Origin of the sequence: Vibrio pectenicida (genome assembly GCA_024347015.1) — a bacterium.
In the GTDB taxonomy this organism is placed as follows: Bacteria; Pseudomonadota; Gammaproteobacteria; order Enterobacterales; family Vibrionaceae; genus Vibrio; species Vibrio pectenicida.
Genome location: AP024889.1, coordinates 2,306,859 through 2,364,529, shown reverse-complemented (window position 1 = coordinate 2,364,529; position 57,671 = coordinate 2,306,859). Strand labels below are relative to the sequence as shown.

The 57,671-nt window shown below is 41.6% G+C and carries 51 protein-coding genes (2 of these 51 cut by a window edge); 41 read left to right on the top strand and 10 right to left on the bottom strand.

The window, feature by feature from the left end:
- Both OCV27_RS10825 and purF read left to right on the top strand, forming a co-directional pair.
- Positions 1 to 116: the final stretch of a CvpA family protein gene (locus OCV27_RS10825; protein ID WP_125322896.1), read on the top strand. It extends 376 nt beyond the left edge of the window; the window shows 116 of its 492 coding nt (coding positions 377-492); the start codon falls outside the window, past its left edge; the stop codon is at positions 114 to 116.
- 35 nt (positions 117 to 151) lie between these two features.
- Positions 152 to 1,666: an amidophosphoribosyltransferase gene (purF, locus tag OCV27_RS10820; RefSeq protein WP_125322895.1), complete on the top strand. Its 1,515-nt coding sequence runs from the start codon at positions 152 to 154 to the stop codon at positions 1,664 to 1,666.
- A 62-nt stretch (positions 1,667 to 1,728) separates the two neighbouring features.
- On the opposite strand, the gene znuB is transcribed toward purF, so the two are convergent.
- Positions 1,729 to 2,514: a zinc ABC transporter permease subunit ZnuB gene (gene znuB, locus OCV27_RS10815; protein WP_125322901.1), complete on the bottom strand. Its 786-nt coding sequence runs from the start codon at positions 2,512 to 2,514 to the stop codon at positions 1,729 to 1,731.
- Positions 2,507 to 3,292, bottom strand: coding sequence for a zinc ABC transporter ATP-binding protein ZnuC (znuC, locus tag OCV27_RS10810; RefSeq protein WP_125322894.1), 786 nt, complete (start codon positions 3,290 to 3,292; stop codon positions 2,507 to 2,509). Before znuC ends, znuB begins: the two co-directional genes overlap by 8 nt.
- A gap of 82 nt (positions 3,293 to 3,374) precedes the next feature.
- On the opposite strand from znuC, the gene znuA reads away from it, so the two are divergent.
- The 5 genes from znuA (at position 3,375) to OCV27_RS10785 (ending at position 11,137) form a co-directional block, all read left to right on the top strand.
- Positions 3,375 to 4,250 carry a zinc ABC transporter substrate-binding protein ZnuA gene (znuA, locus tag OCV27_RS10805; RefSeq protein WP_125322893.1) on the top strand — a complete coding sequence of 292 codons (876 nt, stop codon included), beginning with the start codon at positions 3,375 to 3,377 and terminating at the stop codon, positions 4,248 to 4,250.
- A gap of 224 nt (positions 4,251 to 4,474) precedes the next feature.
- Positions 4,475 to 7,780: a helix-turn-helix domain-containing protein gene (locus OCV27_RS10800; protein WP_125322892.1), complete on the top strand. Its 3,306-nt coding sequence runs from the start codon at positions 4,475 to 4,477 to the stop codon at positions 7,778 to 7,780.
- A gap of 626 nt (positions 7,781 to 8,406) precedes the next feature.
- Positions 8,407 to 8,634 carry a FeoA family protein gene (locus OCV27_RS10795; protein ID WP_125320344.1) on the top strand — a complete coding sequence of 76 codons (228 nt, stop codon included), beginning with the start codon at positions 8,407 to 8,409 and terminating at the stop codon, positions 8,632 to 8,634.
- Positions 8,634 to 10,910, top strand: coding sequence for a Fe(2+) transporter permease subunit FeoB (gene feoB / locus OCV27_RS10790; protein WP_125320343.1), 2,277 nt, complete (start codon positions 8,634 to 8,636; stop codon positions 10,908 to 10,910). The genes OCV27_RS10795 and feoB overlap by 1 nt, the downstream gene beginning before the upstream one ends.
- On the top strand, positions 10,907 to 11,137 hold the full coding sequence (locus OCV27_RS10785) for a FeoC-like transcriptional regulator (protein WP_125320342.1): 231 nt from the start codon (positions 10,907 to 10,909) through the stop codon (positions 11,135 to 11,137). Before feoB ends, OCV27_RS10785 begins: the two co-directional genes overlap by 4 nt.
- Before the next feature lie 29 nt (positions 11,138 to 11,166).
- On the opposite strand, the gene OCV27_RS10780 is transcribed toward OCV27_RS10785, so the two are convergent.
- Positions 11,167 to 11,595 (bottom strand): HIT domain-containing protein, encoded by a 429-nt coding sequence (locus OCV27_RS10780; RefSeq protein WP_125320341.1) that lies wholly within the window; start codon positions 11,593 to 11,595, stop codon positions 11,167 to 11,169.
- 95 nt (positions 11,596 to 11,690) lie between these two features.
- Positions 11,691 to 13,424 (bottom strand): arginine--tRNA ligase, encoded by a 1,734-nt coding sequence (argS, locus tag OCV27_RS10775; protein WP_125320340.1) that lies wholly within the window; start codon positions 13,422 to 13,424, stop codon positions 11,691 to 11,693.
- A gap of 244 nt (positions 13,425 to 13,668) precedes the next feature.
- On the opposite strand from argS, the gene OCV27_RS10770 reads away from it, so the two are divergent.
- Positions 13,669 to 14,268, top strand: coding sequence for a VOC family protein (locus OCV27_RS10770; protein WP_125320339.1), 600 nt, complete (start codon positions 13,669 to 13,671; stop codon positions 14,266 to 14,268).
- On the opposite strand, the gene OCV27_RS10765 is transcribed toward OCV27_RS10770, so the two are convergent.
- Complete coding sequence (locus OCV27_RS10765; protein ID WP_125320338.1) at positions 14,260 to 17,034, bottom strand: insulinase family protein; 2,775 nt, start codon at positions 17,032 to 17,034, stop codon at positions 14,260 to 14,262. The genes OCV27_RS10770 and OCV27_RS10765 overlap by 9 nt on opposite strands.
- 281 nt (positions 17,035 to 17,315) lie before the next feature.
- On the opposite strand from OCV27_RS10765, the gene sixA reads away from it, so the two are divergent.
- From sixA to OCV27_RS10650, 23 genes are all read left to right on the top strand, one after another.
- Entirely contained in the window at positions 17,316 to 17,780 is a 465-nt protein-coding gene (gene sixA / locus OCV27_RS10760) for a phosphohistidine phosphatase SixA (protein WP_125320337.1), read from the top strand.
- 153 nt (positions 17,781 to 17,933) lie between these two features.
- On the top strand, positions 17,934 to 20,027 hold the full coding sequence (gene flhA, locus OCV27_RS10755) for a flagellar biosynthesis protein FlhA (protein WP_125320336.1): 2,094 nt from the start codon (positions 17,934 to 17,936) through the stop codon (positions 20,025 to 20,027).
- 30 nt (positions 20,028 to 20,057) lie between these two features.
- The gene (gene flhF / locus OCV27_RS10750; protein WP_125320335.1) at positions 20,058 to 21,533 is read left to right on the top strand and encodes a flagellar biosynthesis GTPase FlhF; all 1,476 of its coding nucleotides are present in this window, start codon (positions 20,058 to 20,060) and stop codon (positions 21,531 to 21,533) included.
- Positions 21,534 to 21,546: 13 nt separating this feature from the next.
- A complete protein-coding gene (locus OCV27_RS10745) occupies positions 21,547 to 22,434 on the top strand; it encodes a MinD/ParA family protein (RefSeq protein ID WP_125320334.1) in 888 nt (295 codons plus the stop codon).
- Positions 22,427 to 23,161, top strand: coding sequence for an RNA polymerase sigma factor FliA (locus OCV27_RS10740; protein ID WP_125320333.1), 735 nt, complete (start codon positions 22,427 to 22,429; stop codon positions 23,159 to 23,161). The genes OCV27_RS10745 and OCV27_RS10740 overlap by 8 nt, the downstream gene beginning before the upstream one ends.
- Positions 23,162 to 23,206: 45 nt before the next feature.
- Complete coding sequence (gene cheY / locus OCV27_RS10735; protein ID WP_114786770.1) at positions 23,207 to 23,575, top strand: chemotaxis response regulator CheY; 369 nt, start codon at positions 23,207 to 23,209, stop codon at positions 23,573 to 23,575.
- A 40-nt stretch (positions 23,576 to 23,615) separates the two neighbouring features.
- Complete coding sequence (locus tag OCV27_RS10730) at positions 23,616 to 24,335, top strand: protein phosphatase CheZ (RefSeq protein WP_125320332.1); 720 nt, start codon at positions 23,616 to 23,618, stop codon at positions 24,333 to 24,335.
- Between the two features lie 9 nt (positions 24,336 to 24,344).
- Entirely contained in the window at positions 24,345 to 26,510 is a 2,166-nt protein-coding gene (locus tag OCV27_RS10725) for a chemotaxis protein CheA (protein ID WP_125320331.1), read from the top strand.
- A gap of 24 nt (positions 26,511 to 26,534) precedes the next feature.
- Entirely contained in the window at positions 26,535 to 27,656 is a 1,122-nt protein-coding gene (locus OCV27_RS10720) for a protein-glutamate methylesterase/protein-glutamine glutaminase (protein WP_125320330.1), read from the top strand.
- Positions 27,657 to 27,665: 9 nt separating this feature from the next.
- Positions 27,666 to 28,442, top strand: a complete 777-nt coding sequence (locus tag OCV27_RS10715) for a ParA family protein (protein WP_125320329.1) — start codon at positions 27,666 to 27,668, stop codon at positions 28,440 to 28,442.
- The gene (locus tag OCV27_RS10710) at positions 28,435 to 29,460 is read left to right on the top strand and encodes a chemotaxis protein CheW (RefSeq protein ID WP_125320328.1); all 1,026 of its coding nucleotides are present in this window, start codon (positions 28,435 to 28,437) and stop codon (positions 29,458 to 29,460) included. The genes OCV27_RS10715 and OCV27_RS10710 overlap by 8 nt, the downstream gene beginning before the upstream one ends.
- A gap of 37 nt (positions 29,461 to 29,497) precedes the next feature.
- Complete coding sequence (locus OCV27_RS10705) at positions 29,498 to 29,992, top strand: chemotaxis protein CheW (protein WP_125320327.1); 495 nt, start codon at positions 29,498 to 29,500, stop codon at positions 29,990 to 29,992.
- Positions 29,992 to 30,492 carry a DUF2802 domain-containing protein gene (locus OCV27_RS10700; protein ID WP_125320326.1) on the top strand — a complete coding sequence of 167 codons (501 nt, stop codon included), beginning with the start codon at positions 29,992 to 29,994 and terminating at the stop codon, positions 30,490 to 30,492. Before OCV27_RS10705 ends, OCV27_RS10700 begins: the two co-directional genes overlap by 1 nt.
- Before the next feature lie 191 nt (positions 30,493 to 30,683).
- Positions 30,684 to 31,322 (top strand): cytochrome c biogenesis heme-transporting ATPase CcmA, encoded by a 639-nt coding sequence (gene ccmA, locus OCV27_RS10695; RefSeq protein WP_125320325.1) that lies wholly within the window; start codon positions 30,684 to 30,686, stop codon positions 31,320 to 31,322.
- The gene (ccmB, locus tag OCV27_RS10690; protein ID WP_125320324.1) at positions 31,307 to 31,975 is read left to right on the top strand and encodes a heme exporter protein CcmB; all 669 of its coding nucleotides are present in this window, start codon (positions 31,307 to 31,309) and stop codon (positions 31,973 to 31,975) included. Before ccmA ends, ccmB begins: the two co-directional genes overlap by 16 nt.
- Before the next feature lie 106 nt (positions 31,976 to 32,081).
- Positions 32,082 to 32,834, top strand: a complete 753-nt coding sequence (locus OCV27_RS10685) for a heme ABC transporter permease (RefSeq protein ID WP_125320323.1) — start codon at positions 32,082 to 32,084, stop codon at positions 32,832 to 32,834.
- Between the two features lie 3 nt (positions 32,835 to 32,837).
- Entirely contained in the window at positions 32,838 to 33,044 is a 207-nt protein-coding gene (gene ccmD, locus OCV27_RS10680; protein WP_125320322.1) for a heme exporter protein CcmD, read from the top strand.
- Positions 33,041 to 33,526 carry a cytochrome c maturation protein CcmE gene (gene ccmE / locus OCV27_RS10675; protein WP_125320321.1) on the top strand — a complete coding sequence of 162 codons (486 nt, stop codon included), beginning with the start codon at positions 33,041 to 33,043 and terminating at the stop codon, positions 33,524 to 33,526. The genes ccmD and ccmE overlap by 4 nt, the downstream gene beginning before the upstream one ends.
- Entirely contained in the window at positions 33,523 to 35,481 is a 1,959-nt protein-coding gene (locus OCV27_RS10670; RefSeq protein ID WP_125320320.1) for a heme lyase CcmF/NrfE family subunit, read from the top strand. The genes ccmE and OCV27_RS10670 overlap by 4 nt, the downstream gene beginning before the upstream one ends.
- Positions 35,481 to 36,035 (top strand): DsbE family thiol:disulfide interchange protein, encoded by a 555-nt coding sequence (locus tag OCV27_RS10665; RefSeq protein ID WP_125320319.1) that lies wholly within the window; start codon positions 35,481 to 35,483, stop codon positions 36,033 to 36,035. Before OCV27_RS10670 ends, OCV27_RS10665 begins: the two co-directional genes overlap by 1 nt.
- Entirely contained in the window at positions 36,032 to 36,508 is a 477-nt protein-coding gene (locus tag OCV27_RS10660; RefSeq protein WP_420919466.1) for a cytochrome c-type biogenesis protein, read from the top strand. The genes OCV27_RS10665 and OCV27_RS10660 overlap by 4 nt, the downstream gene beginning before the upstream one ends.
- On the top strand, positions 36,508 to 37,728 hold the full coding sequence (gene ccmI, locus OCV27_RS10655; RefSeq protein WP_125320318.1) for a c-type cytochrome biogenesis protein CcmI: 1,221 nt from the start codon (positions 36,508 to 36,510) through the stop codon (positions 37,726 to 37,728). The genes OCV27_RS10660 and ccmI overlap by 1 nt, the downstream gene beginning before the upstream one ends.
- Before the next feature lie 69 nt (positions 37,729 to 37,797).
- Positions 37,798 to 38,559 (top strand): MlaA family lipoprotein, encoded by a 762-nt coding sequence (locus tag OCV27_RS10650; protein ID WP_125320317.1) that lies wholly within the window; start codon positions 37,798 to 37,800, stop codon positions 38,557 to 38,559.
- Positions 38,560 to 38,628: 69 nt separating this feature from the next.
- On the opposite strand, the gene OCV27_RS10645 is transcribed toward OCV27_RS10650, so the two are convergent.
- The 4 genes from OCV27_RS10645 to OCV27_RS10630 all read right to left on the bottom strand — a co-directional run bounded on the left by OCV27_RS10645 (position 38,629) and on the right by OCV27_RS10630 (position 43,094).
- The gene (locus OCV27_RS10645) at positions 38,629 to 39,963 is read right to left on the bottom strand and encodes an outer membrane protein transport protein (RefSeq protein ID WP_125320316.1); all 1,335 of its coding nucleotides are present in this window, start codon (positions 39,961 to 39,963) and stop codon (positions 38,629 to 38,631) included.
- Positions 39,964 to 40,274: 311 nt separating this feature from the next.
- Positions 40,275 to 41,561 (bottom strand): outer membrane protein transport protein, encoded by a 1,287-nt coding sequence (locus OCV27_RS10640; protein WP_125320345.1) that lies wholly within the window; start codon positions 41,559 to 41,561, stop codon positions 40,275 to 40,277.
- 263 nt (positions 41,562 to 41,824) lie between these two features.
- Complete coding sequence (locus OCV27_RS10635; protein WP_125320315.1) at positions 41,825 to 42,553, bottom strand: DUF3379 domain-containing protein; 729 nt, start codon at positions 42,551 to 42,553, stop codon at positions 41,825 to 41,827.
- A complete protein-coding gene (locus OCV27_RS10630) occupies positions 42,546 to 43,094 on the bottom strand; it encodes a sigma-70 family RNA polymerase sigma factor (RefSeq protein ID WP_185759744.1) in 549 nt (182 codons plus the stop codon). Before OCV27_RS10630 ends, OCV27_RS10635 begins: the two co-directional genes overlap by 8 nt.
- Positions 43,095 to 43,588: 494 nt before the next feature.
- Here OCV27_RS10630 and fadI point away from each other — a divergent pair, with 494 nt between their 5' ends.
- The 3 genes from fadI to OCV27_RS10615 all read left to right on the top strand — a co-directional run bounded on the left by fadI (position 43,589) and on the right by OCV27_RS10615 (position 47,664).
- Positions 43,589 to 44,896, top strand: coding sequence for an acetyl-CoA C-acyltransferase FadI (gene fadI, locus OCV27_RS10625; protein ID WP_125320313.1), 1,308 nt, complete (start codon positions 43,589 to 43,591; stop codon positions 44,894 to 44,896).
- A complete protein-coding gene (gene fadJ / locus OCV27_RS10620) occupies positions 44,896 to 47,019 on the top strand; it encodes a fatty acid oxidation complex subunit alpha FadJ (RefSeq protein WP_125320312.1) in 2,124 nt (707 codons plus the stop codon). Before fadI ends, fadJ begins: the two co-directional genes overlap by 1 nt.
- A gap of 96 nt (positions 47,020 to 47,115) precedes the next feature.
- Positions 47,116 to 47,664, top strand: a complete 549-nt coding sequence (locus tag OCV27_RS10615) for an NAD(P)H nitroreductase (protein WP_125320311.1) — start codon at positions 47,116 to 47,118, stop codon at positions 47,662 to 47,664.
- Between the two features lie 74 nt (positions 47,665 to 47,738).
- Here the strand turns inward: OCV27_RS10615 and OCV27_RS10610 are convergent, their stop codons facing one another.
- Positions 47,739 to 48,614, bottom strand: coding sequence for a LysR family transcriptional regulator (locus OCV27_RS10610; protein WP_125320310.1), 876 nt, complete (start codon positions 48,612 to 48,614; stop codon positions 47,739 to 47,741).
- Positions 48,615 to 48,859: 245 nt separating this feature from the next.
- Between OCV27_RS10610 and OCV27_RS10605 the strand changes: the two genes are divergently transcribed.
- The 7 genes from OCV27_RS10605 to OCV27_RS10575 all read left to right on the top strand — a co-directional run.
- Positions 48,860 to 49,960 carry a response regulator gene (locus tag OCV27_RS10605; protein ID WP_125320309.1) on the top strand — a complete coding sequence of 367 codons (1,101 nt, stop codon included), beginning with the start codon at positions 48,860 to 48,862 and terminating at the stop codon, positions 49,958 to 49,960.
- Positions 49,961 to 50,292: 332 nt separating this feature from the next.
- The gene (locus tag OCV27_RS10600) at positions 50,293 to 50,658 is read left to right on the top strand and encodes a YbaN family protein (RefSeq protein ID WP_125320307.1); all 366 of its coding nucleotides are present in this window, start codon (positions 50,293 to 50,295) and stop codon (positions 50,656 to 50,658) included.
- 162 nt (positions 50,659 to 50,820) lie between these two features.
- The gene (apt, locus tag OCV27_RS10595; RefSeq protein WP_125320306.1) at positions 50,821 to 51,366 is read left to right on the top strand and encodes an adenine phosphoribosyltransferase; all 546 of its coding nucleotides are present in this window, start codon (positions 50,821 to 50,823) and stop codon (positions 51,364 to 51,366) included.
- Positions 51,367 to 51,378: 12 nt separating this feature from the next.
- A complete protein-coding gene (dnaX, locus tag OCV27_RS10590) occupies positions 51,379 to 53,427 on the top strand; it encodes a DNA polymerase III subunit gamma/tau (protein ID WP_125320305.1) in 2,049 nt (682 codons plus the stop codon).
- Positions 53,428 to 53,498: 71 nt separating this feature from the next.
- Entirely contained in the window at positions 53,499 to 53,828 is a 330-nt protein-coding gene (locus tag OCV27_RS10585; RefSeq protein WP_125320304.1) for a YbaB/EbfC family nucleoid-associated protein, read from the top strand.
- 16 nt (positions 53,829 to 53,844) lie between these two features.
- Positions 53,845 to 54,444, top strand: a complete 600-nt coding sequence (gene recR / locus OCV27_RS10580) for a recombination mediator RecR (protein ID WP_125320303.1) — start codon at positions 53,845 to 53,847, stop codon at positions 54,442 to 54,444.
- A 594-nt stretch (positions 54,445 to 55,038) separates the two neighbouring features.
- Positions 55,039 to 57,671, top strand: the 5' portion of a protein-coding gene (locus OCV27_RS10575; protein WP_337969067.1) for an nSTAND3 domain-containing NTPase. The gene runs 1,141 nt beyond the window's last position; the window shows 2,633 of its 3,774 coding nt (coding positions 1-2,633); it begins with the start codon at positions 55,039 to 55,041; the stop codon falls past the right edge of the window.

Here is a 57,671-nt window from a genome sequence, read left to right as displayed (position 1 = left end):
TTTCGGATTCAGAGTGGTGGAAAGGATCGCAGTTGGTACCGGAATTTAGTCGTATCATTGCACCTTTTTTTGAACATATACAAGCTACATCGAGTTTCTTATCTGGTGTGCAATAGTGCACCAGTCATTGTCGCAAATCGAGGATTAGGACATGTGTGGTATTGTTGGAATCGTGGGTGCAACGCCTGTAAACCAGTCTATTTATGACGCATTGACTGTGTTACAGCATCGTGGCCAAGATGCCGCGGGTATTTGTACCATAGAAAGCAATCGTTTTCGCCTGAGGAAGGCGAACGGTTTGGTGAAGGACGTGTTTGAAGCAAAGCACATGCAACGCCTACAAGGAACTGTTGGTATCGGGCATGTGCGCTACCCTACAGCAGGCAGTTCCAGTGCCTCAGAAGCTCAACCTTTTTATGTTAATTCACCTTTTGGAATTACTCTTGCCCACAATGGTAATTTAACTAATGCGGTGGAAGTTCGCGAAAAGTTGTTTGAGAAAGATCGTCGTCATGTCAATACGACCTCAGATTCTGAAGTTTTACTCAATGTTTTGGCCCACGAAATTGATACAGTCAAAGGTAATGTGACAGCTGAAGATGTTTTCCGTGCTGTTACCAATGTACATCGTACTATCAAAGGGGCATATGCAGTTTCTGCCATGGTTATTGGTCATGGCATGATTGCATTTCGTGATCCAAATGGTATCCGTCCCCTTTGCTTAGGAAAGCGTGAAGTTGATGGAAGTACGGAGTATATGATTGCTTCTGAATCAGTTGCTTTAGATGCTGTCGGTTTTGACTTTGTGCGTGACTTAGCCCCTGGTGAAGCCATCTATGCGACATTTGATGGGCAGTTGCATACTAAACAATGTGCTGACAATCCAACACTTAACCCTTGTATCTTTGAGTTTGTTTACTTTGCACGCCCAGATTCCTTCATAGATAAAATTTCCGTTTATAGTGCGCGGGTGGAAATGGGCAAAAAGCTGGGAGCGCGTATCCATGATGAATATAGCCATTTAGATATTGATGTCGTTATCCCAATCCCAGAAACTTCGTGTGATATTGCTTTGCAAATTGCTCAGGCGATAGATAAACCTTATCGTCAGGGATTTGTAAAAAACCGTTATGTGGGCCGAACTTTTATTATGCCTGGTCAGCAACAGCGTAAGAAGTCTGTTCGTCGGAAACTCAACGCAATTCGTTCTGAATTTAAAGATAAGAATGTACTGCTTGTTGATGATTCAATCGTCCGTGGGACAACGTCAGAACAGATTATTGAGATGGCAAGAGATTCAGGAGCCAAGAAGGTATTTATGGTCTCTGCTGCACCAGAAGTTCGTTTCCCGAACGTTTATGGAATAGATATGCCAACCGCCAACGAATTAATAGCCCATGGTCGAGATAATGAGGCGATTCGTAAACAGATAGGAGCAGATGAGCTCATTTTCCAGACATTGGATGACTTGATATCTGCGGTGGGCATGGGTAATGCTGACGTTACAAAGTTTGATACTTCGGTTTTCAATGGTGATTATGTGACAGGGGATATTGACCAGAAATATCTTGATTTCCTTGAGTCTCTGCGTAGCGATGATGCAAAAGTCCAACGAGAGATACAGCAAGAACTTGCGAATTTGGAATTACACAACGAGGGTGCGTAAACAATCGATTAGCGAACTCTAATGGGTTGATGGATTACATCAACCCATTTTTATTTGTGTGCTTATACTTTGACCCTATAAAGTTGAGCAAGCATGAACATAAATGCAGCGCTAATAACAACTGAAGGGCCTGCTGGAGTATCATAATACCAAGATAAACTCAGGCCAAGTAAGACGGCTATTGCCCCGATACCAGATGATATTACTGCCATTTGTTCTGGCGTTTGGGAAAAGCGTCTTGCGGTTGCAGCAGGTATAATCAAAAGCGATGTCATGATCAGCGCGCCAACAAATTTCATGCCGATTGCTATCACTAATCCAACTAAAATCATTAGGATAAGTCGCATTAGTTCAACGTTATGTCCTTCTACAGCAGCGAGTTCTTCACAGACTGTTGTTGAAAGTAATGATTGCCAAAAATAATACAGTATGCTTGAAACTAAAATTACCCCAGAAAAAATGTAAATAAGATCCATTGGTGTTACTGCAAGTAAGTCCCCAAACAGATAACTCATTAAATCTATCCTGACATTGTCGATAAAGCTTACAGCAACTAGACCGAGAGAAAGTGCACTATGGGCCAAAATTCCTAGTAATGTATCCGTTGCAACTAACCTTTGCCTTTGTAAGGTGACTAAAATAAACGCCAAGCCTAGGCAGCAAACTGTTAGGGCTAAATATAGGTTGATATCGAGTAAAAGTCCCAAAGCAAGCCCCATCAATGAGGCATGGGCCAATGTGTCTCCAAAGTAAGCCATTTTTCGCCATACGACAAATGAGCCTAAAGGACCCGCAATAATAGCGATACCTAATCCGGCAATAATAGCAGGCAATAAAAATTCAATCATGATGATGGCCGTGTGAATGATTTGAGCAGGTAGTGGCTTCACCAGAGACTGGTTCGCCAGCGAGATCATGGTGATGGTGACTATGTTGGTGATGATAAAATGCAAGGGATTCACTCCTTACCTCACCAAATAGCGCAATATAGTTGGGGTGTTTAGTGATATCAGCAGGAGTACCAGAGCAGCAAATATGATGGTGTAAGCAGATAACATCATCTGTTTTCGCCATTACGAGATGTAAGTCGTGAGATATCATAAATACGGCGCACTGGAAGCGATGACGAATGGTATCTATAAGCTCGTATAAGTCGACTTGACCCTGTACATCTACCCCTTGAGCTGGCTCATCTAAAACAAGTAAATCAGGGCGCTGAAGTAGTGCTCGTGCGAGTAAAATACGCTGATTTTCACCGCCTGATAGCGAATGCATATTGGCTTTAATTAAATGTTCGGCTCCGACTAGATTTAAGGCTTCTCTTAATTCCTGAATACTGTACTTACCAGCTAGCTTCATAAACCGTTGCACATTTAAAGGAAGAGAATCGTTGAGTTTGAGTTTTTGTGGTACGTAGCCAACTCTTAAGCCTTTGATTTTTTTTACTGTGCCTTGGTATTGAGTTTGGAGTCCTAAGAGTACCTTAACTAAAGTCGATTTTCCTGCGCCATTTGGCCCAATTACAGTTGTGATTTCGCCTTTTTTAATAGTAAGGCTAACCTTATCGAGAATTTTACGCTCTCCAAATTGAACACATACTTGTTGTAGTTCGACCAATGCCGACATGAATAGAACTCATTTGCAAAAAACTATTGTTATAATGTAACATTCGTCAAACTTTAACACCAGAGTTGAGTGATATTGACTTATGAAATTATTTTTTCTTTTACTATCTATGCTAATTATGGGGAATGTTAATGCTACTGAAGTGTTGACTAGTATTAAGCCCATTCAAATGATTGCCTTTGAAATCACTAAAGGTATCTCGAACCCTGAAGTGCTATTGGATTCAAACACATCACCTCATGACTATGCTTTAAAGCCTTCAGATGTGAAGCGTTTAAAAAGAGCGGATCTTGTGGTTTGGTATGGGCATGACTTGGAACCATTTTTAGTAAAAATACTAGAACATCAGAGCAATATTCTGACGATTAGTGAGCTGAATAATTTAGATCTTCGAACTTATACACATGAAGGGCATCATCACGATGGGCATGAACATGGTACTCATGATCCTCACTTTTGGTTAGGTCTAAAACAGAGCAAGCAGGTAGCAAAGGCATTAAGTAATAAACTTGGTGAGTTAGATCCTGATAATCAAGCGATATATCAGACTAACTATCAAGCCTTTGCAAGTAAATTAGAAAATCAAGCGACAAAATGGCGTGAGCAGCTAGCTCCTATCAAAGAAATAGGATACTACGTATTTCACGATGCATATGGTTACTTCGAGCAAGATTATGGCCTTAAACATATCGGTGAATTTACGGTTAGCCCTGAAAGAAAACCTGGAGCTAAAACGTTAATTGATATTAAGAAAAAACTATCAAAAGGGGATGCTAAGTGTGTATTCTCAGAGCCTCAATTTTCACCTGCTGTGATTGATTCAGTGCTTCGTGGTAGCCAAGCTAGCACAGGTACGCTTGACCCACTTGGCACAGAAACAAAAGCTGGCCTAGATAGCTATTTTGTTTTTATTCAATCCATTGTTGATAGCTTTGTTGATTGCCTGGGTGGGAAATAAATTTTGTCAGGCTATCAGTGTAACGACATTGATTTTCATCGAGTTTGATATTATGTGAGTGTTTTTTGAATCAATATCATTGTTTTTTAACGCTTAATAAGATAGCTTTCCATAAAATAATCAATAGATTAAATGATTGTTTTGTGTTTAGTGAGGTGGCCTCAAGGTGACATTAAGAGACTTTTGATTCTATCTGAAACACCCATAGTGCAAGGGAATGTGCGGTGAAAAGAGCAGCTTGCTTTTTAATACTATCATTGTTGGTTCGCCTCTCGATAGCTGAGGAGTTTTCCCTACCTTTGTTATATCCCATACCAACAAAGGAAAATGGCCAGCTGTTTGTCGCTAAAGAACTCTTTTTAGAGGAAAATGGCGGAGTCTGGTTTCAAGATCAGCATAATCAGTTGCAATTTTTTGATGGGGAAAATGTTTTACCTTACTTAAAATTGAGCGTTACGCCAAAGCCACATAATGTGGCTTTTTTAAATCATGCATTTTGGTCATTTATGGGGCATGAGGTTTTCCGATCTTTTCCTGGGCAACCAGCTGAGCTTGTATTCAGTCTCCCTCCTGGCTCAGAAATTAATAAAATTGGTGTATCTGGACGTTATGTGTGGGCTGTTGATCATTCAAGGTTCTATACATATCAAATAGACAGCAAAGGCTTTGCATCGTATTCACTTGGTAAACTAGAACAATACAGCCAGTCTTCTCAGCTGAAAATCAATGATGCTGAAGTAATGGATACGAACTGGACACTAGCGACAAATACAGGGCTCTACTTAGCTGACTCTGATCGTGGCAGTTTTAAATATTTACGTCAGTTTGGTACCCAACCTATTGAAACTATTCATCATTCTTTAACTCGCCAAGAGCTAGTAGTAGGGGCTCTTGATGGAGCTTACCTAGTCGACTTGAAAGAAACTGCGCTGCAAAGCCGGAAAATATCAGATGGTAGAGTGCTGAGTTTGACTGAAACAGCAAAAGGTTACTGGATTGGAACTGATTCTGGTCTAGATATATTTGCTTTTGAGCCAACTCTTAACGGTGAATTAAAAGAAATACGCCAATTGTCAGGTCAGAAAATTTATTCACTTATTAATACAGCTCAAGGTGATATTTGGATAGCCAGTGACTCTGGAATCTATTATTTTTCTGATTTTTCTCGTTATTTTAATCGCTTAGCAGATTTTTTATTAAATGAAGAGGCCGCTAGTGAGGAGTTTGGTCGACTTAAGTATTTCAATCAAAGAAATACCTTTTGGTTAATTACCAGTCTTGGAGTTTATAAGCTTAAAATTGATAAAACAACTTTAAAAACATTGTTTTATGAAGGAAATGTCAATGACGTTATTGAACGTAATGGTGTACTTTGGGTAGCTACAGATGAAGGGATTGTAACTATCGATAGTGCCTCTGGAGCAATATTACCGGAACTATTGCCCAGCTTTTTAAAATCACTCACTACTGATTTATTGGCCATGGATAATAATGGCCGCATTTGGGGTGGGAGCGAACAAAGAATTTGGCGCTTTGAATCGATTAGTGGTGAGTTTATTCAGTATGGTTCTGAATGGATGACTAATGGTGAACACGATAGTCAGTTAGTAGATATGAACATTGCTAGTAATGATCGGTTAATACTGGGTACTGAGCATGGAATTTATGTAATGGATAATGGTCAGGTTCACTATTTAACAGAATCCCAGCAGTTTGGTCCCGTGGTTAGTATAAGCGAGATCGATGATGGCTTTTTTGGGGTAGCTGGCCGTTATGGCGCTTTTTTTCTTGATGTCAGCGACTTACAACTCAAGCCTATCTCACAGGTGAGTAAAAATATAGTACCTAACTGTCTAACCAGTAATAGTCGTGGTATTTGGCTGAGCTCCGCTATCGGTTTGACGCGTTACAATCGTAATGGGCATCTGCTTCAGCATTATGGTGAGCCTTTTGGTCTGCTTAATCATGAACTTCAGGCAAGTTTGTGTGCTTCAGGTGTTTCATATGGCCTTGATGGTATTTTACTCGGGTCAGCTTATGATCTGATTGTTGTTAACGCAGCAAAGCTTGCCCAATTAACTCCTCCTAAAGCGCGATTGTTACTTAGTGAAGTGAAAATTAATCAATCAAGATATTCTCTTGGTGCAATGATAGAATCTCCTCACGCCAAATTCGGTGACATATTATCTTTTCAATTTGGAATGTTACCTAAAAGCGGTAACTATAAGCTTCAATATCGGCTCAGTGGAAACGATAGCTGGATTGAATTGTCAGGATTGAATTTAACATTTGCTCACCTCTTGCCTGGGCATTACGCAATTGAAGTTAAAGCGGTTGCAAATGGAGTAGATAAAACAGAGATAGAAAATTTTGTATTTTCTATCTCTGTTCCTTGGTATATCGGGGGCTACGCAATATCTTGCTATGTGCTGATGTTTTTTGTTCTGGTTATTAGTTTGATAAATTGGCGCTCTCGGGTAACGGTGAGAAAAAATAAGGTATTAAAGTCTCAGGTGGCATTAAAAACGAATCAATTACGCCACCAAAGCCGTATTCTTCTGACCAACAATGAGCATTTAAGGAAGCAGTTAAAGGTTAGACGAATTTTATATCGTCAACTATTAGAAGCTCTGAAAGGTAGAATCAATACTTTTTCATCCAAAATGGCAACTGAGGATAAGAAAGGTAAGTTACAACTATATAGATATGTCAATCATGAGCTTGATTTGCTTCTCAATTTTAGGGCAATGAGTAGCGGTACTCTACCAGCTTACAATTTATCACTAATCGTAAGGTCTGTTCTTGATGCTTGGCAGGAAGAACTTGAAAACGCAGGTTTATCTATCAAGAGTGATTTAGAGCAAAATAAAGACACTTACGTAACTCTCTATATCTCTAACTTAGATCGTGTATTTAACTTACTCATTGACAACTTGATTCGTCGCTGTGATAGAGGGCAAGCGATTTATATGACCTATCGCCATGAAAGGGAAAATGTGGTTTTTTCTATGCAAGAGCCAAGCGGTCAGTCTGAGGATTTGTTGACGTGTTTTTCTGAAGTGTGGAATGAAATTGGTACTTTGGTTATGGAAAGTGGAGGAACATTCCGCAGATTCAATTCAGGTAATAGTCAGTTGACTGAGTTTGCTTGGCCTAAGGGGAACCAGTTCGAAGAAAATACCATTACTCAACTGACTGACTCTAAGGTAGCTACACAATGGATCAAAAAGCTACAAGGCCTCGTGGCTCAAAATTATTCTGATTCTGAATTTGGGACAGCAGCGGCTGCTAAGCAAATGTATATGTCTGAGCGCAGTTTACAACGTCGTTTTAAATCTGCTACTGAGAGAACTTTTACCGATTATTTAACCGAAATTCGTTTAGACTATGCCTGTCGTCACTTGCTAGCTGGACAAAAAGTATCCGATGTGGCATTTGAATGCGGATTTAATGATCCATCTTATTTTAGCCAGCGATTTAAACATCGATTTGGTGTTTCTCCGACTCAATTTGTTGAGGTGCGAGGGTAGCTTTCTTTTTACCTAGTAGAATTTTCCAATTTTTATATCCATCTAACATCACATTAAGTCCATGTGCAACTATACGTAATTCATTCGATTAGCTGGATGAGAGAAAAATTTAACAGGGCAGAACATTTGAAGCTGGTAGAAACTTAAAGTTGTGAATGTCTAGGATTCTGGCATGATGCGAAAAAAATTACGTGGCATAGCCGGGGGACTATACCACGGGTGTCAATGACACCTTCGCTTGCTGCCGGAGTGGTGCGGGTTGCACCACCTCTGGAATTGTCGCCAGAGAAACTCTCTGTTGACGTGGTTAACTATAATTCTATGTCATTGTTTTACTTATAAAATTAACGCCAAGCTGGTATTGAAAAAACGACAAAATATATATTGCATTGATATTTAATGTTTTTTTTTAATTTTTGATTTGTTATTTGAATGAAAATACCAACAATAGATAGGTAAAAATTATTCCTTTTAACGTAATTAACGGCTTTGGATTAACGTAAATAACGTTACAAATCTGCAATGTTTGATTTCAGACAAGATTTACTAAATTTACACAAGTTAAGATCTAAAATCTTAATACTAATATTTCTCATTTTTATCTTTATCTTTAATTGGCCTGTCTTATGAAATTGTCACATCTATCCCAAGGGCAAAAAGCAACGATTACTGGTTTTTCACAGTTATCAAATGATGTAAGGAAAAAGCTCATGGTTATGGGTTTACTTCCCAATACCCCGGTTACATTGATCCGTAAAGCACCCATGGGGGATCCTCTTCAGGTAGAAGTTAGAGGGGTATCACTTGCGGTTAGAATAAATATCGCAGATTCAATAGTGGTGGAGGTCAATTGATGCAATATCAAATTCTCACTGTTGGTAATCCAAATAGTGGCAAGACAACACTATTTAATGGTTTAACGGGTGCTAAGCAACAGGTTGGTAACTGGGCTGGGGTTACAGTTGAAAAGAAAACAGGTCGATATAACCACTCTGGAGATGAGTTTCTTCTTACCGATCTTCCTGGTATTTATGCACTTGATAGTGGTAATGATGGTAATAGTATTGATGAGTCTATTGCATCTAGGGCTGTTCTTACACACCCAGCAAACCTTATCATCAACGTTGTTGATGCAACGTGTCTTGAGCGAAGTTTGTACATGACACTTCAACTGCGTGAATTGGGTCGACCAATGGTAGTTGTGCTCAATAAAATGGATGCACTCAAGCGTGAGCGTCAGATAATTGATGTGAAAGCATTAGAAAAGGTGCTCGGGTGCCCTGTTTTTGCTTTATCTGCGAATAATGGCAGTCAAGTGCAGCGTTTCAAAGAATACCTCCATAAAACTTTGGTTCTTGGTGTAGCGCTAGATGAGCTTAATATTACCTATCCAACAGAATTTGAGCGGGCAATCAAAACAATCCAGCCGATATTTAAAGGTCAGGTTGAAGCATCATCAAGAGCTTTATCTATCCGTGGTTTAGAACATGATTTATTAGTACTTAATTCTTTATCGACAGATGATAGAAAGCATATCATTAAGGTGCAGAAAGCATTTGAACTTGATATAGATTTGTTGGTGGCAGACACCAAGTACACATTTTTACATGAGCAGTGTAAAAAAGTACGCAGAACAGAAGGTAAACTGAGTCACAGTTTTACTGAGAAAATAGACAGTATTATCCTTAATAAATGGGTAGGAATACCCTTCTTTTTTGTTGTAATGTATTTGATGTTTATGTTCTCAATCAATATTGGCAGTGCCTTCATTGATTTTTTTGACATTAGCTCTGGTGCATTATTGGTTGAGGGTGGTCACTATTTGATGGATAACCACTTACCAGTGTGGTTGGTAACCTTGATTGCCGATGGCGTTGGTGGAGGGATCCAAACTGTCGCAACTTTTATCCCCGTTATCGCTTGCCTCTATCTTTTTCTTGCTGTACTTGAAAGCTCTGGCTACATGTCTCGTGCTGCGTTTGTTTTAGATAAGGTTATGCAGAAAGTGGGGTTACCCGGTAAAGCCTTTGTGCCTCTTGTCCTAGGGTTTGGCTGTAATGTACCTGCAATTATGGCGACTAGGACTTTAGATCAAGAACGTGAACGTAAGTTAGCTGCATCTATGGCACCTTTTATGTCTTGTGGCGCACGTCTGCCAGTATACGCATTGTTTGCTGCAGCGTTCTTTCCAGAGAGTGGACAAAATATCGTTTTCGCTTTATATCTTCTTGGTATCGTAGCGGCTGTTTTTACAGGTCTTGTACTCAAACGCACACTATATCCTGGTACCAGTGACAGCTTAATCATGGAAATGCCAGACTATGAGCTTCCTACATTTCAGAATGTTCTGATCAAAACATGGCAAAAGCTGAAACGTTTTGTGCTGGGAGCAGGTAAAACGATTGTGGTTGTGGTAACGATTTTGAGTTTCTTCAATTCATTGGGAACCGATGGTTCATTTGGTAATCAAGATAGTGAAAAATCGGTATTGTCAAAGGTATCCCAAATCGTAACACCAATTTTTGAGCCTATTGGTATCCAAAAAGATAATTGGCCCGCAACAGTAGGTATTATTACTGGAATTTTCGCTAAAGAAGCAGTAGTTGGTACTCTAAATAGCCTTTATGCTCCAGCAGAAGGTGATCAAACTGACTTTGATTTAGTGGCAAGTTTAAAAGAAGCCGTCATGTCAATTCCAGCCAATCTTGCTGATCTAACTTACTCTGATCCTCTGGGGATAGAGGTGGGGGATTTGACAAATAGTTCGGTTACTGCGCAAGATCAAGAAGTTGACGCCTCTATTTTTGGTAATCTTAAACAGCATTTTGTGACAGGGAATGCAGCCTTTGCATACCTGATTTTTATACTACTCTATACACCTTGTGTTGCTGCTATGGGTGCTTATGCGAGAGAGTTTGGCCAAAAGTATGCGCGTTTTATTGCGGTTTGGACAATGGGATTAGCCTATGGAAGTGCGGCTCTTTACTATCAGGTAACGCATTTTTTACATAATCCTGTCTACAGTTCAGCATGGATTAGCGGCATTATTATAGCCAGTTTATTAACTTATCGAGTTCTTCAAGTTGCTGGTAGGAAACAAAAACGGCTACTGGAGGCTCAAACAGCATGATCTTAAAGGCACTGAAATCTTATGTTGTTCAGCAAGGGTGTGTAAGCCAGAAAGCCCTCGCTAAGAAGTTCTCAATGAGTGAAGATGGTGTAGATGCCATGATTGAGGTATGGATTCGAAAGGGTGCAATTTCTCGATTAGTTGATACTAATAATGTACACAAGATTACTAGAATTAGGTATTGCGCCAATTGTGCTGATGGTCTTTCACTAACAGTGACTATGTAAAAGAGTGCCGCTGATATCAGCGGCATTTTTTAGACTATGTGGAACAATTTACTTAGTGATAGCACGTTTTGAACCTGAGTAAGTAATGCTTTTTGTTCATCTTCAGTTCGAAATTCACCTTTGGTGTTGCCCCAGATAGGTCCAGGCCATGCGACATCATTTTTAAAGCGTACAATGTGATGAATATGAAGCTGCGGGACCATGTTGCCAAGTACCCCAAGGTTAAGTTTATCAGGGTTAAATGTTGCTTCTAATACTTGATTTACTGCTTGAGATTCAAGTAGGAACTGATGCTGATCCTGTAATGTCATGTGATACAGTTCTTTTAAATTATTTCGTTTGGGTACAAGTATGACCCAAGGAACTGCATTATCTTTATGTAGTAGCGCTATAGATAAGGGGAAATGACCTATAGTGCTGGTATCTTTGGCTAGTTGTGGGTGAAGCTCAAAGCTCATAGTAAACCCCTGTGGTGTTTTATCAGTATATGGCGGATAAAATAAAGGTTGATGCTTTCACATCAACCTTTATTTAATTTCATGTAGGCTTATATTTACATGCGATCTAGAGTTTCAATACCTAGCAGAGATAGTCCCTGCTTGATTGTCTTCGCGGTCAATGCTGCTAGTTTGAGGCGACTTTGTTTAATAGAATCATCTTGTGTATTAAGAATAGGGCATGCTTCGTAGAAGCTTGAGAACTGACCTGCAAGTTCAAACAGGTAGCTACACAGTATGTGAGGCTGGCCTTCTCGAGCTACAGAATGTACTGCCTCGTCAAATTGAAGTAGTTTGGCGATCAGTAATTTTTCTTTCTCTTCAGTGATCTTAATGTCTCCAGCTAGAGAATCCATTGAAATCCCTGCTTTGGCGAAAATAGATGCAACACGAGTGAAGGCATACTGCATATAAGGAGCGGTATTACCTTCGAAAGCAAGCATATTATCCCAATCAAACACATAGTCAGTTGTGCGATGCTTAGAAAGATCAGCATATTTCACCGCAGCCATAGCGACAGTGTTTGCGATATTTTGTTTCTCAACTGTTTCTAGATCAGGGTTTTTGGATTCGATTAGCCTTATCGCACGCTCTTCTGCTTCATCTAGGAGATCCTTCAGACGTACTGTACTTCCTGCCCGGGTCTTAAATGGACGGCCATCTTTACCTAACATCATGCCAAATGCATGGTGTTCTAAAGTGACGTCTTCAGGTACATAACCAGCTTTACGTACGATAGTCCAAGCCTGCATTAGATGTTGGTGCTGACGGGAGTCGATGAAATATAGTACGCGGTCGGCACCAAGTGTTTCGTAACGATACTTAGCACATGCAATATCTGTCGTGGTGTAAAGGAAGCCGCCATCACGCTTTTGAACAATAACGCCCATAGGCTCGCCATCTTTATTCTTGTATTCATCTAGAAATACAACCTGTGCGCCGTTATCTTCTTGAGCTAAACCTTGCTGTTTAAGATCAGCAACGATGTTTGGTAGCATATTGTTATACATACTTTCACCCATAACATCGTTACGAGTTAGAGATACATTAAGGCGGTCATAGTTATGCTGGTTCTGGATCATGGTGATATCAACCAGTTTTTTCCACATCTCAGCACAATACTCGTCACCACCTTGCAATTTCACCACATAGTTACGTGCTTTTACTGCAAAGTCTTCATCCTCATCATAGAGTTTTTTTGACTCACGGTAGAAAGCCTCTAGATCGGATAGCTCCATAGATATTTCGCCGGTTTCTTGCTGCACTCGTTCAAGGTTCGCGATCAGCATACCGAATTGAGTGCCCCAATCTCCGATGTGGTTAGCACGAATGACTTTATGGCCCAGAAACTCCAGTGTACGTGATACCGCGTCTCCAATGACCGTTGAACGAATGTGGTGGACTGCCATTTCCTTTGCCACATTTGGTGCTGAGTAATCTGTGACTATCGTTTTTTGCTCTTCAATAGCAACCCCTAGACGAGAATCTGAAAGCGCTTGTTGCGCTTTTTGAGCCAGAAATTCTTCACTCAAGAAAATATTAATAAAACCAGGGCCTGCAATTTCTGTTTTGCTAGCAATACCATTAAGATCGAGAACATCCAATACTTTCTGGGCGAACTCCCGTGGGTTAGTGCCGAGCTTTTTTGCTACACCCATGACTCCGTTTGCTTGATAGTCACCAAATTGTGGTTTTGCTGATTGGCGAACTGCTGCTGGGCTACCTTTAGGTGCACCCGCGGCTTCTAAGGCCTGAGAGACTTTATCATTAATAAGAGCTTGGATATTCACGCGTGTTTCCTTCAATTCTCAAGAATTGCTTAGATATGTATATATAAGTTAAATCTAGTCACCATTTTTTACTTAACCGTAGTTAAAGCGGTAAAAAGAATGCATATCTTAATCGAGTTCATAAATTGGTGCATATAATACCAATTTTATTAGCTCTCATATAGAGAGTGTTCTAGGAAATTTTCTACTTTTAGCTACTATCTTGGTAGTATTGCGTAGAAATCAACATATTGGATGGATAAAAATGTCGCAAAGACTAACCGATGCTGAACTAATGCCAGAACAAATGAAAGCTAAACTTGATACTTTTATGCAAAAAATTCAGTTATTAGGTGAGAAACTCAAGGTCGATTTGCAGGTCTTACAAGCAGACCATATTGCTCTGCGCCTTAACGATAAGCAATTAGCAACATTGGCGCATAAAGAATGGCTGAAAGAGGGACGTGAGATTTCAACTGCGATGATAAACGGCCGTCCTATAGTAGTGATTGAACTAACGCAGCCGTTTAGTATCTCAGATTGGTCTATTGAATGTCTTGAATTACCGTATCCAGCACAAGGTAAGGTATATCCATCTCAGTGCTGGGAACATGTTGAATTTATTGTCCCTTCTTTGGCTAAAACAGCTGAAGAGTATTTAGCAGATGTAAAGTTGAAATACCCAGGTTTGGCCAATCAATGGGATAAACTTGGAGCACAAGGTATTACGGTAAAACTATCGAGCCCCGGAGGGAAAGGAGAGCGAATCAATAATCCTACTGTAGCTTTTAAACATCAAGATATCTGTATCAAGTTCCACCAACATTCGTTGAAAAATATTGTAGAGTCAGAACAATTAACCTAGATCAGTGTCTTTTGGCCTGAGCTGAAATTCTTCTACAGAGCCAATTTCAGCGCCCACATCGAGAACGCCTGATGCATGGTGCGAGTGCCCTTTCGCGTGCATAATTAGCCTATTGGCGGTTCTGGGCTTGAGTTCATTTACAACAAAACGAATCATGTCAGCACGACTAAGCTTTTTCAGCTCATCAAGTACACGTTCTTTGTGATCAAAGCTGTAATCTTTGTTACCAATAGCAACCCAAAGTCTTTGAGCTCGAGTTTTTAAAGTGGTGTCTGGTGCGGCAATTTGGCTCCACAGACCTCGTTTGCTGCTGTGCCATTGGTAATCATTAAGCTCGAGCAACACCATATAGAAGGCGTTGAGAAACTCATCAATTGATCTGATTAGCTCAATTGGTGCTGCATTTGGTGATTGGACATAAAGTACTAGGCCAGGGTGTCGGTTTAGTGGCAAATTACCTGTTCCAACCATGTAACCGAGTTGCTGTTTAGTACGGATCTCATGGAAAAAAGTCGCTGACATTAAATGGTTGGCGAGCAAATATAGAGCGATATTGTGCGGTTCAATATCGTCACATTGATAGTACACAACAATGGCAGAATCTTCTTGGTTGGATTCAATAGAGCGTTGAAAAGAACCATTTTTACCTAGCATAACCAGAGGCCTCAGTGATTCCTCGTAACCTTGGTTGTGTACTCTGAGTGCGTCTTTAAGGGTATCGCTAAGCTTGATAGTCTCTGTTCGCGTCCAATCACCATATACAAACATTTCTACATGCAGTTTTGCAAGGATAGAGGATACGAATTCTTTCAGTTCGTGGACTTGAAGGCTTTCCAAGGCAGACAATAATTCATTATATGGTGGATTGTTAGGTTGCAGCATTCCTGTCATGGCATTAAATAACTGGGAGATGGGTTTATCATGAGCCGCATTTTTCCAGTTTCTAATTAACTGTTGTTTAATAGTGTCAAAACGCTTTGCATTGAATTCTCTGCTGGAGAAGCGCTCAAGAATCATTGTCATTAGTTCAGGTTGTTTTTTGCTAAAGCCTGATAAAGTTAGAGTCACACCTCCTTGATGTGAGTACATGTTGTAACTCATACCAGCGATTTCCGCTTGATAAGTTTCTTTAGCTAAAGAGTCGAGAAACATTTCTACGCATACTCTGGTTTTGACTATGTTTTTAGCATTTGCCACAGCATGAGGGCTATCGATAGCAACAAAAATGACACCTTTAGGTACTCTAAATTCATTATCTTGAAGATGCCAAAGTTTAAAACCGGGTAGGTCTTGGATTACCTCTGGAACTGAAGAGTGGTTTTCTATGGGAAGAGGTTCTAAATCATAACAAATGAACGGGTTTTTAGGCGGTAGAGCGAAACTTAAGCCGCTTTTTGTCGTAAAGTGCGATCTTTGCTGCTGAGTAAAAGAATTAACGGAATAAGGCGTATCATACCATTTGGCTTTTTGTTCATATTTGTAGCCTTTAGCAATTAGCGTAGCGCGCAAGTTATCTATGGTGAAATAGGTAAAAAGTTGCCTTAAAAGCTCTTCATCATAATTATTCATGACATAGTCGCCATAAACTATATCTTCCGGCGAATAATGTTGCATGTTAATGACTAAGTGGCTGACTAAATCAATGGGTCTTGTGGGTTCTTGAAAGCGAAAAGCCGATTCTAAAACCGCCTGCTTTTCAAGGTAACGCCATTGTTCAAAACCTTTGTTGTCAATCAAGACTAGATATGAAAATAAGGCTTGAATAATATCATCAACATGATCAAGACCTGTAGGAGTTAAAGCGCAACTTATTGTAAATTCACGATAGTTACTACCGCTGGTGCCTCCCCCAGCTGAAAGTGAGGTTATCCATCCTTTTTCTTTAAGCGCTAGCATTAAACTACCTTCACCCTCATAGCCAAGTAAATGAGCAAAATAGGACATGGGTTTTTGGCGATAGTACTTGTCTAGGCTAGGTAAAGGAAAAGATAATATGAGTTTGCGAATCTCCTTAATAGGCTCAATGTTGACCGAAATGGCGGTGGAGTTTGCATCGAGATAAGCAACATCAATCGATTTTCCTGACAGACCTCGATTCGGAATAGACGAAAACTTATCTTTTACCCATTGATCCAATTCATCGAGAGGTTGGGGGCCTAAAACTACCAATGTCATTAAATCAGCAGAGTATTTTTCTTGGTAGAAGTCGACAATCTCACTTCTGATTGATTGTCCATTTCTATCACTTAGGGTCGTTTGGTTTCCGACTGAAAATTTTGCGAAAGGGTGATTAGGGTTAACCAATTCTTTGTGCACTTGATAAAGCCGCCGTGAATCATCGTTGAGTTTGAGCTTAAACTCGGAGTCGACGGCTTGACGCTCTTTATCGAGAGCTTCAGGGTTAAATATAGGAGCTGTGAAAAATTGGCTAAATCTATCGAGACAACTGCATAATGCAGTAGGCATAACGTCAAAAAAGAAGCAGGTATGTTCGGCACCAGTCCAAGCATTATTACTTCCGCCATGTTGATTGATATAACTTTGGAAATCACCAACTTTAGGGTACTTTGTTGTACCTAAAAATAACATATGTTCTAGATAGTGAGCCATTCCGTGACGGTCATCAGGATCGTCGAAGTGTCCTACATTGACTGCCAATGCAGCCGCTGCTTTTTGGGTATTTTTTTCCCGAATGACCAATACTTTGAGTCCGTTTTTCAACGTTAAGTAGCGATATTGGTTGGTGTTATTCGGGCTTAAGTGCACAAGTTACTCTCCGCTTGAGGTTTTGAAGTATTGCGGCGCTTTCTGTCAATATTTGGAAGAAAGGCCTATATGACTGTCTTTTGGCAGGATTGAAGTAAATGTGAATTTTATTCCTGACAAATATAAGCATACACAATTTCTTAATCTATACATCAAGAATGTTACGAAAGTCTAAGTCTTAAGGTGTGCGCTTGATATAATTATCGGTCATATGAGACATATGTGGCACTATCGCCAATACACTCGTTTTATTAAAAGAATCATAGTTTTAGGAATAAGCAATGAAAATATTTATTATGCGTCATGGAGAAGCTGAGCACCATGCACTCACAGATGCGGAGCGTGCATTGACGTATAAAGGCCGAAGTGATTCGATCCAAGCTGCTCATCTTTGTGTAGAGAAAGGCTATAGTCATCTGGATATGGTATTTGTCAGTCCTTATTTAAGAGCTCAGCAGACTTGGCAGGCTATTTCTCCCCGCTTGAATGCTAAACAGATTAAAACCTGTGACGATATTACTCCATATGGAGATGCGGCCCATGTTGGAGATTACATTGCAGCTATTGCTGAAGTTGAACGTCCAAAATCTATTCTATTGATTTCTCACCTGCCTTTAGTGGGATATCTGACAGCTGAGTTTGTGCCAAATATAGTACCTCCCATGTTCCCAACATCTGGAATAGCATGCATTAATTATGATGTTAATAATCGTCGTGGTGAGCTGGCTTTCCACATCCATCCATAGATTTATTTAAGTTATAATTTATGCTTGGTCATTAAATAATTTGTTTCTTAGTCGCCTTAAAGTGTTAGCCATAAAATTGACATTTTATATGGACTGAAATTTGCATCTTCACCTAAGTCCTTTAATTCAGGTTGAATAATATTTTCTGTCGCTATGAAATTTACATTGCCATTTGCCGATAAATTACCCTCAATACCCCAAAGAGCGATGCCTGCGATAGGTGCTCCCATTATGGTATTGGCTACATTGGCGATGGTTGTTCTGCCGATACCTCCCTTTATACTGGACTTATTTTTTACGTTTAATATTGCTCTCGCAATGGTGGTTTTATTGGTCACCGTTTATACGCGTAGGCCGCTGGATTTTGCAGCTTTTCCTACTGTACTTCTAATTGCGACTCTTTTACGTTTGGCGTTGAATGTTGCATCTACACGAGTGGTATTACTCTATGGTCACGAAGGAACAAGTGCTGCGGGCAGTGTCATAGAGGCATTTGGCAGCGTGGTTATAGGTGGTAACTACGCAGTCGGTTTGGTTGTATTTCTGATCCTGATGATCATTAACTTTATGGTAGTAACTAAAGGTGCGGGGCGTATTTCTGAAGTTAGTGCTCGATTTACATTAGACGCTCTGCCAGGCAAACAAATGGCTATAGATGCTGATCTCAATGCAGGCTTGGTTGATCAGGATCAGGCGCGCACTCGACGCCAAGAAGTGACAAAAGAAGCTGACTTTTATGGATCGATGGACGGTGCATCGAAGTTTGTTAAAGGAGATGCAATTGCCGGTATTTTGATACTATTTATTAATATTATTGGTGGTCTATCAATTGGAATGGTTCAGTATGATTTAGCTTTCAGAGAGGCTATTCAGATCTACACCTTACTGACCATTGGTGATGGCCTTGTCGCACAAATTCCGTCACTTTTATTATCAATTGGTGCGGCAATTATGGTGACCCGTCAAAATACCGATGAGGATATGGGTCAGCAGGTTGTTTTCCAATTGTTTGATAACCCGAAAGCACTGATGATTACGGCAGGTATCCTAGGAGTAATGGGATTAGTTCCTGGTATGCCTCATTTCTCTTTCTTACTTCTTGCTGCTTTAGCAGGAGGATCTGCTTATTGGATTCATCGAAAGCAAAAGAAAAGTGCTGAAAATGCCAAGCTTCCAGCGACAAAAGATAAAGAAGCGCCAACACCAAAAGAATTATCGTGGGATGATGTTCAACCAGTTGATATTATTGGGCTTGAGGTTGGTTATCGTCTTATTCCATTGGTTGATAGAGAGCAAGGGGGAGAGTTGCTCGAGCGGGTTAAAGGAGTCCGAAAAAAACTTTCCCAAGACTTTGGATTTCTTATTCCTGCAGTGCATATACGTGATAATCTTGAGCTAAGCCCTAATAGTTATCGTATTACCCTGATGGGAGTGGCGGTAGGTGAGGCGGAAATTCGGCCAGATATGGAGTTGGCGATTAACCCAGGCCAAGTATATGGAATGGTGGAAGGTGAGCCCACCATTGATCCAGCATTCGGTCTAGAAGCGACATGGATAAAAGATGAACAGCGTGAACATGCGCAAGCTCTTGGTTATACAGTGGTTGACTCTTCAACGGTTTTGGCTACGCATTTAAGCCAGCTCCTTACTAATAATGCTTCTCATCTAATTGGTCATGAGGAAGTGCAAAACCTACTTGAAATGCTTGGGCGCAGCACTCCGAAATTAGTTGAGACTTTTGTACCTGATCAATTACAGCTTGGCGCTGTGGTTAAGGTGCTGCAAAATCTACTCAACGAAGCTGTACCTATCAGAGATATCCGGACCATAGTTCAGACATTGGCTGAATATTCGAGTAAGAGTCAAGAACCTGACATCTTAACCGCAGCAGTTCGAATTTCTTTGAAACGATTAATTGTTCAAGAAATCAACGGGATAGAGCCTGAGTTGCCAGTGATTACTTTGATTCCTGAGTTGGAACAGATATTGCACCAGACAATGCAGGCGTCTGGAGGAGAGTCTGCGGGAATCGAGCCTGGTTTAGCAGAGCGACTGCAATCTTCATTAACTCAAGCTACTCAAGAGCAAGAGTTGAAAGGAGAACCAGCGGTACTTCTCACCTCAGGTGTATTGCGTTCTACACTCGCGAAGTTTGTGAAGAACACAATTCCATCACTACGGGTACTCTCCTATCAGGAGATTCCAGACGAGAAACAAATACGCATTGTTCAAGCTGTTGGTAACTAATGGCTAAATGCGAAAAGATGGATATTGATTTTGAAGATTAAACGATTTTTTGCCAAGGACATGCGCACCGCTTTGCTACAAGTAAAAAGTCAGCTGGGCGATGATGCAGTAATCATGTCGAATAAAAAAGTCGCTGGCGGCATAGAGATTGTGGCAGCGGTCGATAACGAAACAGCTGCTGCACGCTCGGCCGCTAAACAAACCTCTCAACCTCAGCACAATAACACTCAAGCGGCTTCGACTACTAAAAGTAGTGTTAATAGTAAACAGCGTACGCTAGACGAAGACAAAGTCAGCTTACAAGCCAAAGCTGACAATGGCTCAATGACTAAGCGTTTTGCGCACATGCTCAAACAATACAGCAATACTACCGCTGGTGGGAATGATAATGAGCCATCAAATGCTGACTCATTATCATCATTACTTAAACGGCAGTCGAGCCTACGTAAAGAAGTCAACGGGGTACAACTTCGGGAAGATTCGCCTCTTGCTAGACTGATCGCACAGGACAAAGGTGGGGAACATCAACCACGTTTGGACCCAACTCGTTATGAACGTAATCAGCTTGATGAGTCTGCTGCGAGTGGTGAAGATTTAGAAGAAATGCGCGAAGAGATGACATCAATTCGTCGACTGTTAGAGCATCAGGTCTCGGGGCTCATGTGGCAGGAAGTTGAGCGTCGTGAGCCGCTAAGAGCAATGCTTATAAAGCGTTTGGAACGTATGGGAGTGTCTGCAGATCTTGCCGATCAACTCGCTTGTTACATTCCAGAAGATACACCTCCAACTAAAGCATGGAAAGCGTTATTGGGTCTAGTTTCAGACCAAGTTCCAATTTCCAAACAAGATATCCTCAAACGTGGAGGTGTGGTTGCTTTACTCGGACCTACAGGTGTTGGAAAAACGACCACGGTCGCCAAGCTTGCGGCAAGAGCGGCGATGGAATATGGCTCTGACAATGTCGCTTTGGTTACAACAGATACTTACCGTATCGGGGCTCATGAGCAACTGGCAATTTATGGGCGTATTATGGGATGTGCTGTAAAAGTTGCTAAAGATTCCAAAGAGTTAGCCGATGTAATTTACCAGTTAAGGAATCGTCGTTTAATTCTTGTTGATACTGCAGGTATGGGGCAGAGAGATGTTCGTCTGTCTGAGCAGTTGGATACATTAATGCACGAAAGCGGTGAAGTTATTCATAGCTATCTAGTATTACCAGCAACAGCTCAAAGGAAGGTATTGCAAGAGACTATCGATCATTTTCAAAGAATACCTTTGTCAGGGTGTATTCTTACTAAATTAGATGAGTCTTTAAGTCTAGGCGAATTTGTTAGTGTAGTAGTACAAAATTCTCTGCCAGTTGCTTATATCGCGAATGGACAAAGAGTTCCAGAAGACATTGTGATAGCGCAACCTAAATATATGGTAGCTAAGGCAAATGAATTGTTAGAGAAGTCGACAGATAACGAACCTCACTATTGGAATAGTGAAGCAGAAAGGTTCTAGGCGGCGGACGATTATGACGAAGAATATGATACAAGACCAAGCAAGCGGGCTACGTCGCTTAACGCAGCCTTCTCTGACCAAAGTTATTACGGTAACGGGTGGTAAAGGTGGAGTCGGAAAGTCCAATGTAACCTTGGGGCTAGCGATATGTATGGCCCGTCAGGGAAAAAAGGTCATGGTGCTAGATGCCGACCTTGGCTTAGCAAATGTAGATGTTATGCTTGGAATACGGTCAAAAAAAAATCTTGGCCATGTACTCGCGGGTGAATGTGAACTCAAAGATGCTATTGTTGAAGGACCGTATGGGATAAAGATAATTCCGGCAACATCAGGTACACAAGCAATGACTGAATTATCTCATGCACAGCATGTAGGCCTAATTCGCGCCTTCGGTAGCTTAGAAGATGAGATGGATGTATTGCTCATTGATACTGCTGCTGGGATTTCGGATATGGTGGTGAGTTTTTCTCGCGCTGCTCAGGATGTCGTCGTTGTCGTTTGTGATGAACCTACATCCATCACTGATGCATATGCTCTGATCAAGCTTTTAAGTAAAGAACATCAGGTTCAAAGATTTAAAATTGTCGCTAATATGGTTAGAAGTTATCGTGAGGGAAGAGAATTGTTCGCAAAATTGACCTTGGTCACAGAGAGATTCTTGAATGTTGGTATCGAACTCGTAGCATGTATCCCATTAGATGATAAAGTTCGACAAGCCGTTAAAAAACAAAAGATTGTTGTGGACGCATTTCCTCGTTCACCTGCATCATTAGCTCTTGGATCTTTAGCAAATAAGGCATTAACTTGGCCAATTCCTAAAACACCGAGTGGACATCTGGAGTTTTTTGTAGAACGCTTACTTCATAGAACAGAGATGTTAGAGGAACCATTTGGTGAATAAGGCATTGACCTATGACCAATACGCAAATCAAGACAGTCGGCGAGTATTTTTAGAAAAATACTCGGTGCTGGTTAAACGCATTGCACACCATTTAATCGGACGGCTACCCCCGAGTGTTCAAGTTGAGGATCTTATCCAAGCTGGGATGATAGGACTGCTAGAAGCTCAAAAAAATTATGATGGTAGCAAAGGGGCAAGTTTTGAAACCTATGCTGGTATTCGCATTCGGGGTGCTATGCTTGATGATATACGTCGTGGAGATTGGGTCCCTCGTTCAGTGCACAAGAACAGTAGGGAAATCAGCCAAGCGATTTCAAAATTAGAAGGCGAGCTTAGTCGGGATCCTACCGATGCCGAAGTTGCCAATAAAATGGAGATGACTCTAGAGCAATACCACAGTGCCTTGGCGGATATTAATTGTTCTCGTCTGATTGGTATTGACGATTTAGGAGTATCGGAGGATGCGATTTCTCATGAAGATTCAGATGAAGAAAATATCCCATTTCAAGGGGTTGCAGATGAGTATTTTCGTACTGCTCTGATAGAATCAATTAAATCACTTCCAGAAAGAGAAACTCTTGTACTTTCGCTTTATTACGATGAGGAGTTAAACTTGAAGGAAATCGGCGAAGTAATTGGTGTTAGCGAGTCACGTGTCAGCCAGATACTAAGCCAATCAATGCAACGTCTTCGCACTAAGCTAAGTGTTTGGACAAACGATAACTAGAAATCACTGATATCGAACTCAGTGGAGGCAATTTTGAAAAAAGATATGAAGATCCTTATTGTTGATGACTTTTCAACAATGCGCCGTATCGTTAAGAACTTACTTCGTGACTTGGGTTTTAATAATACCCAAGAAGCTGATGATGGCTTAACGGCGCTACCAATGCTCAAAAAAGGTGATTTCGAATTTGTTGTGACAGATTGGAACATGCCTGGTATGCAGGGCATCGACCTTCTAAAGCATATTCGCGCCGATGATGAGCTCAAACATTTACCTGTACTGATGATCACAGCAGAAGCGAAGCGTGAGCAGATTGTTGAAGCAGCGCAAGCAGGTGTTAACGGATACATAGTTAAACCGTTCACTGCTGCAACGTTGAAAGAAAAATTAGACAAAATCTTCGAACGTTTATAAGTCAAGAAATTGACGCAGGGACGCGAAAGGCTAATTCAAAATGATTTCATTAGAGCAGGCAAAGAACCTCGTAGAGTTACTAGAAAGTGAGCAGCAAGAAGAAGCTGACCAACTTATTAGGAGCTTACAAGAAGCGACACCAAGTCCCGTTTTTCAGGAGATTGGTGAGTTAACTCGTGATTTGCACGAGTCTATCAAGCATTTCAGTGTTGATGACCGTATCAATGCTATTGCGAATGCGGAGATTCCTGATGCTAAGGACAGGCTTCAGTATGTTATTGATAAAACTGAAACCGCGGCAAATAAAACGATGGATGCGGTCGACCGATGTATGCCGATTGCAGATAACTTGCATGAGGGCTTACTGAAAGTTCGACCTAAATGGAATGAGTTAATGCATGGCCGCATTGAGCTTGCAGAATTTAAGGCTCTTTGCCATCGTATTGATAAGCTACTTGGTGAAGTTGAAGGAGACAGTTCTGAGCTAAGAGGTCAATTGACAGAGATTCTTATGGCTCAGGATTTTCAAGATTTAACTGGTCAGATTATCAGTAGAGTTATCACTCTGGTCAATGAGGTTGAAGGCCGGCTTGTGGAAATTTTGACCGCATTTGGTGCTAGTAAACTTGAAGAAGCCGAACAAAATAAAAATAAATCATCGATAGATCCAGAGGGGCCAATACTCAATGCTCATGAAAGGGAAGACGCAGTGGCATCACAAGATGAAGTTGACGACTTACTCTCGAGTCTTGGGTTTTAGAGGTAATTTATGAGTTTTGAATTAGACGAAGATATTCTACAGGACTTTTTGGTTGAAGCAGGGGAAATTCTTGAGCTTCTTTCAGAGCAGCTGGTAGAACTTGAAAATAACCCTGAAGACAAAGAATTGCTCAATGCCATTTTCCGTGGTTTTCATACTGTTAAAGGTGGGGCTGGCTTTCTATCTCTTACCGAGCTGGTCGATACTTGTCATGGTGCTGAAAATGTGTTCGATATTTTGCGTAACGGACAACGTGATGTTTCCTCAAGTCTAATGGATACTATGCTAACAGCATTGGATACGGTTAATCGGCAGTTCCAGGCGGTACAAGACCAAGAGCCGTTACCTAAAGCTGAGCAAGCGCTGTTGGATGAACTGCATCGTCTAAGTAGCCCTCAATCAGCGGATGAGGCTGAACCTGAAGCCAGTGCTCCAGCAGAAGCTGCTGAGCCAGAACCTGAAGCCAGTGCTCCAGAAGAGCCTGCAGCACCAAGTAGTGATGGTGATTCTGGTGGCTCTATCGATGAAATAACTCAAGATGATTTTGATAAGTTACTCGATGAACTCCATGGTGAGGGCGGTTCTCCAATTGCTGCCTCAGAACCTGCAGGTGGAGCTTCAGAGCCCGCAGGTGACGCGAGTGGTGATATTACTGATGATGAATTCGAGAAGTTGTTAGACGACCTCCATGGCTCAGGAAAAAGCCCAGTTGAGGCGGATAATGAGGCTGAGAATAAAGCCAGTGCAGCACCTCAAGGTGGTGATGATGGCTTAATGACGGACGACGACTTCGATAAATTGCTTGACGATCTTCATGGTTCAGGTAAAGGTCCTCTTGAAGCGCCAGTAGATAACGCAGAAGCGCCCAAAGAAGCAACACCTCCGCCCGAACCTAAGGCCGAGCAACCTGCACCGCCTCCACCTAAACCTGCTGAAAAAGCGGCGCCACCTGCAAAAAAAGAAGCAGCACCTCCTGCGCAAAGTAAAAAGCCTCAGGCTGAAGCTACGGTTCGTGTCGATACATCAACACTTGATGTTATTATGAATATGGTTGGTGAGCTGGTGCTCGTTCGTAACCGGTTGTTAAGTTTAGGCTTAAATAGTAACGATGAAGAGATGGCAAAAGCTGTTTCTAACCTTGATGTGGTTACTGCCGACCTTCAGGGCGCGGTAATGAAAACGCGAATGCAACCGATCAAAAAAGTGTTTGGTCGATTCCCTCGTGTGGTAAGAGATATTGCACGAACTCTAGAAAAAGACATCAACCTAGAGATGCGTGGTGAAGAAACCGATTTGGATAAAAACCTCGTTGAAGCACTAGCCGACCCTCTCATTCACTTGGTTCGTAACTCGCTAGACCACGGTATAGAAATGCCTGCAGATCGTGTAAAAGCAGGCAAATCTCAGCAAGGTAAAGTGATTCTTTCTGCTTCTCAGGAAGGTGATCATATTGAGTTAGCTATTGTCGATGACGGAGGCGGTATGGACCCAGAGAAATTAAGGGGAATTGCCGTTGACCGTGGGATGATGGATGAAGATGCAGCGTCACGTCTAAACAACAAAGAATGTTTCAACCTAATATTTATGCCCGGATTTTCTAGTAAAGAACAAATATCTGATATTTCAGGACGTGGTGTGGGTATGGATGTGGTGAAAACCGCAATAAATGGGTTGAATGGTTCTATTGATATTGATTCCGAATTGGGTAAAGGAACCAAAATTACGATTAAAGTGCCTTTGACTCTGGCTATTTTACCAACCTTGATGGTGGGAGTTGCGGGGCATCCATTTGCTCTTCCTCTGGGGAGTGTTAATGAGATTTTCCATTTGGACCTCAGTCGTACCAATGTAGTTGATGGTCAGTTAACTATTATTGTCCGAGAAAAATCAATTCCATTGTTTTACTTACAAAATTGGCTAGCTCCGAAGTCAGCTGACTTGGAATTGCGCAAGGGACATGGGCATGTAGTAATTGTACAGATTGGGAGCCAGAGAGTTGGGTTTGTAGTCGATACCCTCATCGGACAAGAAGAAGTGGTGATCAAGCCTCTTGATAGTATGCTTCAGGGAACGCCGGGGATGGCGGGTGCGACAATCACCAGTGATGGGCATATTGCTTTGATTCTGGATGTTTCAGATTTGCTTAAGCAGTATGCGGCTGCTTCTCGAATCTAAGTCGTAGAATAATAAAGGATAACTATGGCGATTAAAGTTTTAGTAGTTGATGATTCGAGTTTTTTTCGTCGCCGAGTCAGTGAGATAATTAACGCTGAACCTCGTTTAGAGGTAATGGATGTGGCGACCAATGGTAAAGAAGCAGTAGACAAAGCCCTACGATTGAAACCGGACGTGATTACAATGGACATAGAGATGCCTGTGATGGACGGTATCACAGCAGTTCGTGAAATTATGGCTAAAAGTCCAGTTCCTATTTTGATGTTTTCGTCGTTAACGCACGATGGAGCAAAAGCAACACTGGATGCTCTCGATGCAGGTGCTTTGGACTTTCTACCCAAAAAGTTTGAGGATATAGCACGTAACCGTGATGATGCGGTTTCATTGTTGCAACAACGTGTAATTGAAATTGCTTCACGCCGTACCTTTATGCGCCGTCCTGCCAGCAAACCAGCTTCAACTTCGGGTACAGCGAAATCTCCCACAGCCTCTTCAACTACGCAAAAAACATCTAAAGCAGCAACCGCTTCGGCAAAATCTTCTATTGGGCGATTTAAGTCTTCGGGTAAGAGATATCAACTTACGGCCATTGGCACCTCAACTGGTGGCCCTGTCGCACTACAAAAAATTTTGACTCAGTTGCCAGCTAATTATCCTCACCCTATTTTACTCATCCAACATATGCCAGCTACATTCACAGCTGCTTTTGCAAGCCGTCTGAATTCTTTGTGTAAAATTCAAGTGAAAGAAGCTGAAGATGGTGATTCACTTAAACCAGGAGTGGCATATCTTGCTCCTGGTGGAAAGCAAATGATGATTGATGGTCGTCCGGGCTCTGCCAAATTACGCGTCATTGATGGTGGTGAACGGATGAACTACAAACCTTGTGTTGACGTAACTTTTGGTAGTGCTGCTAAAATTTATTCGGAGCAAGTTCTATCAATGGTATTGACCGGGATGGGTGCTGATGGACGAGAAGGTGCTCGTATGCTGAAAAGTGCGGGTGCAACTATTTGGGCACAAGATGAGAACAGTTGTGTGGTGTATGGCATGCCACAAGCGGTTGCTAAAGCAGGTTTGTCGACTGAAGATTTACCATTGGATCGTATAGCAGAACGAATGCTAGTTGAAGTAGGTTTGTCCTAGGGGTAACGGATGATTGTTTGGAGTATTGCAAACCAAAAAGGTGGTGTTGGCAAAACAACAACGACTATCACCCTTGCGGGTTTGTTAAGCAAGCAAAGCAAAAGGGTTTTGTTGGTTGATACTGACCCTCATGCATCTCTAACAACTTATTTGGGTTATGACCCTGACGGCGTAAATTCAAGCCTATTTGATCTTTTTCAGTTAAAGGACTTTAGCGAAGAAAGTGTTTTGCCTTTGGTGATGAAGTCAGATGTAGAAGGTATCGATATTATCCCTGCACATATGTCACTTGCTACGTTAGACAGGGTTATGGGTAACCGTAGTGGTATGGGATTAATACTTAAACGAGCATTGATGGCGATTGATCAACACTATGATTATGTTTTGATTGATTGTCCTCCTATACTCGGTGTGATGATGGTTAATGCATTGGCTGCGAGTAATCGTATCTTGATACCAGTGCAAACCGAATTTTTGGCAATGAAAGGTCTGGAACGAATGGTGCGAACTTTAGCCATAATGCAAAAATCACGTAATAACCCATTTAATGTCACTATTGTCCCGACTATGTACGACAAACGGACCAACGCGTCGTTGCAAACATTACAAAAGTTAAAGAAAGATTATCCAGAGCAGGTATGGACCTCTGCAGTACCAATTGATACCAAATTTAGAGATGCTAGTTTAAAGCATCTACCGGTTTCACATTTTGCTTCAGGGAGTCGTGGAGTTTTCGCATATAAACAGCTATTAATTTATTTAGAAAGGTTGGCTGTGAATGAGTAGTAATACGTTGATCTCGAGTGAACAAGCGTTGGAAGAGTATTTTTCTGCGCTGTTAGATGAGTCATTAGAAGTCGATGATAAACTAGACTCTCCTGATAATAATCAGGATCCAACATTAGATCTAGAATCTGATGTAGCAATGTCAGCACTCGAGCCTGCCGCTCAGATGACAGAGGAAGAAACTAGCTATGCACCGCCCGCAATTGAAGTCGAATTACCGAATTTAGACGATGTTGAGCGACTGCTAGAACAATTAGAGTCGACTAACCCAGTTGCAGATCTTCAGCTTGAAGAGGTGATGGAGCAAAATACCTCTCAAATATCAGAAACGAACACTGCTGTTGAAGAGGTTCAGGACTGGCCGCCTGATGAAGATTCAGCACCAGAGATAGAAGATGCAGCTACTGAATCTCAATCTGAAGCTGTAGTGGAAGAAATTGCTCAACCAGAGATCAGTGCCAAGCTAGAACAACCTGAAGTTGAAGTTGAAGTTGCTGAAGAGGTTTCGCTAGAACCAGAAATTCAGTCAGGTGGTAGTGAATCAGATATTTGGCACTCCACCATACGTGATCAAGAGTTTCAGGTTCTATATTTTGAAGTAAATAGTGTGACTTTTGCGGTTCCTCTTGATGAGTTAGGTGGTATTCACCGTATTGCGGAACTTAACCACCTTATTGGCCGCCCTGATTGGTATTTGGGGCTGCAGACTGGTCGAGATGCACAGCTTGATGTGGTAGATACGGCAAAATGGGTTATGGCTGAGAAATTGGATGATGATACATATAAAGATGAGTACCAATATATTGTTATGTTGGATGAAAGTATGTGGGGATTAGCTTCAACTCAGCTAAAGGGGACGGAATCAATCAACCCAGAGAAGGTACGCTGGCGGAAAACCGCAGGAAAACGTCCTTGGCTTGCGGGGATGGTCAAAGAAAAAATGTGTGCTTTGATCCATGTTGAAGCATTGGTAGCTATGCTTAATGCAGGACTTGATGTAAAAGCCTTGGACAAATAAAACGTTTATGCCGATTTTGGCTTAGAGAGGAATAGGTATGTCTCAAACTAATGAAGTCGAAGTGAGAAGGGATCAGTCAAATGACGAAGTACTTCAGTGGGTGACGTTCCAACTAGAAGAAGAAACCTACGGTATCAATGTAATGCAGGTACGTGAAGTGCTGCGTTATACAGAAATTGCTCCCGTGCCAGGTGCTCCCGATTATGTTCTTGGGATCATTAACTTGCGTGGTAATGTAGTTACAGTTATAGATACCCGATCACGCTTTGGTTTGATGCAAGGTGAAATCACAGATAATACACGGATCATCGTGATTGAGTCCGAGCATCAAGTGATAGGTATTCTAGTTGATAGTGTTGCTGAAGTGGTGTACTTAAAATCTTCTGAAATTGATACGACGCCAAGTGTTGGAACTGACGAAAGTGCTAAGTTTATTCAGGGTGTTAGTAACCGTGATGGTAAGTTGTTAATTCTTGTTGATCTGAATCAGCTGCTAACTGACGAAGAATGGGATGAGATGGCTCATCTATAATGGAAGCAGTTTTTTTTGCAAATGCTCCTGCCATTGCAGGAGTCATTGCGTTAGTAGTTGTCGTATTTTTTGCTGTGATTTTACTGCGATTAAAGAAGAGCCAAGGTGTTATGTTTGAGCACTGGCGGCAGAAGAATCGTCATCTGGATAAAGAGTTACAAAAAGCTAACAAGCAGCTACTCGAAGTGCGTTCTGTTGTCGTTGGTTTAGGACAGAGGGTTAGTGAGCAACAGGATCTTATTCAGCATTTGAACGAGAGAATCGCGGAGCTTGAACAGGAAGATGGTGATGGACGCTTGTATTCAAGAGCTTCTAAAATGGTTCAACTTGGAGCTGATGTTAACGAACTTATCAAAGAGTGTGAATTACCTAAAGCTGAAGCCGAGTTAATGCTTTCTTTGCAAAAAAAAATTGCTGGTAAGGAAAAAGTACCCCCTCTTGGAACGGACTCACAAGCTAGCCACTCGTCGGCACAGAGGAAAAGCAGAAGAAAATCTTGAACATAATTTAAAGGATGCATTGCGCATCCTTTTTTGTGTCCAAATGTAAACAATCAATCTGCACTTATTTGGAATATGGTAGATTATTTACATAAAATTACCGTATTTCGTGATGGTCTAAGACCTAATTCTATTTAGTGTCAGTATGGCTATGCTACTATAGTGCCACTAAATTTAACTAGCGAATATTCATGTTAGAAGCATCCCAGCTTACCGCTGTTAGAGATAATAGAATCCTATTTGAATCACTGTCGTTTACACTTAACTGTGGTGACTTAGTACAGGTTGAAGGTCGAAACGGGACAGGGAAAACGACATTACTACGGATTATCTCTGGGCTTGCAGATCGCGATAATGGCAACGTATTTTGGAATGGGGAAAGTATTGAATCTAACCGAGATGCTTACCATAAAGATTTGTTGTTTTTAGGGCATCAAACAGGAATAAAGCGAGAATTGACCGCTTATGAGAACTTACGTTTCTATTTTAACATCCATTCTAACCATTCGATAGATAAGGTAAGCCTATATAATGCTCTGATGAAAGTAGGGTTGGCGGGGCGCGAAGATGTGCCAGTCGCACAACTATCTGCTGGTCAGCAGCGTAGGGTGGCTCTTGCACGTTTGTGGTTAAGTCAGCATAAACTTTGGGTTTTAGATGAACCTTTAACTGCTATTGATAAACAGGGTGTCAAAGTTTTGGAGTCTCTTTTTCTCAGTCATATTGATAAAGGTGGCATTGTCTTGTTGACTACTCATCAGGAAATGTTTGCCAACCACACAAGATTAAAAAAAATCACATTAGGTAACGCGCCATGCTTGCAGCAATGAATAACATCATTCGGCGAGAGCTTCTCATAGCGTTTCGACGTCAGGCAGATATTTTTAATCCTTTGTGGTTTTTTATCATAGTCATTACTTTATTTCCGCTAAGCATAGGACCTGAACCTAACTTACTTGCGCGTATTGCTGCCGGTATTGTTTGGGTAGCCGCTCTGTTGTCTGCTCTACTATCTTTGGAAAGACTATTTAGAGATGATTTTCAGGATGGAGCTTTAGAGCAAATGATGTTAATACCTTTGCCGCTGTCGCTTGTTGTTATTTCTAAAGTTATTGCGCACTGGATGTTGACCGGATTACCTTTAATTTTGATAAGTCCCTTATTAGCTATATTACTTTCTCTTGATATGAATTCTTGGTTAGCAGTGGTTTCAACTTTGCTCATTGGAACGCCGACATTAAGCTTTATTGGTGCGATTGGTGTTGCTTTGACTGTAGGGTTACAGAAAGGGGGGGTATTACTTAGTTTACTGGTCCTTCCATTGTATATTCCGATATTGATATTTGCGACGTCTGCGATTGATGCCGCATCCTTGGGAATGGCGTATAAAGGTCAGTTAGCTATTCTTGGGGCTATTTTTATGGGATCAATAACATTGACGCCTTTTGCTATTAGTTCTGCTCTTCGAATAAGCGTTAATTAATTAGTTTTGATCGAGGACAAGACATCCTTATGCCTGTCGGTAACATAATTAAAAATTCAGTCTGACATAGACAATAAAACAACATTGAAGCGAAAGTGAGGAAACAATGTGGAAGTGGCTCCATCCTTATGCCAAGTCGGAAATTGCCTACCAGTTATGTGGTAAGTTGCTACCTTGGTTTGCGATATTGTCGTTACTGCTTTTATCACTAGGTACAGTATGGGGGTTAGCTTTTGCTCCCTCTGATTACCAACAAGGTGACAGCTTTAGAATTATCTATATACATGTTCCTTCAGCGATGTGGTCTATGGGCGTATATTTGTCAATGGCTATTGCGGCTTTTATTGGCCTAGTTTGGCAAGTCAAACTATCTGATATGGCGGCCTGTGCAATGGCGCCTATCGGAGCAGTTTATACCTTTATAGCATTAGTGACGGGGGCAATTTGGGGAAAGCCAATGTGGGGGGCATGGTGGGTGTGGGATGCTCGTTTAACTTCTGAACTAATCCTCTTGTTTCTGTACCTTGGAGTTATAGCACTGTACCACGCATTCGATGATCAAAGAATGGCAGCTAAAGCGGCAGGTATTTTGGCCATTGTAGGTGTGGTGAACTTACCTATTATTCATTTTTCGGTTGAGTGGTGGAATACCCTTCACCAAGGGGCAACCATTACTAAATTTTCCAAACCTTCGATTTCTAGCGATATGTTCTGGCCATTGTTAATCAATATTCTAGGTTTCGCATTTTTCTTTGCCACCTTGACCGTGGTTCGATTGCGTAACGAAATTATAAGCAAAGAGAGCCATCGTCCATGGGTGACAGCTCTTGTTCAGGCGAGACTTCAGAGAGGTAAATAAACAGTGTATTTTAAATCTTTGAACGATTTTTTGGCAATGGGCGGATACTCTGCTTATGTTTGGAGCGCTTTTGGCATCACATTTTTTTTGCTTTTTATTCTGCTTGTTGCCAGTATCCGCCGTGGAAATAAATTGCTCGATGAAGTCCAGTCTAAGATAGATAGGCAAGCCCGTATCGATGCTGCGAAAAGTATGGAGAACACATTATGAACCCAAGGCGTAAGAAAAGGTTGGGAGTCGTACTGATTATTTTCGTTGGTATCACTGCTACGGTTGGACTTATGTTGTATGCACTAAACCAAAATATGGACTTGTTCTACACACCAACTGAGCTAGTTGATGGTAAGCCTGACGGGATTAAGCCAGAGGTCGGTCAACGTCTGCGTATTGGTGGTATGGTGGTCAAAGGATCGGTAAAACGTGACCCAGAATCACTTCAAGTTGCGTTCGAATTGCATGACGTAGGCCCTAAAGTAACAGTGATTTATAACGGTATACTTCCCGATTTATTTAGAGAAGGGCAAGGCATTGTTGCACAAGGGGTTTTGAAAAACGCAACTACGGTTGAAGCTTTTGAAGTGCTTGCAAAGCATGATGAGGAATATATGCCTCCAGAGATTGCAGAGGCGATGAAGAAAAATCATCAACCCCTTAATTATACAGAACAACAAAAACAAGGAAGTGATCAATGATTGCTGAGATTGGTCATTTTGCCTTAATTATTTCACTAGCGATGGCAGTGTTATTGAGTATTTTGCCTTTGATTGGTGCATCTCGAAATAATACTCTGTTAATGAACACCGCACGACCTTTGTCTTGGGGGATGTTCTTGCTACTAGCTTTATCTTTTGCTGTGTTACTTTGGGCTTTTTACACCAACGACTTTACACTGACCTATGTTGCGACTAATTCTAATAGCCAATTACCTTGGTATTATCGTCTTACGGCGGTTTGGGGAGCTCATGAAGGTTCTTTGTTGCTATGGGTACTAATCCAAGCGATATGGACAGTTGCAGTAGCTACGTTTAGCCGTGGTATGCCGCAGGAATCAGTGTCACGGGTACTTGCTGTGATGGGCATGATTAGTGTTGGTTTCTTACTGTTTATTATCGTCACATCTAATCCCTTTTTAAGAACCTTGCCTTTCTTTCCTGTTGATGGGCGTGATCTGAATCCTTTATTACAGGATCCAGGACTTATCATTCACCCACCCATGCTTTACATGGGGTATGTAGGATTTTCTGTGGCATTCTCATTTGCCATTGCATCACTAATGACTGGCAGGCTTGATACCGCATGGGCACGTTGGTCTCGTCCGTGGACGACAGCTGCGTGGTTGTTTCTCACCTTAGGGATTGCACTTGGATCTTGGTGGGCATACTACGAGCTAGGTTGGGGAGGATGGTGGTTTTGGGATCCAGTAGAAAATGCGTCCTTTATGCCTTGGTTAGCGGGTACCGCTTTGATGCACTCACTGGCTGTGACAGAAAAACGCGGCACATTTAAAGCTTGGACTGTATTACTCGCCATATCAGCATTTTCCTTAAGCTTATTAGGTACCTTCTTAGTTCGATCAGGCATTTTGGTCTCAGTGCATGCTTTTGCCTCAGATCCCGCCAGAGGAGTGTTTATTTTATTCTTCTTGGTTTTTATTATTGGTGGTTCGTTACTGCTGTTTGCTTTAAAGAGTTCTAAGGTTCGTGTCCGTGGTAATTTTGAACTTATTTCACGGGAAAACACACTCCTTGCAAACAATGTATTACTTATTGCTGGGTTAGTCGTTGTTCTAGTTGGCACGTTACTGCCTCTTGTTCATAAACAAATAGGCTTAGGCTCAGTATCTATAGGTGCGCCATTTTTTGATCTTTTATTTGCGTGGTTAATGGTGCCATTTTCGTTCTTGCTTGGTATCGGGCCACTGATTCGATGGAAGCGCGATAATCTCTCCAGCTTAGTTAAACCTATGCTGATAGCAGGTATTGCTTCACTGGTTTTAGCCTATGTATTGGTATTCTTACTGGCTGACTTTTTCCAGTTTATGGCCTACCTAGGCTGGGTAATGGCGCTATGGATTATCTTTATGCATGGCTTTGAGATCCATCAGAGGGCTACCCATAGGCATAATTTTTCTGTTGGCGTTACCAAGCTTCAACGCAGTCACTGGGCGATGGTGCTTGGTCATATTGGTCTTGCCGTTGGCATTATCGGTATCGCTATGGTGCAAAACTATAGCATTGAACGTGATGTACGTTTGGCTCCCGGGCAAAGCTATAGTATCCAAGGTTATGATTTCTATTTTAAAGGTGTGAAAGATAAAAATGGTCCAAATTACGATGGCTATGTTGCGGACTTTAAAATCAGTCACCAAGGTGAGTATCTGAATACCTTATATGCAGAAAAGCGTTTTTATCGTACCGCCCGATCCATGATGACTGAAGCTGCTATAGATAGAGGTGTCACCCGCGATCTATATATTGCATTGGGTGAGAGGCTGGAAGATGACAAGTCTTGGGCTGTTCGTATTTACTATAAACCTTTTGTGCGATGGATTTGGGCAGGGGCCTTGCTCATGGCTATTGCTGGTGTGGTATCGATAAGCGATAAGCGTTATCGCTTTAGAAAAAGTACAAAAATGCAGGAGGCGTAATGCAGAAAAAATTACTATTTATTCCGCTGGTGGCTTTTTTGGGTTTGGTCGCTGTGTTTGCTACTCAGTTGTTCAAAAATTCACATGGTGATGATCCGACTAAACTCGAATCAGTACTAATTGGTCAATCTGTTCCTCATTTCAAGCTTGAAGACCTTGCAGAGCCGGGGAAACTTTACGACCAATCGATTTTTAAAGGTGAACCGTTACTTCTCAATGTGTGGGCAACTTGGTGCTCGACTTGTTATGTCGAACATCAGTATTTGAATAAACTGGCGTCGGAAGGCGTTAAAATTATCGGCATGAACTATAAAGACGAGCGTGCTAAAGCGGTCAAGTGGTTAGACCAACTCGGTAATCCTTACCTAATTAGTCTATTTGATGGCAGTGGTATGTTAGGCCTAGATTTAGGCGTCTATGGAGCGCCTGAGACGTTTTTGATTGATGCACAAGGTGTGATTCGTTATCGCCATGCAAGTAATGTTAGTGATCGCAGTTGGAATGACGACATTAAACCTATCTATGACCAGTTGTTGGCGGAGGCTAAGCAGTGAAAAACACCCTATTTTTTATGTTTTGTGCTGTGGTTCTATCTTTTTCTGTCAATGCAACTATCCAGATCTATGAATTTGAGGATTTAGAGCAGGAACAGCAGTTTAAAGAGCTGAGTAACACGCTTCGATGCCCTAAATGTCAAAATAATACTATTGCAGACTCAAATTCTGCACTGGCCGTTGATATACGGCAGAAAGTGTACGATATGACCAAACAGGGTGAGTCCAAACAGGATATTGTCGACTATATGGTGGCTCGGTATGGTAATTTTGTCACCTACAACCCCCCATTTACACTTGCTACCGCTATTTTATGGTTGGGGCCAATATTTGTTGTTATGGTCGGTTTCGGTTTTATTATTGTACGTACTCGTTCAAGTCAAAGTCGGATTAGCAGTGTGACGTGGGATCAAGCTAAAGAAGATCGTTTAGAGGCGCTCCTAGAAAAAAAGAATAATGGAGAGAAGCAGTAATGACGTTATTTTGGATTGTTTCAGCCATTCTAATTCTACTTAGCATAGTTCTTATCGGTATACCCATTATTCGAAAGAAAGCCAATAATGACGATTTACTGCGTGATGAACTTAACAAAGCACTGTACCAAGATAGGTTGTCTGAACTTGCAGAGGAAACACAAGGGGGCATAGTGGCGAACCAGCAGGAGCTTGTAGATGATCTTAAACAGTCCTTGCTTGATGATGTCCCCCATCAGCAGAGAGCTAATCCCCAAAGCTCAATTTCTCCCTTAGCTATTTTGCTACCGTCTGTAGTGTTTGTTGTTGTGTTGTCTTATGCACTGTATTTTAAGTTTGGAGCTTGGAGTCAAGTTGAACAATGGCAACAAGTTAGTGCTAACTTACCTGCTTTATCTAAAAAATTGATAACCCCAGAAGGGGGGGCCTTGAGTGATGACGAAATGCGCGATCTTACTTTGGCTTTGCGTACTCGTTTGCATTACCATCCGGATGATTCTACAGGTTGGTTACTATTGGGTCGGATTGCGTTAGCTGATAGGAATGTTACTACTGCGATTGGTGCGATGAAAAAAGCATATATGTTGAAGCCAGATGATGATGACATTAAGTTAGGTTATGCTCAGGCCTTGATGTTATCGCAAGATGAGCTTGATCAAACCACTGCACGCCGTGTTCTTGGGGATTTGGTGCAAAATGACCATGTCGATTTGCGTGTTTTCTCATTATTGGCATTCGACGCTTATGAGAGAGAAGATTATACTGGTGCCGTACGCTATTGGCGAGTGATGCAACGTATGATTGGCCCTGCTGATAGCCGCTATGAAATGTTGTCGCGCAGCATCGATAATGCTCAGCAGCAATTGGGGGGGGATGAAAACAGTGGTAAATCAGTCTCTGTTTCTATCTCCTTAAGCGATAAGGTTAAAGTTGATAAAAAATCAGCGTTAATTGTTTCTGTTCATACTGCGGATGGTTCACCTATGCCAGTTGCTGCGGCTCGATACCCTCTAGGATCTTTTCCCAGAACGGTTGTTCTTGATGATACTAATAGTATGTTGCAAAATCGTAAGCTATCCTCATTGGAGTCACTAATGGTAAGAGTACGTCTGGATAAAGATGGAAATGTTGCCACTAAGCAAGGGGATTGGTTTGGTGAGAGTGAAGCAGTTAAAATGGGACAATCTGTTTCAGTTACTATTGATAAAATATATCAATAAACGTAGTCTTAACAAAAATTGTAGAGGCTGGTACTACTGAGTGCCGGCCTTTGTGTGGAAGTGGTAATAATGAAGAGTTATAAGTCCCAGTTATGGGCAGTTGTGTGTGGGACAATGTTTCTGATGGGGTGTGCCAGTGCTCCCCAAGACTCCGTATCGGATGAGTCTGATGCCAATGATCCATTAGAGGGTTTTAACCGCACAATGTGGGAGGTTAACTACGATTTCTTAGACCCTTATTTTGTTCGCCCTGTCTCCTTGGCTTATGTCAATTATGTTCCTGAACCTGTACGTCATGGGATCTCAAACTTTTTGGGTAACCTTGATGAGCCAGCAAGTATTATTAATAACTTAATTATGGGCAATGGTCATAAGGCGATTGATCACTTTAACCGTTTTTGGATAAACAGTACCTTTGGCTTACTGGGTTTAATTGATGTGGCGTCGGCTGCGGGAATTACTCACCATAATAATAAATCATTTGGTGATGCGGTAGGGCATTATGGTGTTGGTAATGGGCCTTATGTTATGGTGCCAGGTTATGGGCCTTGGACAGTTAGGGAATCGGCAGATTTAGTCGATAATACTTATGTCCCGCTTTCATTGCTTAATATCTGGGCTGGTCTTGGTAAATGGGCCTTGGAAGGGATGGAAACGCGCGCATCGTTGGTGTCTCAAGAAGCGCTGTTGGATAATTCCCCTGACCCATATGTGCTGACTCGAGATGCTTATCTTCAAAGCCAGGATTTCAGTGCTGAAGTTGAACCACCAGATGAGTATGATGAAGACGAAGAGGCCTACCTCGATGATTATCTCGATGAGGACTTCTAGAAAAAAGCTTGGTCAATGACCAAGCTTTTTTATTGCCTAATTCAAACCTTAAAGCTAAACGGTGATGATTTAGAATCTGTAGCTGGCCTGAATGCCGATTAACCAAATATAACCCTTAGTTTCTCCAACAAATTGTCCACCAACATTCTGCGCCGTATCGTCAGAAGCATAGCCACGTGATTCGGTGATTGGGGTGTCTTTAGCCAGAATGTAGGTTAACCCACCATCTAGGGTTAACTGTTTAGTAAACGTATAACTTGCACCAAGGCTTAACCAAGTGCGGTCTGTTTCGGGAATGGTAATAGTGCGGTTTTTATCACTCACCGCTGAGGTGTCGTAAGCTATACCAGTGCGAAGCGTTAATTTCGGCTCTAGCTGGTAAGTGGCGCCGAGTGCTACACGATAGTTATCTTGCCAATTTTCAACTTTGACCATTTGACTGCCAAATGTGTCTAACTGAGCTTCAAGCTTTTCAAAACTGCTCCAATCTGTCCAGTTGATGCTGGTATGAATGGCGAATTTTTCAGTTAACTGGTGGAAGCTAGCGAGTTCTGCTGTGGCAGGAAGCGCAAGATCCATAGTGCCGTTATCACGGTTGCCATTACTAAGACTCGAATCAAACCCAAATCCTGTGGCATAGCCTTCAAGTTTCAGTTGAACTTCGGATTTGTAGCTAAAGCCAATACGGTGATCTTGGTTGATTTGCCACGCCGTTCCTACTTGCCAGCCCCAAGCTGTATCGTCACCTTCCATATACTTAAGGACTGTACCTTTAGGTGCTGAGATAGGGGTCATTCCAGATTGACCAATTATATTATTTTCAGGGGTCTTAGCGCCAAAGCTGCCTTCACCCATTACATAACGAAGACCGCCACCAACACTCCATCGTTGATTGAGCTGATAGGCGGCATTTAAGTTAGCTTCGATTGTGGTGACGCTGGCTTGATTACCAAAATGTGCAGCCGCGAAGTCATTTTCTAGGTTGGTTTCCATACCATAGTTGGTCCCGAGCGCAAATCCAACCGCGATTTGGTCCGAGTATTTATGCGAGAGGTAAAAGTTTGGAATAATGGCATCATCAGCAAAGTCTGACGAAGCTGCATTTGAGGTAGGCAGAGTAGGGTTAGCCGATATTGATCCATCAACCGTGCCGTTGACATCCACATTTGGATTAACATAAATAGCGCCGAGTGAGACTTGAGTGCCTTGCAGATACGTGAGCATCGCAGGGTTACGCCACTGTGCGCTGGCATTATCTGCTATTGCGGCTTCACCAGCATATGCTCGTCCTAGGCCTGTTGCCGAGTATTCCGCTAACTGAAATCCCGCTGCATTGGCGGTATGAGCAGCTGACATTAGACTCGCGGCCACTGCGAGAGAGAGAAAAGTAATTTTTGGTTTCATTATATATCGCTGACTTTATAAAAGTGTCTGGAGATAATAGAGTTAGAGTTATTACTTTAAAAATAAAAAGCAGGCTAATAGTCATATTCGAGATAAAATATGGCGACTGTAAGAGTTTTTTTTATAACTCTCTGATTATTAAATCTATATAGCACTTACTCAGCGAACACTCGTGGTGTGAAAACGCTATTTGATAGCACAGCCGTAGGCTAAAAATAATCAAATAATGCTTTGATTTAGGTAAGGAAACGAAAAAGGGCCATATGATATGGCCCTTATGTGGCCCTTATGTGGCCGTTAGAGTGTTTAGATTAGAAACTGCGGCTATATTGCAGGCCAACTAAGATAGCGTCTGCCTTTGTAGTGCCATTTATTGAAGATAGTTGTTGGGTGGGGTTATTTGGATTTAAAGTTGTTTCCTCAACTTTGACATCTTCACCTAGCAAATATGTGAAACCAAAATCAATATTTGATTTATCGTCTATATGGTAAGTAAACCCAGTAGATAACCAGTTACGATCAGAATCTGGTACTGATACAGATGTGACTTTGTCTTGTGCGCTGGTGTCATACATATAACCCGCACGTAGTGTCCAATCTTGGTTTAAGTAATAGGTACCACCAATAGAGTAGTGCATTCCATTTTGCCATTCATAAGTATTGATATCACCAGCTTTGTCAGCGACTAACTTATCAAACTCACTCCAGTTTATCCATTGGATACTATAGTGAACGGCATACTTATCATTGAGGCGATGGTAACCCGAGAATTCTGCCATATCAGGTAGTGGCATATGTAAGGTGTCAGAGGAATAAGTTGTACCTGATTTGACGATGTCACCTTCCGCTTCTAAGTCAGGGCTGTAACGATAAGAGAAGCCGAAACGATTTTTATCATCAAGCTCGTATACTGTACCTAAATTAAAACCCACAGCCCAGCCATCAGCTTTCGTATCTAGAGCTGTATACGATGAAGATGCGCCGCTCGTTAAAACGTTTGAAAGTGTTGGGCTTGCCGTGCGTTTAAGCTTACCCTCACCATAAATAAAATCGAGGCCAGCACCAAAGCTCCATTGCTCATCTAGTCTGTATGAGCCTGATACGCCGAGATTCATGCTTTTAACGTCGGTTAGGCCACCATACTCCGAAGCGGCAAAAGAGCTATCAAATTCCGTTTTTGTACCAAAGTTGGTATAGGCATTTACACCCCATGCAAATTTATCGTTTACAGGTACGATTAAATGGATGTTAGGGGCAATAGAAGTATCACCTGCGTCACTATAATTTGAATCTGAAGTTGTATAGTTCGTACCATTAAATACTCTGTATTGGGCATCTTTTACTTCAATTTTTGAAGTGATAGAAACAAACCCTAGAGAGAGTGACATTTCATCAAATAATGCCATTGTTGCTGGGTTACGCGCCATTGATGAAGCATTATCAGCAATTACGGCATCACCAGCAAAAGCACGACCAAGGCCAGTGGCAGATTGTGCGTTTAGTTGGAAGCCTGCAGCGAGAGCTTGCTGCGAAGCCAGAGTGGTACTGGCAATGGTCACGGCTAGAAGTGACTTCTTAAACAGACGTGTCTTATTCATCATACTTTTCCTTTTTCTTCGCCTCTCGCGGACGTCTTATTTGAGTGAAAACTCAATGGTTGGTAAATCTAAGCAGCCAGTATAAAAGATAGAAATCGGACCATTACGCACTAAGTAGGTAAAATTACAGAAATAAAAGCTATTTGGCAGGAATTGACAGTAAAAGTGAATTAAATAGAGTTTTAACTCTATTTTTTGACTAAAAAAATGGCTCAAGCAGATTGCTCAAGCCATGAGGTAGCTCACAAAATGTTAAAATTTGGTTAACTCATAGGTTTGATAATGTTTGCTATGTTTTCAGCGATGTTAGCAATATTTTCACCTTCTTCACCGACGAGAATTAAGCTGGTGTTACCAAGGGGTTCAACCACACCAGTCATACCCTGCTGCTCAAAATCCACAGCTTGTTTGGAGGGTATGCTGGTTAAGAACAAGGTGATTTTGCCTTTTTCACCTTGAAATACCATGTGCAGCGCGTTTGTATCGCCAAAGCCACAATGATTGAGATAGTACACATGATAGGGAAAGTTAGCGCCAAGTTGATGATCGAACGGCATCATTTTGGCATTGATTTGTGATGAGGGTACATTTTCATCAAGGCGTGCGACGAAAGGCTTTTCATCGACAACATGTTTAATCGCAATATCTGAAATACTGGCGTGCGCTACTGGCACAACAATATTGCCCCAGTTGACTTGTCCAATCAGAAGACCAAATGCAAATGCAATCGATGCAGCAGTGGCCATTGCACGTTTTGCAAAAGTGGGTCTGATGATATTTGATTCAGAGTGAGATGTTTGACTAAACAAAATGCGATCAACTAGATCTTCAGGAACATCAACCGCCATCGCTTTAGCAATATGCGTGTCGAGATCCAGTACATCATCGGCAAATTTGCTGTTGGCACTGTCAGCTTTGATTGCTTCAACAATATCCCTATCCCGCTCTTTGGGATCGGACATAATACGACGACGGAATTCTAACTCATCCATTTTGTTGCCCTCGGTGACAATTTTCTGTATCTAGCATGTCTTTCAACTGGTTCCTTGCTCTAAACAGACGAGTCATCACTGTGTTCTTGTTGAGGCCGAGAATCTCACCGATCTCTTCGCCACTGAACCCCCCGACGACCTGCAAAAAAAGCGGTTCACGGTACTCATCTTCCAGTTTCATAATTTGCGCTTGTATCCATTGCGATTGATGGTGCGGCGCATCACTGACTTTGGCGTCATTAGCGTGATCATCAATATCAACTAGATCAAACTGCTTCCTTTCAAAACGGCGAGCGTTTTCACGTCTTAATATGGTAATAAGCCACGACTTTGCCGCTTTTTCATCTTGCAAGCTCTCAAGAGACTTCCATGCCCGTAAGCAGGTTTCTTGGACAAGATCTTCTGCTACAGATTTGTCTTTGCACAGCCAATAGGCATAGCGGTATAAATCCCTATGATACGCTCTAACAAGTGCTTCATACTTTCTTTGTCTGTCTATATCCGAGTTGACCGGAGGACTCGACTTTTTCTTTCCAAAAATATTAATAACGGACACATGAGCCTCCAATTTTGCTCTGTGGTTTGGTCATACACCTAAGTCTAGGCACTAGAAGAGTATGATTTACTGAGTCTTTAATCAAACATTCTCTGGACTTATCAGACCAGACTAATTGTACGCTAAATATTATGGCTAAAAAATCGACTCAAAATGGATTTATTTCAACATTCAATATTACTCACAGAGTATAGTCCGGTCTGCGATCTAATGAGCCTTTAAGCTGATGTGTTGAGCAAGGTGAGATTTCTTTTTGTAGGCTGACTTTCGTTTTTATCAAGGCACTGGTTACTTTCTATTGATTTAAGTTCATTGCTTGTTTTCCAACCATGCGCGGAATGTTTTTTATACCTAATAACCCACAGTTAAAGTCATCGCTTTTCCATCCCAAATCACGTTTAATTAAACGAGCGTTTGATTCGCCTAACATTCTGGTTACAATATTTCTGGTCTGACCTCTATTTTGTAAAGGAGAAATAATGGGCAAGCAGGAAGTGAAAACGCGCTCAGGTGAGCGTATTGCGGTTGTTGCGGGTTTGCGGACACCGTTTGCACGTCAAAGCACGGAATTTAGTCAGGTGCCAGCTATTGATCTAGGAAAAATGGTGGTGAGTGAAATGATGGCACGTACTGAAATCGACCCTAAATTGGTTGATCAAGTCGTGTTTGGTCAGGTTGTACAGATGCCTGAAGCGCCCAATATTGCGCGAGAAATCGTGCTGGGAACAGGAATGAATATTAACACTGATGCCTATAGTGTAACCCGAGCTTGCGCAACCAGTTTTCAATCTGCTGTCAATGTGGCGGAAAGTATCATGGCAGGCACTATCGATGTCGGCATTGCGGGGGGAGCAGACTCTTCCTCAGTATTGCCTATCGGAGTCTCAAAAAAATTGGCCGCTAATCTTCTTGCTTTAAGCAAAACCAAAACCATGGGCCAGAAGCTTAAATTGCTTAAAAATCTTTCATTCAAAGATCTCATGCCCGTTCCTCCTGCTGTGGCAGAGTATTCAACCGGTCTTTCCATGGGTCAAACCGCCGAACAGATGGCCAAGTCCCATGCGATTACTCGTCAAGAACAAGATGCACTTGCTCATCGCTCTCACTCTTTGGCATCACAGGCATGGAAAGAAGGCAAGATTGAAGGGGAGGTCATGACTGCTTTCCCTGAACCTTATAGACAGTGGATATCCCAAGACAATAATGTTCGTCATGACTCTACACTGGAAGGTTACGCCAAATTACGCCCAGCGTTTGATCGTCAATATGGCAGTGTAACGGCGGCGAATAGTACCCCATTAACGGATGGCGCAGCAGCAATAATGTTGATGCGTGAAGGTAAAGCCAAAGAGTTAGGCCTTGACGTAATGGGCTATATTCGGTCGTACGCATTTTCAGCGATTGGGGTTGAAATGGATATGTTGATGGGACCTTCCTACTCGACTCCGTTAGCGCTTAGTAGAGCTGGCATTGAGCTGTCTGATTTGACTTTAATTGATATGCACGAAGCCTTTGCTGCTCAGACATTATCGAACGTAAAAATGTTCGCCTCTGATAAATTTGCTCAGCAAAAACTCGGCCTTGCTAAAGCGATTGGTGAAATCGATATGGAAAAATTTAATGTATTGGGAGGCTCGATTGCCTACGGCCACCCATTTGCAGCCACGGGCGCTCGTATGATTACCCAAACATTGAGAGAGCTTAAACGCCGTGGTGGTGGTTTGGCGTTGAATACAGCCTGCGCAGCAGGTGGTTTAGGTGCAGCTATGGTTCTGGAGGTCGAGTAATGAGTGAACAAAAAGCATTTGATTTAAAGATTGATGAACAAAACATTGCTTGGTTATCGATTGATGTTCCGGGCGAGAGGATGAACACTTTACAAGCTGCTTTTGCCAATGAAATGGAAGCAATATTCACTCAGTTACAAGAGAAAATTGCGTCTATCAAGGGAGTCATTGTCCACTCACTCAAGCCTGATAACTTTATTGCTGGTGCTGATGTGCGGATGCTTGATGCTTGTACCAGTGCAAAGCAAGCGAAAGCCTTGGCTGAGCAAGGGCAGAAGATGTTTCAGCAATTGTCTGACCTTCCATTTCCTGTGGTTGCAGCTATTCATGGGCCATGTTTGGGCGGTGGTTTAGAGTTAGCTTTAGCATGTGACTATCGAGTGTGCTCAGCTTCAGACAAAACCCGTTTAGGATTGCCTGAAGTGCAATTGGGTTTATTACCGGGCTCTGGTGGTACTCAGCGTTTACCTCGCTTAATTGGTTTACTGCCTTCTCTCGATATGATCCTCACAGGTAAGCAGTTAAGAGCAGTTAAAGCGAAAAAGTTAGGTGTTGTTGACGCTGTGGTTCCAGAAAGCATTTTATTGCAAGTGGCCAAAAGCTTTGTTGATAAGAATACTGGAAGGTCACAGGCTAAGCGCAAGGTGTCGACCAAGGAAAAACTCATCTCTAATACCAGCTTGGGACGGAAAGTTATTTTTGAACAAGCGGCTAAGAAAACTTATGAAAAAACGCGCGGTAACTATCCAGCAGCAGAAGCTATTTTAGACGTAATACGATATGGCCTAGAAAAAGGTTTTGAAAAAGGTCAAGAAAAGGAAGCAGAGCGATTTGGTGAGTTGGTAGTGACCCCAGAATCTAAGGCACTGCGTTCGATTTTCTTTGCAACGACTGAAATGAAAAAAGACAACGGAACGGATGCTAAGCCAAGTGAAATTAGCGCAGCAGTGGTTCTAGGTGGTGGCTTAATGGGCGCTGGAATCAGCCATGTTACCATCTCTAAAGCCAAGATTCAGGTGAGAATTAAAGATATGTCTAATGACGGCGTTCTCAATGCGTTAAAGTACAATTACAAGTTGTTTGATAGGCAGCGTAAGCGCCGAATCTTATCTAGGGCGCAGCTACAGTCGAAGATGCTGAACTTATCAGGTGGTATTGATTTTACCCGTTTTAATCATACTGACATTGTTGTGGAAGCTGTGTTTGAAGACTTGGAATTAAAACAGCAAATGGTGGCTGATGTCGAAGAGAATGCTAGCCAAAACACGATATTTGCGACTAATACATCGTCACTGCCGATTCATAAGATTGCCGAAAAAGCACAGCGACCAGAACAAATTGTAGGCTTGCATTACTTCAGTCCAGTAGAAAAAATGCCATTGGTGGAAATCATACCTCACCATACGACATCCGATGAGACTATCTCTACCGTGGTTGAGTTTGCTCGCAAGCAAGGGAAAACGCCGATTGTCGTTAAAGATTGCGCCGGCTTTTATGTCAACCGGATTCTTGCCCCTTACATGAATGAAGCGGCTCAGATCTTAATGTCTGGTGAGCCTATAGAGCATTTGGACAAAGCATTATTAAATTTTGGGTTCCCTGTCGGACCAATTACTTTGCTTGATGAAGTCGGTATTGATATTGGCGCTAAAATCATGCCTATCCTAGTTGGGGAGCTTGGGGAGCGATTTAAAGGGCCAGATGTGTTCGATACTTTGCTGGATGATAATCGTAAAGGCAGAAAAAGTGGCAAAGGTTTTTATACCTACAAAGGTAAAAAGAAAGAGGTAGATAAATCCGTCTATAAACTGTTGAGCCTTACTCCTGAAATTACGTTGGCAGAAAAGGAACTTGCTCTACGCTGCGTGTTACCAATGCTAAATGAAGCGGTCCGTTGTCTTGAGGAAGGAATAATCCGCAGCCCACGTGATGGTGATATTGGCGCTATATTTGGCATCGGCTTTCCGCCATTCCTTGGTGGTCCTTTTCGATACATGGACCAGCTTGGTTTAGAGACGGTTATTGAACTGATGAACCAACATGCTCAGAAATATGGCGCTCGTTTTGCGCCTTGTGATGGATTATTGACTCGCGCTGGTTTGAACAAACCATTTTATGAATAATTGTTTATGAATGTGAAAAGGCGAGCGGTAGAGTTCGCCTTTTTTGTAACCTGAGGTTATGATCGGTTCAAATCAAAAACTCACTAGGGATTTCAAATGGATGCTTTAGATTTGTTGCTTAATCGACGTTCTATTGCCAAATTATCTCAACCTGCACCTGAAGGGCAGGTGCTTGAAAATATCATTCGAGCCGGACTCCGAGCTCCAGACCATGCTGGTCTTACCCCTTGGCGTTTTGTGATTTCTCAGGGAGAAGGCCTGAGTAAATTGTCCGATATTTTGGTTTCTGCTGCACAAGCAGAAAGAAGCGAAGAAAGTGTGGTAGAGAAGCTGAGAAACGCGCCATTTCGCGCCCCAATGGTAATTACTGTCATTGCCAAGGTAACTCTTCATGAGAAAGTACCAGCTCTTGAACAATATTTATCAGCAGGGTGTGCAGTACAAGCGATGCAGATGGCAGCGGTTGCACAGGGGTTTCAAGGTTTTTGGCGTTCGGGAAAATGGATGTTTGATCAAAGTGTTCGTAGCGCTTTTGGCTTAGAAGGTGATGATCAAATTATTGGTTTCCTTTATCTTGGCACACCTGGGTGTACTCCAATGAAGGTGCCAGAACGAGATTTAAAGAAGTTCGTTGAGTATATGTAATAGCAGCCCCAAAGCCTAAAGATAAGCTTTGGGGCTAGTTTTTCAGACCACGCATAATGGTAAACATGCCCTAATCAATCAATATTGTATGCAATAACAAAATCTATCAATAATCGTACTTTTTCAGGTAAGTGATCTTTGTGGTTATACAGCATGTAGACATCACGGGGGTTAGCGCTCCACTCCTCTAAAACACGTGTTAGGCTTCCATCTTCTATATGCTCTTGAAGCATGACATCTGGCATTAAGGTAATACCTAAACCATCTGAGCAAGCACTGCGAACCACGTCTAGAGCATTGGCTTGAAAGCGGCCTTTATCATTATTAATGACAGTTTCACCACTAGCATTGGTTATTTGCCACTTTAATAATGGTGCTCCCTTCAAAAGAGAATGATTGTGTAAATCTTCAGCATGTTTTGGTGCGGGGCTGCTGGCAAGGTATTTAGGGCTAGCAACTAAAATATCTTCTACTGAACCAATCTTACGTGCAATCAGGCTTGAATCTCGCTGTGGGCCAACACGAAAAATAACATCCCACTCCGTTGGATCAAGTTGATCTGCGTGATTACTGGTTGTTAGCTCAAGATTGATATCTGGATAGTTCGTCATGAAGGCACTGAGCATTGGCATCATCATTCGTTTGGTGAGGTTGGAGGGAGTGGAAACGCGAATTTTTCCTGCCGCACCTCGGCATTCGTCGGTGATTTCCTCTGTGGCTAATGTCAGTCGGCTGAGAAGGGGAGAGCATTCATTGTAGAAACGTTCGCCAGCTTCTGTAAGAGAAAGCTTTCGTGCATGACGGTTGAGTAATCTAAGGTTAAGTGCTTCTTCCAACGCTTGTATGCGTCGAGTGATTGTTGCGACGGGAATCATAGTCTTGCGAGATGTTGCAGTATAACTTCCGTTTTCAACAACGAGCCTAAATAGGTTGAGATCGTCTAATTTCATTTTTTCCGACACATTTTTTGCGAATTGGGTTAAATTACATATATATCAGATGTCAAAGGGTGAATTGTATCAATGAGGTTAAAAAACTTTGACTCTAGCTACATATAGTATTCAACATGCGCGAAAAGTGGAAGATTTGTATAAATACACTTTCGCAGCTACTTTTAAATGAGTGTTTGAAATAATTTACAATTACAAAAATAATACTAACAGTTGTACGTTATAGTTGTGTGAGGCCAAGGTTTATGCATAAAACTTATGAAGTGGCGACAACGCCCTCACCCCAGGTGACTACTGGGTCAAAGTTAATTATGATCGTTGATGATGATCCTGTTTTTCGCAAGCTCACAGGTGGGTTTATTGAAGCGCAGGGCCATGAGGTTGTGGAAGCCGAAAACGGTCTAGAAGGTCTAAAAAAACTTAGAGAATACGAACCTGATCTTGTCCTTTGTGACCTTTCTATGCCGGTTTTAGATGGTATAGAATTTGTCGAAGAGGTGAGCCTTGAATACCCATCACTGCCCTTAATTGTTGTGTCTGCGACTGATGAGATGGCTGACGTCGCGCAAGCGCTGCGTTTTGGTATCAAAGATTTTCTCCCCAAACCCATAACCAATCCAGGGCACCTAGCGAGTGCAATAGAAAACACTTTGGATGATTCTGATAACCATTTATGTGATCAGCGTGATTTCGCAAGTCAATGGTTTAGAATAGACAGCGGCGATATGCCTGAAGAGCAGGAATTACACTGGCATTTAGAATACCTACAAGATAACCCCATTGCGGCAAAAGATTTGCTGCATGCTTTGTTGCCCGACAAAGACACTGCACAAGGGGATTGGAAATGCAGCTATCGTTTGTTGCAATCGACGGATGTTATGCCCTTAGTATATGAGTACGCTTGGCTTATGAATGGCCAGTTTGCTTTTTACCTTGTTGATTCTGCCAGTGAAGGGCAGCATGGTGCTGCCACGACTTTATTGGTTCGAGCGCTATTTCATGATTATCTGCGTAACTTAAAAAGCTTCAACGCTGATCTGAAAGATTTAGCAGATTTGCTTGAAAAGGGCTTGGCGTGCGCAGAATGCGCGAGCCCAGTAAGAGCCTTGTTTGGTATCGCAGATGTGTCTGAAGGGACATTATCATTGCTACCTGCGGGCCTAGATGCTCAATGGTCAAATGGGTATTATTCTCAACATATAGCGGCTGGAACCAAACTTGGTGAAAATTGTATCAAAAATTTTATAACGCCTGATTTACCAATCCAATCTGCTTGCCAATTAACATTGAGTTGCTTGGGGTCGAGTAGCTTTAGCTTAGATATTTTCCGTGGTGGGAGTGCATAGCCTATGGCTGTACTCCTAATAACCTTATGTTTTCACGGTGTTTATTGCTGTGTTATTAGGGTATAGTCCGCCAACACAAAAACGACCCAATTCGTTAACTAAATAGTAACGATTGATAACAAATAATGTAGCCACATAAGAGAAGTAATCCTATGGCAGACAAAGACTTTAAAGAACCATACAATATCCTTTACTTTTTAGGGTTTGTTGCAGCACTATTAATCCCTACTCTTCCTGCAACGCTTACATGGATCCGTGTCTTAAATGGATATGCAGGTTTCTAATTCAACAAACCGGAGTGCAGCATCAATATTCGAAGATTAGGTTTAAATATTGTTGGTGTCCTAAGTTTGCTACTAGGGTTTCTGGGGATATTTTTGCCTTTACTCCCTACCACACCATTTATTCTTCTCTCTAGCGCTTGTTTTATGCGCAGTAGCCCAAAGTTTCATTTCTGGTTGCATCAGCACAAAACATTCGGCCCTATTCTTGATAATTGGCATCAGCATCGCGCTATTACCAGTAAAGTCAAAACTCGTGGTGCACTTTGTATGATTGCGAGCTTTTGTTTCTCTATTTGGATTGTTTCTCAAGTCTGGTTAAAGGTTGTCTTGCTGGTGATGTTAATGACGTTATTGACTTGGTTTATTCGATTACCCGTAATAGATCGCCTTGCTGATAAGCAAGAAAATCACTAAGATTGCATAAATGTAGCCTGCTATTTTGGTAGGCGTGTATTGGTAGTGTAACGCAGGCATTTTAGCTGACTCTAAAATGACTTTTGCAGGAAATACCTTTACTAACGCTTATTATTAGACTTTTTAGTATAGAATAAGCTTAGCCAATCTAAGATATGAATTATGACAACTGAAACAATCACACTTATCAAGTCAAGTATCAAAAGCATTCCAGATTATCCTAAGCCCGGTATTTTATTTCGTGACGTCACTAGTTTGATGGAAAATGCGAGTGCTTATAAGGCGACGATCCAAGTGCTGTTAGAAAAGTACCAAGGGATGGGCTTTACCAAAGTTGTGGGGACAGAAGCACGAGGTTTTTTATTTGGTGCTCCATTAGCTTTAGAACTTGGTATTGGTTTTATTCCGGTACGTAAGCCGGGTAAGCTACCACGTCAAACGGTCTCTCAATCTTACCAACTTGAATACGGTAGCGATACATTGGAAATACATACCGATGCTATATCACAAGGTGATAAGGTTTTAGTTGTTGACGATTTATTAGCAACAGGTGGGACTATTGAAGCGACTACACAGCTCATTCGTCAACTAGGCGGCGTGGTTGAACATGCCGCATTTGTTATCAATCTACCAGACATCGGTGGTGATAAACGCCTTGAGAAATTGGGCCTCAATGTGTATAGCATTTGCGAATTCGATGGTCATTAATTGGAAATAGTCATGGGTTATATTGCTTTAGCTCGAAAGTGGCGACCAACACAATTTGATCAAGTTGTGGGGCAAAGCCATGTTTTGACGGCATTGGGAAATGCTCTTGCTCAGAATCGGCTTCATCACGCTTATTTGTTTAGCGGCACTCGCGGGGTCGGAAAAACGACCATAGGCCGATTATTTGCCAAGGGGCTTAATTGTGAAACTGGCATCACTTCGACTCCCTGTGGACGTTGCGATGCTTGCCAAGAAATTGATCAGGGCCGTTTTGTTGATCTGTTAGAAATAGACGCAGCATCAAGGACCAAGGTAGAAGATACCCGAGAGTTGCTTGATAATGTGCAATATAAGCCTGCACGTGGACGTTTTAAGGTTTACCTTATCGATGAAGTTCACATGCTCTCAAGGCATAGCTTTAATGCTTTGCTTAAAACCTTAGAAGAACCGCCTGAATATGTGAAATTTATTCTAGCAACGACAGATCCGCAGAAGTTGCCTATCACCATATTATCTCGTTGCTTACAATTTCATTTAAAACCAATTAGTGTTGATAACATACATCAACAGTTAGACTATATTCTTGAGCATGAACAAGTCTCTTCAGAGCATCGAGCTTTAGGGATGATTGCGCATGCTGCAGATGGCAGTATGCGTGATGCGCTAAGTTTAACCGATCAGGCAATAGCTCTCGGTAATGGACAGGTTTTAACTGACAATGTTGCCCATATGCTCGGAACGCTTGACACTGATCAAGCGCTACATTTACTTGAAGCGATTAGTTCTAAGCAACCTAAGGTAGCGATGGACTGTTTATCTGCTCTTGCTCAAAATGGGGTTGATTGGGGTGGTTTACTTTCCCAACTCGCTACTCAGTTACATCGTCTGGCTATGTATCAAGCACTTCCAGAAACTCTGGATAAAACTCAGCCAGATGCAGAAAAAATTGAGTTGCTAAGCCTAGCTCTTTCGCCACAAGATATTCAGCTCTATTACCAAATCGCGTTGAAAGGCCGGCAAGATTTGCCATTTTCGCCCTCCGAGAAAATTGGCGTTGAAATGGTGATGTTGCGCATGATGGCATTTCGTCCGGTCACTCAGCCTCAAGCAAACATGGTTTTAAACCAAGTTTCTCAACCAGAACCAGCTCCATCAGCCGAATTATCTCCACCGGCATCACAAATGGCGCCGCAGAGTTCACCACCTCCAGAAGTTATGCCGGCCCTTCAGGCGCAAGAACCTAAATCTGAACTGAGCTCGGACTTAGAGCTTAACCAAATGGAGGTTGCTGCGGGTAAAATTGAACAGGTAAATATAACTTCGCAAGAGCAACCTCAGCCGTCATCACCATCAGTGAGAGGTCTTAGGCATCAACTTCGATCTCAACGTAAAGGGGATAATCAGGCTAGTACGCCAAAAAAGACTAATGCGCCATCTGCTCAAACATCATCAGTTCTTGATAGAGTCGCTCAGCGGCACTCTGGAACTATGCAGGTGTCGCCAGTGTCTAATTCTACGCCTATAGCAACTCCTGAGGTAGATAAAAATGAGTCTTATCAGTGGCGTCCAACACTGCCACAAAAGCAACAAGTAAAGCCGACTAATGTACTAACGCCAACTCAGGTCAAAAAAGCACTAGAGCATGAAAAAACACCTGATATGGTGAATAAGTTAGCTCAAGAATGTTTGCAGCAAAATCACTGGGCACAGTTGATTGAACAATTGGATGTGGCAAAAATGACCGAGCAACTTGCACTAAATTCACATTTTGAGAGGCAAGGTAGTTCTATCATGCTCACACTCAGGCATGAGCAAGCTCATCTCAATAGTGAGCGAGCACGAAGTGAACTAATTACCGCGATCAATGGTGTGCTTGGTGAAACATGTGATTTGGCTGTTGAGGTTGGGCTGTGTGGTGAAACACCGCTTGAACTGCGAGAAAAACTTTACCAGACCAAGTTACAGCAGGCTTTTTTCAGCCTGAAAAATGATGCTAATGTCCAGTTTATCGAACATCGATTTGGTGCTCAATTGGACAGTGATAGTGTCAGACCGATTTAAATCTGGGGTTGAAAAAAGATACTTTGACCTCATCTATTAACGAAATTAGCTAGATAACCAGAGAGAAGAGCATGTTTGGTAAAGGCGGAATGGGTAACTTAATGAAGCAAGCCCAGCAGATGCAAGAGCGTATGCAAAAGCTTCAAGAAGAAATTGCTACTATGGAAGTGACTGGTGAGTCAGGTGCGGGTTTAGTTAAAGTGACTATTACAGGAAGTCACAGCGTGCGCAGAGTCGAGATTGACGAAAGCCTAATGGAAGACGACAAAGAGATGCTGGAAGATCTTATTGCTGCTGCATTTAATGACGCCGCTCGCCGCGTAGAAGAGACTCAAAAAGAAAAGATGGATTCAGTAACAGGCGGAATGCAACTTCCACCAGGCATGAAAATGCCCTTCTAATAAGTAGAGTTAGCAAATGCGCACCAGTCATATGCTGGAGCAATTGATGGAGGCCCTACGTTGCCTACCTGGGGTTGGTCCCAAGTCAGCTCAGCGTATGGTCTTTCATTTGCTACAGCGCGATAGAAAAGGCGGATTACAGCTGGCTGATTCATTAAGCCAAGCCATGACAGAGATCGGTCATTGTAATGAATGCCGTACTTTTACTGAACAAGAAATTTGTCATATCTGTACTAACCCCAAGCGCCAAGAAAATGGTCAAATTTGTGTGGTTGAAAGCCCTGCAGACATCGCTGCCGTTGAATCAACTGGTCAATATTCAGGTCGATACTTTGTACTTATGGGGCATCTATCACCTTTAGATGGTATTGGGCCAAGTGATATTGGTCTTGATGTTCTTGATTACAGGCTACGCAGAGGGGATGTGACAGAAGTGATTTTGGCGACTAATCCGACTGTTGAGGGAGAAGCCACAGCGCACTATATTGCAGAACTCTGCCGTGAGCATAAGGTTCAAGCAAGTCGAATTGCCCATGGTGTACCCGTTGGGGGTGAGCTTGAATTTGTTGATGGTACAACGCTTTCTCACTCGTTACTCGGCCGACAAAAGATATAGTTGATAGGAAAAAGCCACTCGTTTGAGTTAATGCCGTTTGGATAAGCAATGTCCATTATCCCAAAATAAATTTGAGCTGTGACATAAAGGACTGAACGTCGAAACGTTCGGTCCTTCTTTTATTTGGGCAAACAGAGTGACTGATGCTCTCTTGAATTTGTTTAAATTTTGGCGGTAGAGTGCCACAAGTAGCTTAGTGCTAGTCAACGCAATGGTGTATCTATTGGTTTGATTAATCAGAATATAATCAGTCACATTTCGACTCAAGGTTTAATCAGAGGTTACATAATATTGTAATTTATTTATGCCCCAAAATCATCCGGCATTCAATTCCTGACCAATTTCCTAAGTCATCTCTTGACCTACTTTTCTTAATGGCAGATTATGAACCTAGTTGATAATTTATAGCTATGCAGATGTGTTCGTCAGTTTGTGAGTGGAAGGAAGCATAAAACCTCTAGAGCGGTATGTTGCTGGTGTTGTGTCTCTATTTTCTGAATATATTGTAAAGACAATGTCTGCTGAAACGCACTGTTATAGGGCATTTAGAACCAGCTACCTAATTTTTAGAATTTATGTTCACACAGAGGGATTATGGGAAGTCAAAACCAAATAAAATCTAAGTTGCTTGAAATGGAAGGCGGAAAATTTCAAAGACTCTGTGATGATTGGCTGTATAGAAAGGGGTATGAAAATATAAACCCTATTGGAATGATGAATACAACTGACCGAGTTGTTAAAGGTACGCCAGACTGTCTGCTTATGCAGAAGAATGGAAAGTATATTTTTTCGGAATATACCGTTCAAGAGGAGCGTCTAGCCAATAAACTAAAAGATGACATTGAAAAGTGCTTTGATGAAAATAAAACAAGCATTCCTATAGATGAAATCAGTGAAATAATCATATGTTATTTGGGTAAACTTACTACGGAAGAAATCAACGAACTCAGAACCTTTTGCTACGAAAGAGGAGTAATGTTGACTCTTAATGGTCTTGATTCAATTTCTTTGAGCATTAAAAACTCTTACCCAGTTCTATCAGAAGAGTATTTAGATTTATCATTAGATACTGGTCAGTTGTTGAGTATTGATGATTTTATTGAAAGATATGATAGAAGCAATTTTACAACGCCTATCGACAATGAGTTATTATTCTGTGATGACTTGCTAAGTAATGCAGTCAGCACTCTGAATTCTTATAATTTTCTACTTGTATCAGGTGCAGCCGGGTTAGGAAAAACATTATTTTCAGTAAATTTGGCAAAACAAGTCCATCAAGAAAACAAAAATACAAATGTTGTTTGTCTTTTTGATAAAGGTGCAGACTTAATAAGGGATATAACCGCATGCTTTAGCGAATCAGGGGATTATCTTATTTTTGTCGACGATGCAAATAGACTAGACAATCGACTTGATTACATACTTCACTATCTAAATGAAAAAGATGAAAGCCGGACTTTTCGAATTATCGCTACAGTACGAGATTATGCACGAGAATCCGTTCTAGAAAAGGTTAGTAAATATACAAAACTTCATGAGCAAGTCATTACTCCGTTGACTGATGAGCAGATTAAAGAGTTGTCTGAAACATTATTTGGAATTAAAAATGGGGAGTACCAAAAAAGAATACAAGAAATATCCTGCGGTAATCCACGACTGGCTGTAATGGCATCAAAAGTTGCTATAGAAACAAATCAAATACAGTCTATCCAAAATGTTACTTCCTTATATAGCGATTACTTTGGGGAGAACGAGAATGTAAAACTTGTGCTTGACGATGAGCGTTTGGTTGTTGCGGCTTGCGCTATTTCTTTCTTTAGAAAAATTGACAAACTTAATGAACAGCAAATGGGTATGGTGGAAAATTCCTTCGGCATACAGGCTGAGGAATTCTGGGAAATTGTTGATATCTTACATAAAAACGAAATAGTCGATTTGTATGAAAGCGAAGTAGTGAAGATATCTGATCAAGTTCTATCTACTTATCTTTTTTATATAACCGTATTTGAAAAGAAGATAATACCATTCTCATTGATAGTTAAAGATTTTTATCCCGATTATACAAGAACTATTGTTGATTCACTAAACCCTATCATTAGTGCTTTTGACCAAAGGAAAATTGTTGCTGGCATTAGGAGTGAGGTTAAAGATATATTTGAAAGGTATTCTGAAAGCGAGAGTGTCGATAAATCGATAGAGTTTTTGAGCACTTTTTGGCTTGCCCTGCCAACAGAGGCTTTGGTTTTTTCATCAAAGGTTATTAGCGGAATGCCGGACGTTTATATTGACTGGAAATGTGAAAATTATGAGGAGGCTGAGAACGAGGCAGATAAATCATCTTTAATCAGTTTGTTAACAAGTTTTAGGTATTATAATGAGCAAGAATTTAAAATGTCCTTTGAATTGCTGCTTAAATATCTTGCTAAAAGTAAGGCGGCCCTTGGCTTTGTAATACGAGTGCTGTCTAAACATTACAATTTTAAGCCTAATGATTGTCGATACGGCTATTATGTACAATCGTTCATTGTAGATAAATTGATAGAGCAACTGGATAAAGGGGAAAACTACTTATTCAGTCGACTTTTTATTTTAACGGCTAGTTATCTGCTAAAAGTTGAGCACAGAGAGCATCAATGGTCTCGCGGTGATGCAATAAGCATAATAACTTTTAGGCTATCTCCTGATGAATACCTATTCGCTTTAAGAGATAAGATTATCTCAAACCTATCTTTTTTAATGGATAAAGATGAGTTGCAACCTTTCGTTATTGATGTAATTAGTGAGTACGTAGGCAGAGCAAGATATGAGGGAGCGGATATGGCTTATGCTGACCTTCCTCTTTTTGAACGATATTTTGTTAAAAAGTTAGATAAGGATAATTTGTCTCACTGCATGATGATGCAAGACTATTGTGAGCACCTTAAATCTTTGGAGTTGGACTATCCAAAGGAGTGGAAAGAAGAATTCTTTAATGAAACGCTTAAACTTTCACACTTACTTCTTGAAGACAGGCATGAGCGGCGCATGCTTGAAATGGGGTATGAGGAATACAATCAATACTGTCATCAGAATTTAGTTGAGCATTTTGCAGGAATTTCGATAACAGATTTCATTGACTTCATGGATAGGTGTAAAGAATTGAATAATGCCCTGTCGGGTAGAGATAGGGATTACTCATTAAAACACGGAATCGAAATGAGTTTTCACGCTATGGCTGAGTCAGTGCC

Excerpts from the sequence above, each read along its gene's own strand:
- OCV27_RS10650 (WP_125320317.1), top strand. The coding sequence starts at position 37,798 with ATGAAGAGTTATAAGTCCCAGTTATGGGCAGTTGTGTGTGGGACAATG.
- znuC (WP_125322894.1), bottom strand. The coding sequence starts at position 3,292 with ATGTCGGCATTGGTCGAACTACAACAAGTATGTGTTCAATTTGGAGAG.
- OCV27_RS10605 (WP_125320309.1), top strand. The coding sequence starts at position 48,860 with ATGCATAAAACTTATGAAGTGGCGACAACGCCCTCACCCCAGGTGACT.
- sixA (WP_125320337.1), top strand. The coding sequence starts at position 17,316 with ATGAAAATATTTATTATGCGTCATGGAGAAGCTGAGCACCATGCACTC.
- OCV27_RS10645 (WP_125320316.1), bottom strand. The coding sequence starts at position 39,963 with ATGAAACCAAAAATTACTTTTCTCTCTCTCGCAGTGGCCGCGAGTCTA.
- OCV27_RS10785 (WP_125320342.1), top strand. The coding sequence starts at position 10,907 with ATGATCTTAAAGGCACTGAAATCTTATGTTGTTCAGCAAGGGTGTGTA.
- OCV27_RS10585 (WP_125320304.1), top strand. The coding sequence starts at position 53,499 with ATGTTTGGTAAAGGCGGAATGGGTAACTTAATGAAGCAAGCCCAGCAG.
- ccmI (WP_125320318.1), top strand. The coding sequence starts at position 36,508 with ATGACGTTATTTTGGATTGTTTCAGCCATTCTAATTCTACTTAGCATA.
- flhA (WP_125320336.1), top strand. The coding sequence starts at position 17,934 with ATGAAATTTACATTGCCATTTGCCGATAAATTACCCTCAATACCCCAA.
- fadI (WP_125320313.1), top strand. The coding sequence starts at position 43,589 with ATGGGCAAGCAGGAAGTGAAAACGCGCTCAGGTGAGCGTATTGCGGTT.
- fadJ (WP_125320312.1), top strand. The coding sequence starts at position 44,896 with ATGAGTGAACAAAAAGCATTTGATTTAAAGATTGATGAACAAAACATT.
- OCV27_RS10770 (WP_125320339.1), top strand. The coding sequence starts at position 13,669 with ATGTCGCAAAGACTAACCGATGCTGAACTAATGCCAGAACAAATGAAA.
- OCV27_RS10745 (WP_125320334.1), top strand. The coding sequence starts at position 21,547 with ATGACGAAGAATATGATACAAGACCAAGCAAGCGGGCTACGTCGCTTA.
- recR (WP_125320303.1), top strand. The coding sequence starts at position 53,845 with ATGCGCACCAGTCATATGCTGGAGCAATTGATGGAGGCCCTACGTTGC.
- OCV27_RS10615 (WP_125320311.1), top strand. The coding sequence starts at position 47,116 with ATGGATGCTTTAGATTTGTTGCTTAATCGACGTTCTATTGCCAAATTA.
- OCV27_RS10640 (WP_125320345.1), bottom strand. The coding sequence starts at position 41,561 with ATGAATAAGACACGTCTGTTTAAGAAGTCACTTCTAGCCGTGACCATT.
- purF (WP_125322895.1), top strand. The coding sequence starts at position 152 with ATGTGTGGTATTGTTGGAATCGTGGGTGCAACGCCTGTAAACCAGTCT.
- feoB (WP_125320343.1), top strand. The coding sequence starts at position 8,634 with ATGCAATATCAAATTCTCACTGTTGGTAATCCAAATAGTGGCAAGACA.
- OCV27_RS10710 (WP_125320328.1), top strand. The coding sequence starts at position 28,435 with ATGAGTAGTAATACGTTGATCTCGAGTGAACAAGCGTTGGAAGAGTAT.
- OCV27_RS10665 (WP_125320319.1), top strand. The coding sequence starts at position 35,481 with ATGCAGAAAAAATTACTATTTATTCCGCTGGTGGCTTTTTTGGGTTTG.
- OCV27_RS10635 (WP_125320315.1), bottom strand. The coding sequence starts at position 42,553 with ATGGATGAGTTAGAATTCCGTCGTCGTATTATGTCCGATCCCAAAGAG.
- OCV27_RS10720 (WP_125320330.1), top strand. The coding sequence starts at position 26,535 with ATGGCGATTAAAGTTTTAGTAGTTGATGATTCGAGTTTTTTTCGTCGC.
- OCV27_RS10700 (WP_125320326.1), top strand. The coding sequence starts at position 29,992 with ATGGAAGCAGTTTTTTTTGCAAATGCTCCTGCCATTGCAGGAGTCATT.
- ccmA (WP_125320325.1), top strand. The coding sequence starts at position 30,684 with ATGTTAGAAGCATCCCAGCTTACCGCTGTTAGAGATAATAGAATCCTA.
- OCV27_RS10780 (WP_125320341.1), bottom strand. The coding sequence starts at position 11,595 with ATGAGCTTTGAGCTTCACCCACAACTAGCCAAAGATACCAGCACTATA.
- OCV27_RS10730 (WP_125320332.1), top strand. The coding sequence starts at position 23,616 with ATGATTTCATTAGAGCAGGCAAAGAACCTCGTAGAGTTACTAGAAAGT.
- cheY (WP_114786770.1), top strand. The coding sequence starts at position 23,207 with ATGAAGATCCTTATTGTTGATGACTTTTCAACAATGCGCCGTATCGTT.
- OCV27_RS10670 (WP_125320320.1), top strand. The coding sequence starts at position 33,523 with ATGATTGCTGAGATTGGTCATTTTGCCTTAATTATTTCACTAGCGATG.
- OCV27_RS10705 (WP_125320327.1), top strand. The coding sequence starts at position 29,498 with ATGTCTCAAACTAATGAAGTCGAAGTGAGAAGGGATCAGTCAAATGAC.
- znuA (WP_125322893.1), top strand. The coding sequence starts at position 3,375 with ATGAAATTATTTTTTCTTTTACTATCTATGCTAATTATGGGGAATGTT.
- OCV27_RS10795 (WP_125320344.1), top strand. The coding sequence starts at position 8,407 with ATGAAATTGTCACATCTATCCCAAGGGCAAAAAGCAACGATTACTGGT.
- znuB (WP_125322901.1), bottom strand. The coding sequence starts at position 2,514 with ATGATTGAATTTTTATTGCCTGCTATTATTGCCGGATTAGGTATCGCT.
- apt (WP_125320306.1), top strand. The coding sequence starts at position 50,821 with ATGACAACTGAAACAATCACACTTATCAAGTCAAGTATCAAAAGCATT.
- OCV27_RS10610 (WP_125320310.1), bottom strand. The coding sequence starts at position 48,614 with ATGAAATTAGACGATCTCAACCTATTTAGGCTCGTTGTTGAAAACGGA.
- ccmE (WP_125320321.1), top strand. The coding sequence starts at position 33,041 with ATGAACCCAAGGCGTAAGAAAAGGTTGGGAGTCGTACTGATTATTTTC.
- ccmB (WP_125320324.1), top strand. The coding sequence starts at position 31,307 with ATGCTTGCAGCAATGAATAACATCATTCGGCGAGAGCTTCTCATAGCG.
- OCV27_RS10715 (WP_125320329.1), top strand. The coding sequence starts at position 27,666 with ATGATTGTTTGGAGTATTGCAAACCAAAAAGGTGGTGTTGGCAAAACA.
- OCV27_RS10685 (WP_125320323.1), top strand. The coding sequence starts at position 32,082 with ATGTGGAAGTGGCTCCATCCTTATGCCAAGTCGGAAATTGCCTACCAG.
- OCV27_RS10725 (WP_125320331.1), top strand. The coding sequence starts at position 24,345 with ATGAGTTTTGAATTAGACGAAGATATTCTACAGGACTTTTTGGTTGAA.
- dnaX (WP_125320305.1), top strand. The coding sequence starts at position 51,379 with ATGGGTTATATTGCTTTAGCTCGAAAGTGGCGACCAACACAATTTGAT.